The following is a 55,802-nucleotide window of genomic DNA, read 5'->3' on the forward strand; positions in this document are numbered from 1 at the left end:
CATCGGCCGCATCGTCGACCTCTACTCGCCCGCCGAATGCGCGAATTACTTCGCCAAAGCAGGCTATGACGCAGATTGATCGGAAAACGCTCTAGAAGGGGCGCCGTTGATGCGCTCGATTTTCGGAACATCGCCAATGGTGTCGTCGGCGACGCTCCTCCGGAATCGCTCGGGTCGCTCTTGCTCGATATCGCCGATCTGGCTGATGGCGTTGCGACCGCGCTCGATATCCTGCACATGCACTTCTACCGTGATCGTCAAACCGGACGCCCCCGACACCCTTCGATGATTGATGTGGGGCGCACCCTGCTGCGCCGAGTAGACTTTAGTAAAACAGAAACGTACCGCGACTACACTCTAGGTATGATTATTCGCATTTGCTGCACGGGCGCAGATGGCGAGGAAACAGCGCGCGATATCTGTCTGCAGATTCGCGCGAAGGCGGAAATGACCTATCTTTCGCGCCATGAACTTAGGGGGGTGCTCAAGGGCTTATTCAAAGCTCAGCCGGGCGCAGCGCTCGATCTATTGCTGTTGCCGACGGCCGTGTCCACAAATCGCGGGCTGTTCCGGCCCGAGCTAGATTCCAAGACCCCGATTGAGAAAATGGATCCAGAGGTGCTGCGGCATTGGGCGGATAAAGACCCTGCTGAGCGCTATCCCGTGTTGAGCCGGGTCATCTCTACATTCGGAGGCAAGAGCGAGAATGATGAAAACGGCATGTCGCCGCTCTTCCTGATGTTGCTCGATAGTGCCCCGGACAAGCGTGCTTTTCTAGGGGACCTCTGGACACGCCTGCATCCGGTCACCTGGAGTGGGTCGCTAGCCGACATTTTGACGCAACGTAAGGCGCAGCTTATGGCATTGTGCGACAGCTCGCATGCCGTTGTCCGCGAGTGGGTTGAGGATCTCCTGCCCAAGTTGGATCATTGGATCGAGCAAGAGCGCAAGAACGACCGCGACGGCGAACAAAGCTTCGAGTGATGCCGTGAATTCGGAGACCTGTGGTCTTCGGCGAGGCCCGTTCGTCCTTCCCTCTCTAGGCACCCCATGACCCTCGATCTCTGGCTCCTCTACCTCCTCGCCGCCGTCGGCCTGTCGCTCACGCCGGGGCCGAACGGGTTGCTGTCGTTGACGCACGGGGCCTGTTTCGGGTTGCGGGCGACGGTGTGGACGGTGCTGGGCGGGGCGGTGGGGTTCTTCCTGCTGATCGCGGTGTCGCTGGCCGGGATGGGGACGCTGCTGGCCGCGTCGGAGCGGGCGTTCACGATCGCGAAGTGGGCGGGGGCCGCCTATCTGGTCTGGCTGGGCGTGCGGGTGTGGCGGGCGCCGCCGCCCTTCGCGACCCTGTCCGCCGCCACCGCAACACCGGCCCCCCTTCTACCCGCCGCCGGGCGTCCCCGGCTGTTTGGGGAGGGGTTCATGGTGGCGGTCAGCAACCCCAAGGCGCTGATCTTCTTCGCGGCGTTCCTCCCGCAGTTCATGGTGCCGGGCACGCCGTTCGCGATGCAGCTGGCCGTGTTCGGCGGCACCTTCGTGGCGGTGGAGTTCGTGTACGAGCTGCTGCTGGCGGCGATGGCGCAGCGGATCGCCCCCTGGCTCGGCCGCCACGGCCGCTGGTTCAACCGCGGTGCCGGCGTCACCTTCGTCGGCATCGGCGCCGCGCTGACGACCGCCAGCCGCTAGGGGGCGAGCCGTCAGCGGTCCGGCGAACGCCGGTTCTCGCCGCCCCGGCCCAGGCGCGGCTCGGTCCCGGCGCGCAGGCGGGCGATGTTGGTGCGGTGCAGCCAGACGACGTAGAGGCCGCCGGCGATCACCAGCAGGCGATAGGGCAGGGGCTGTTCCAGGGCGCAGACGAGGCCGATCGCCGTCGCCGCGGCGAGCATCGAGCCGAGGGAGACGATGCGGGAGAGTGCCAGCACGGTGGCGAAGGCCGCCGCCGCGCCCAGGCCGACCGGCCAGGACATGGCGAGCAGCACGCCCAGGCCGGTCGCCGCGGACTTGCCGCCGGTGAAGTTCAGCCAGACCGACCGGCTGTGCCCGAGCAGGGCGGCGAGCCCGTACAGGCAGACGGCCCAGGGCAGCCAGAGGGCCGGGTCGAACGGTGCGGCGGGCGCGAATCCCTGGACCCGCGGCTGGAGCCAGACGGCGAGCCCCACCGCCGCCGCCCCCTTCAGCGCATCGACCGCGAGCACCAGCAGCGCCGGCCCCTTGCCCACGGCGCGCAGCACGTTGGTCGCCCCGGTCGAGCCGGAGCCGTGCCGGCGGATGTCGATGCCGCGCAGCAGCCGCCCCGCCAGATAGCCCGTGGGCAGCGAGCCGAGGAGATAGGCCACCCCCAGCCCCAGCAGGTTGGCGATCCAGAAGACCATGGGTTCCTTTCGGGGGTTCCTCTCGGCGATGTTCGCGATCGAAAACATCGGCCGATGCGTACGGGTACGGCAACCGGCACCGCGTGAATTTTTCGCAACGCACCGACGCCGCCGCGGCGCGCGCGCCGTTGCCGGCTGGCGCTCCTAGGACCATATGCCTTCATCCGGCCCGGCGCCGGCCGCTGTCGGACATCGTGAACGCCGTCGAACCCCGAACCCGTAGGGGCCGGACAGGACCCCCACGAAAAGGAATGAAACACCATCGCCAGCCGACGCTCTGTGCAACATTCGGCGAAATGTGTTCCACACTGTTGCACAGGCGGGGCCCCACCCCATGAAAAGGGAAGGAAACCCCATGCTCGCCCCCGCCTCCCACTCCGTCATTGCGAGGCGCGCAGCGCCGAAGCAACCCAGGGCCGGCGCTCCGACGCCGACCGCCCGGGCTGCGGCCCTGGGTTGCTTCGCTTCGCTCGCAATGACGGCAAGAAGGGAAGGGGAGGGGCGCCCTCAGACCTCCTGATAGTTCAGCTTCAGGCCGGCCCGCTTCCACTCCACCGCGACCAGCTTGCCGGTCATCGACAGCGTGATGAACGCCGTCTTCAGGTCCGGCCCGCCGAAGCAGATGTTGGTGGTGTAGGGGTCGGGCATCTTCACGAAGTCCAGGATCTCGCCGTCGGGGGAGATCACGGTGATGCCGCCGCTGAACAGGGTGGCGACGCAGATGTTGCCGTCGGCGTCGACCGCCAGCGAGTCGAAATTCTGGTAGCCCGGCACGCTGGCCAGCACGCGCCCGCCGTTGGGCGAGGGCCAGGGGTCGCGGCGGATCTCGCCGGGGCCGGTGATCTCGAAGGCCCAGAGCCGGCCGGTCTGCGTCTCGGCCGCATAGAGGCGGTCGCCCGCGGGCGACAGGCCGACGCCGTTCGCCGTGACCATCGGGAAGGCGACTTCCTTGATCAGGCTGCCGTCGGCCTTGGCATACCACACGCCGCTGCGGTCCCAGTCGCGGGCGCGGGTCTTGCCCAGGTCGCTGAACCAGAAGCCGCCATGCGCGTCGAAGACGATGTCGTTCGGCCCGCGCAGCTTCACGTCGCCGGCCCCGGTGTAGAGCACCTCGACCGCGCCGGTCTCGAGGTCGATGCGCTCGATGCGGCCGCCGCTATAGTCCTCGGCCTGCAGGATCGGCCGGCGCTGGCCCGTTTCCTCGTGCCACTTGAAGCCGCCATTGTTGCAGACGTAGCACTTGCCGTCGGGTCCGATGGCGGCCCCGTTCGGCCCGCCGCCCGGCGTCGCGACGACCTGCTTCGTGCCGTCCGGCATCACCCGCGTCAGGGCGCCGGCGGCGATCTCGACCAGCACCACCGACCCGTCGGCCATGGCCACGGGCCCCTCGGGGAACTTCAGGTCGCTCGCGATTTCGCGCATCGTTTCCTCGTCGTCGTTGATTGGGCACATGCCGTGGCGCGATCCTGACGGCCGCCGGGCCGGTCGACAAGACGAGGGCGTCAGGCTGCCCGGCGCGCCTTCGCGGCGGTGCGGTGGTTGCGGTAGGCCGGGACCAGGACGACCAGGGCCAGCGCCGAGCAGATCAGGCCCAGTGCGGCGAAGTCGCGCCAGCCGAGCATCTCGCCGACGACCAGCGCGCTGCTCAGCACGCCGATGCACGGCACCACCAGCGTGCCGATGCCGGAGACCGTGGCCGGGAAGATCGTCACCACCCGGAACCAGGCGAAGTAGGCGAGGGCGTTGGCGCAGAAGGCGAGGTAGGCGATCGCGAGCCAGCCCGGCGTGTCGACGCGGGCGAAGGCGTGCTCCGGCGACACGAACAGCCAGATCACGCCGATGGGCAGCCAGCCGACCAGGATCTGCCAGCCGCCGAACGCCGTCAGGTCGACATGCCAGGTGCGCCGCTTCATCCAGACGGTGCCGAAGGCGAAGGAGATCGAGGCGCACAGAGTGAGGGCGGCACCCAGCGGCGCGTTGGTCAGGTTCGACAAGTCCTGGCTCATCAGCAGGGCGAGGCCGGAGACGCCCAGGCACAGGCCTGCGACGTGCGGCCACTTCACCCGCTCGCCCAGCAGGAAGACGGCGAAGAAGGTCGCCCAGATCGGCATGGTGTAGATGATCACCGCCGTCCGCCCCGGGCTCATCAGCGCCACGCCGGAGGTCATGCAGATCTGGAAGATCGACATGTTCGCGACCGCCAGGATCGCCATGTCGCGCCAGTAGATCCGCGGGATCCGCAGGCTGCCGCCCTGCAGCACGACGACCAGCAGCAGCGCTGCGCCGGAGATCGGCATGACCAGCACCCGGCTGGTCCAGACGTCCATCGAGCCGAGCGCGATGGCGGTCGCGGGATAGCTCAGCCCCCAGCACATCCAGACGACGGCCAGCAGCATGTAGCCCAGCCGTTCGCTCATGCCGGAGCGCGGGCGTCCCGCCCGCTATCCGGCCGGGAAGGTAAGATGGTGATGATGCTCAATGCTCCTGCGATTCCCGCTCCGGCGCCTGGATCGTCACGCCGCCGTCGACCACCAGGGTCTGGCCGGTGATGTACCGCGCCCGATCGGAAAGCAGGAACCGTACCGCTTGCCCGACATCCCAGCCGCTGCCCTCGATCTTCAGCACGGAAGCCTTGCGGCGCTGGTCGCGCGCCGCATCGGTCATGCCGCGGGCATAGACCATTGGCGTGTACATCGGCCCCGGCGCCACGCAGTTGACCCGGATGCCGTCGCGGCCGTGATCGACCGCCATCGCCCGAGTCAGCGCGATCACCGCCCCCTTCGATGTGGTGTAGGAGGTCAGGCCGCGCGGCCGGAGGGCGGAGATCGAGGAGACGTTGACGATGGCGCCGCCGCCGGTGCGGATCATCGCCGGGATCGCATATTTCGAGGTCAGGAACATGGTCTCGACGTTGACCTGCATGACCCGGCGCCAGGTCTCGGCCGGCTCGTCGACGACGCTGCCGCGGCTGCCGATGCCGACATTGTTGTCGAGATAGTCGAGCCGCCCGAAATGATCGAGGGCCGCCGTGACCATGGCGCTGCACTGGGATTCGCTGGTGACGTCGGTGGCGTGCGCCGCCGCCTCGCCGCCCTCGGCCCTGATGATCGCGGCGGTCGCTTCGGCCAGGGCGAGCTCGCGGTCGACGACCAGCACCTTCGTCCCCGACCGCGCCAGCAGGATCGCCGCCGCGCGGCCGTTGCCCACGCCGTCGCCCGCGGCACCGCCGCCGGCGATGATCGCCACCTTGCCGGCGAGGCCGGAATCGTCCTGGTCCTTGTCCATCATGCGCGTCCTCCTGGTTTCTTCGGGTCGGTCAGGCGAGGCCGAAATCGCTCGCCCACAGCGGTTCGAGCCGCCGGATCGCCTCGTCGGGCAGCGGCCCCAGGGCGTAGGCCGCCAGCGCCTCGTCCAGATGGGCCAGGGTGGCGATGCCGAAGTCGATGCAGGCGATGTCGGGGTTGGCGAGTGCGAAGCGGATCGCCGTCTGGGCCGGCGTCCCGAAATCCGCACCCAGCGCCTCCCGCACGGCGGCGGCCCGGGCGAAGTCGCGGTCCAGTTCGGCACCCGACGCGATCACCACCTCGCGGCCGTGCCGCTCCGGGCTCGCCAGCGCGCCGCCGGCCATGGCGCGGATGTTCATGATCGCCGTGCCGTGCCGTTTGCACGCGGCGATCAGGCCGGAGAAATCCTGCGCCGGCCACCCCGCCGGCGCCCTGGTCCAGGCGGCGCTCGGGTTCAGCATGTTGTAGTAGACCTGCGCCGAATCGAACCGGCCGCTGTTCGCGACCTGCATCAGCGCATGCGTCTCGCCCAGCGCGGTGAAGCCGGATGCCGCGATCAAGCCGCGCGCCTTCAGCGCGTCGAGCGCATCGGCCACCCCCTCCTTGCGCAGGACGTGCTCTACCGGCATCGCCCGGTTCGGGTCGCCGCCGCCCAGTTGGTTGTGCAGCTGGAACAGCTCGATCCGCTCCAGGTCGAGCCGTTTCAGGCTGGCCTCCAGGCAGCGTTCGACCGCGCCCCGGATGTCGAACAGGTCGGCGGGCTTCAGGCGGAACTTGGTCGAGATTCGCGGCCGCGGGTGGAGCGTCGGCAGGTGGCGGCCGATCGTCTCCTCGGAGACGCCGTTGCCGTATTGGGCGGCCGTGTCGATCCAGTCGATCCCGGCGGCGACGGTCCGTTCCAGGGCGGTGCGGCGAGTGTCCTCGTCGGCGAGGATCAGGATCCCGCCGACGATGCCGCCACCGAGCACCAGTTCGGGGATCTCCATGCCGGTTCGGCCGAAGGGGCGCTTGTGCATGGGCTCAATCCTCTTTCGCGACGCGGACGACCAGTTTGCCGGTGTTCCCGCCCCGGAACAGCATGGTCAGGCCCTCCGGCGCGCGCTCCAGACCGTCGAGGACGTGCAGGCGCTGCTTCAGGCGTCCCGCCTTCAGGTGCCCGGAGAGCCAGCGCCGCGCCTCGTCGTAGCGATCGGCATAGTCGAAGACCAGGAAGCCTTCGATCCGCGCCCGCTTGCCGATCAGCACGCCCATGTTGCGTATGCCGTAGACCTCGGCGGTGGCGGTCTGCGAGATGCGCCCGCAGACGGCGATCCGGCCGCGCAGCCGGATGGCGCCCAGCGCGGCGTCCAGCGTCGGCCCGCCGACATTGTCGAAATAGACGTCGATGCCGTCGGGGCAGGTGCGCCGGATGGCGGCCTTGATGTCGGGCTCGGCCTTGTAGTCGATGGCCTCGTCGAAGCCGAGTTCGCGGGTGACGAAGGCGCATTTCTCGGGACCGCCCGCCGTGCCGACGACGCGGCAGCCGGCCAGCTTGGCGATCTGGCCGGCCATCTGACCGACGCCGCCCGATGCCGCCGAGACCAGAACCGTCTCGCCCGCCTTGGCCGCACCCACGTCGAGGATGCCGAAATAGGCGGTGAGGGCGGTGCCGCCGAGCGGCCCGATCCAGTCGAGCGCCGACCCCAGCGCCGGGTCGAGCCTTTGGAGCACGCTGCCCGGCAGCGTCGTGTGGGTCTGCCAGCCGAGCCGCGCCTGGACGAGGTCGCCGGGCCGGACGGTCGGCGAGCGCGACTCCAGCACGCGGCCGATGCCGCCAGCCCGCATCACCTCGCCGGGCAGCACCGGCTCGACATAGCCGGGATTCTCGCTGATCCAGACCCGCATCGCCGGATCGACCGACAGCAGCAGCGTCTCGATCAGCACTTCGCCCTCGGCGGGCGCCCGGACGGGCTGCTCGTCCATCGCGAAATGCTCCGGCCCAGCCAGCCCCGTTGGCCGCTCCTTCAGCGTGACGCGCCTGTTCATCAGCGTCATGCGGATCCTCCCTCGTCCCTCGGCTTCCTTGGGCGCTAGTCTAGAGGCAAATCACAAGAGTACGGGAGGGACCCCCATGAGCGCAGTCGGCGGACCGCTGGTCGCGGTGTTCACCAAGAACCTGACGAATCCCGCCTATGACGGTGCACGCGCCGGGGCTGATCGGGTGGCGGCGCGGTTCGGCGGGCGGGCGCGGCATTTCGTGCCGACGATCCCCGACGACGTGGATCAGCAGATCGCGCTGGTCGATACGGCCCTGGCGGAGCGGCCAGATGCGGTGGTGATGATCCCCGCCCACCCGACGGCACTGCTCCCGGCCCTTGCGAAGGTCCACGCCGCCGGCATCCCGGTCGTGACGGCGGTCAGCCGGGCGGAGGATCCGCAGGTGCTCTGCCACGTCGGTGCGGACGACGAGGCCGTCGCCTTCGGCATCGCGATATACCTCTTCGATCACCTGGGCGGCCGTGGCGACGTGCTGCTGGTCGGCGGCCATCCCAATTCCTCGACGACCCACGACCGCGAGCGCGGCTTCCGCGCCTCCGTCGCGCAGCATCCCGGCATTCGCATTGCCGGCGTTGTCCGCGGCGACTATCAGCGCGAGCCGGGCCGGGCGGCGATGGAGCGGGTGCTGGCCGAGGGCGCCCGGTTCGATGCCGTCTTCGCCGCCAACGACCAGAGCGCCCTCGGCGTCATCGACGCGCTGAAGGCGGCCGGCCGCCGGGCGCCGGTCGTCGGCGTGAACGCCATACCGGCGGCGGTGACGGCGATCCGGGCGGGCGACCTGCTGGCGACGGCGGCCTACGACGCCATGTCGATCGCCTCCATCGCGGCCGAGGCCGTGCTGCGCCATCTGCGGGGCGAGCGCCTGCAGCGGGAGATCATGCTGCCGGTCGCGATCGTCGACGCCGCGAACTGTGCCGCATGGGACGTGCCCTACGAAGCGCGCCGGACGCCACCCTGGGAGACGGCCGTTCCCCATTGAGCCGGCCGCGCTATCCGCCTCCGGCAGGTTTCCTTTGCGCCCGCATGGCCTACTTCCAGCGCGGTCATGCCCATCCTCCGCATCATCGGTCTCCTGCTCGTGCTGAAGCTTCTCGTCGCCTGTTCGGGCTCCGCCTTCGTAAACGCCCTGACGCCACGCTCGGGCTATACGGTCGAGCGGGGCATCGGCTACAGCGAAGGGCCGCGGCGGCGCCTCGACCTCTACATGCCGGACGACGCCGGTCCTGACGCACCCGTCCTCGTCTTCCTCTATGGCGGCGGCTGGGATTCCGGCGACCGCGCGATGTACCGCTTCGTCGGCCAGGCCTTCGCTGCCCGCGGCTATGTGACGGTGATCCCGGACTACCGGATCTATCCGGAAGTGCTCTGGCCCGACTTTCTCGACGACGGTGCCGCGGCGGTCGCCTGGGCGCGGGAGAACGCCCCCTCGCGCGGGCCGCTGCTGCTCGCCGGGCATTCGGCGGGCGCCTACAACGCGGCGATGCTGGCGCTCGACCGGCGCTGGCTGGAGGCGCAGGGGGCGTCGCCGGCGGCCCTCGCGGCCGTCGCGGGACTCGCCGGGCCCTACGACTTTCTTCCGCTCCAGGATGAGGATCTGAAGATCATCTTCGGGCCGGAGAAGGAGCGGCCGCGTACGCAGCCGATCAACTATGTCGACGGCAGTGGCCCGCCGATGCTGCTGGTCACCGGCGGCGGCGACACCACCGTCGATCCTGCGAACAGCACCCGCCTCGCCGAACGGATCCGCCAGAAGGGCGGCACGGCAGAGGTGAAGGTCTATGACCGGGTCGGCCACATCGCCATCGTGGGCGCGCTGGCGGCGCCGTTGCGGCACCTGGCGCCGGTGCTGGACGACATGGACCGCTTCTTCCGCCGGACTATTGCCGCCGATCGTGTCGCCGCCGATCCCGTCAAACCGGGGGCGCGAACAGATCGCCCTGCGGTCCCGGATAGGTGATCCGGCCGTCATCGGCGACGCGCGCACCCTTGCTCAGCGCCGCGGCCTCGACCCTGTCTTCGCTCAGGATGTGCATCACAGCGACGTCTGCTGCCAGCAGGTAGTCCGCGATCAGACGGCGATGGCAGCGCCACCACACGGCTTCGGCGCACATCACCACCGTCCGCCGTTCGCCGGCCAGCCGCATCAGTTCGGCCAAGCCGGCCCGGAACGGCGGCGTCAGGGCATAGTCGGCATAGTTGCGGAAGCCCGGTTCGCGCCAGAGCGTATTGGGCGAGCCTGCCGCGTCCTTGCGGCTGGCGCGGCGGCCACCGAGGTCCGGCAGGTGTACGTAACCGATGCCGGCGTCGGCCAGTGCGGCCTCCAGCACATCCGCATTGAACTGCGGGTTGGTGCGCGACCGGGGGAACGCACGCACGTCGGCGACGAGCGCGATGCCCGACTGCGCGAGCAGCGCCAGGAACGCCGCCTGTGTCCGGTTCGAATGGCCGACTGTCCAGATCGTCATGCCCTATCAACGCGGTCCGACGGCTCCGGTGCCCCTATCGGGATGTGCCCAGGATGCAGCGGCGAGCGGGTATCCGCCGCACTGTGTGAATTGCCGATTGCGGGCAGCGGGGCGAGCCAATACACCCGGATGGACGGGCAAACGGCATCCGCATTCGGCAGATGGGCCGGGCCGGCTCACGCGGCGAGGCGGAATGGGCAGCGCGTTCCTTGGGCTGGTGGCGATCGTGGCGGGCGCCTTCCTGCTGCAGGTCTCCAACGGCTGGCTCGGCATCCTGGTGCCGCTCGAGCTCGGTGTCGAAGGCTATCCGGCGGCGGTGATCGGCCTCGTCGTCACCGCGCATTCGGTGGGCTTTCTGGTCGGCTGCATCTTCGCGCCGCGGCTGGTCCGGTCGCTCGGTCATATCCGCGCCTTCGCTGTGCTGGCGGCGGCGGTTTCGGTCGCGACGATGGCGTTCACCGCCACCGTCGATCCCTGGCTCTGGGGGCCGCTGCGGCTCGTCACCGGCTTCTGCTCGGCCGGGCTGTTCACCATCGCCGAGAGCTGGATCAGCGCCCAGACTCCGTCCCAGTTCCGCGGCCGGGTGCTCAGCCTCTACATGCTGTCCAACAAGGTGGCGCTCGCCGGCGGACAGCTGCTGCTCGCCTTCAGCAACGCCGACGCGTCGGTCTACTTCCTCGTCGCCGCAGCGTGCTATTCGCTCTCGCTCATTCCGGTTGCCTCGACCCACGGTGCCACGCCGTCGCAGCCCGAACTGATGACGCTCAGCCTGCGCAAGCTCTACCGGATCGCGCCAGTGGGAATCGTCGGAGCGGTGGCGACCGGGCTGGTGAACGGCGCGATCCTGGGCGTGGCGCCTGTCTACGTGGTCGAGATCGGCCAGTCGCCGGCGATGGCGGCGATCCTGGTCGCGATCATGCAGAGCGGCAGCCTAGTGATGCAGTGGCCGCTCGGCTGGCTGTCGGACCGCTACGAGCGCCGGATCGTCATCCTGATCGCCTCGCTCGTCGTGGCCGTCGTTTCCGCCGCCATCGCCTTCCTCGGCGGCACGTTCCCGCAGGCTCTCTACCCGCTCGCCGTGCTGTGGGGCGGCTGTGCGCTCTCGATCTACGCCCTCTGCCTTGCCCATGCCGGCGACTTCGCCGAGCCGCACGAGATGGTGCCGCTGGCCAGCAGCCTGCTCCTCTCCTGGGCCGCCGGTGCGGCGGCCGGGCCGTTCATGGCGGCGGCCTTCATGGAGATGGTCGGGCCGGGCGGCCTGTTTCTTTATTCCGCGGTCATCGCGGCGTTCCTTGCCGGCTTCGTGGTCTGGCGCATGACGCGCCGCGCCGCGCCGAAGCCTGAGGATCGGGAGCGGTTCGTTGCGATGCCGGTGATGACCAGCCCGGGCAGCGCGCGTATGGATCCGCGGTCGCCCGAGGCGGAGGGATCCGGCGACGGCTGAGGGCGCGTCAGCCGCTCATCGTCAGGCCGCCGCTGACCGACAGCACCTGCCCGGTGACGTAGCTGGCGCGCGGACTGGCGAAGAACAGGATGGCGTTTGCGAGGTCCTGCGGCGTGCCGAGGCGGCGGAACGGGATGACGCGCAGCAGCGCCTCGCGCATCCGGTCCGGCTGGGCCGCGAACAGCGGCGTGTCGGTGGGGCCCGGGCAGACGCAGTTCACGCAGATGCCGTGGCGCGCCATCTCGCGCGCCAGACTCTTGGTGAAAGCGATGACGCCGCCCTTGGCGCCGGCATAGACTGTCTCGCCCATCGAACCGACGCGGCCGGCGTCGGAGGAGACGTTCACGATCATGCCCTGCTGCGCCTCGATCATCGGCGGCAGGAAGGCCTTGGCGACGCGGACCTGCCCCAGATAGTTCAGGCTGACGATCTTCTCGATGAACGCCTCGTCGTTCTGCATGAAGGGTTCGATCCGGTCCCAGCCGGCGACGTTCACCAGGATGTCCATCCGGCCATAGCGGCCGTTGACGTCGGCGGCGACGGCGTTCACGGCGTCCCAGGACGTCACGTCCATCACCACCCCCTCGGCGCTGCCGCCGGCCGCGTCGACGGCCTTCACCATCTCGGACAGACGCGCCTCGTCCAGGTCGGCTCCGACCACATGGGCGCCGGCCTCCGCCAGGGTCTCCGCGGTGGCGCGGCCTATGCCGGATGCCGCACCGGTGACCAGCGCCGTCTTGCCCTTCAGATCGATCATGGTCGTTTCCCTCAACCCTTTCGCTTGTTCAGGAAGGCTTCGACCAGCCGGCGCGCCTCCGGTGTGCGGATCAGGTCCCGCGTCACGTCGACCTCGCGCTCGAAGCCCTCGCCGCCCGGACGTGCCGCCTCGGCGATGCAGCTCTTGCAGGCGCGCAGCGCCGGGCGCGACAGCCCGCCGAGGCGGGCCACCAGCTTCTCGGCCTGCTCCGCAACCCGATCGCGCGGCGCCGCCCACTGGACCAGGCCGAGCGCCACCGCTTCGCTGCCGCGGACGGGATCGCCGGTGAGGATCATGCGGGAAGCGACGCTCCTGCCGCAGAGACGGGTGAGACGCTGCGTGCCGCCGGCACCGGGGACGAGGCCGATGGTCACTTCCGGCAGGCCGAGCCAAGCCTCCTCGGCGGCGATGCGCAGGTCGCAGGCGAGCGTCAGCTCCAGGCCGCCGCCCATGGCTGTGCCGCCGATCTCGGCGACGGTGACGCAGGGCAGCGTCTCGATCCGCCGGAAAAGCCGCTGGAACGCGGCGACCTCCTCGGAGAAGCGCAGATGGCCGTCATCCAGGCCGAAGCGTTCCTCGACCTGCCGAAGATCCGCGCCGGCACAGAAGACCTGCTGGTCGCTGCGGATATGAAGAACGGCGATCTCACCGTCGGCGTCGAGCCGGTCGAGCAATGCCCCGAAGCCGGCGATCCACGCATTGTTGATCGCGTTGACCGGCGGGCGCGAGAGGGTGATGACGGCCTTGGGGCCATCCGCTTCCAGCCTGAACACCGTTCACCCGTCCTCGTGAATCCTGGTGTCCCAGCTTGTCCCGAACGCGCCGCCGTTCCAATAGGCAGGCGCCTTGGGGACTAGTAGGGGCGGGCCGCTACCGCCGCTACCGCCACCGCCGGCTTCGGCTCCTGCTGTGCCTGCTGCTTGGCCATCAGTTCGCTCAGTACGGTGCGGATGATGGGCAGGGCCTCCTCGCGCGGCATGCCCGACCGGATGCGCCGGTCGTAGAGCGCGCGCAGCAGCATCTCGTCGGCGTCGGTCATCTCGACGACGTGGTCGTTCTCGCAGAACAGCGAGGGGCGATAGTGGCAGGCGTCGTTGGCCAGCCCGAGCACCTGAACCAGCTCCTCGAGGATGCAGTGCCGGCGCTGCGCTTCTGGAATGTCAGTCCCGATCGCGATCGCGCCCGACTTGATGGCGCCTCGGTCCCGGCCCTCGCGGCCGCCGATCGCCAGGGCGATGCAGGCGCTGGTCTCGACCCAGCGGCGGAACTCCGGATCGTCGCGGCGGCCGGGCATCTTCGCGAAATCGGCGCGCGGGTAGAAGCCGAAGCGCAGGGTCGCCCCGTCGACCGAATCGGCGGCCCGCACGCGAATGCCCGTCAGGCTCTCGATCGCCTGGATATGGCCGCCGATCGCCTTGAGATACGGGTGGACGTCCCAGCCGGGTGCGGCGAAGAGAGCCAGGCGGAGGTCGCCGTTCCACTTCTGGACGATTCCGGCCGACTTGCCGTGCTCGTGCCCGAAGGCGACGGCCTCGAACTGACGCGCGACCTCGTCGAGGTTCGGTTGCGCTTCGGCGCGCATGCCAGCCAGGGAAGCTGTCAGGCATACGGCGATCGCAAGGACGGCCCGGCGTAGCGCGGAGCCGTGATCCATGAGTGACGGCAGCATTTACCCAGTGTGACTCCCGATCCCTTATGACTTCTTACCGGGCCTTCTGCAGCGGGCACCTTGTTACCTCGGGGCGGACCTCTTCGAGCCTCGTCCCCCGGAGCGCCACCCCCTCAGACGACGCTCCATGACGGAAAGGCTACGGGATCGCGAAAGCGGGGCGCAAGGCCGTTCGCGCGTGCGGTCCGACCCTCTTGAAAGCGTGACATTCTGGCACGACATCGTCGTCACGGTCGGTGCCACCGAAGTGGGTCGGCCGGATGATGCGCAAGGCGGCATGTCCATTCGGAATGCCAGAGCCACGCGCCGGTATCGCTCAACGGAGGATATCCATGCGTACTTACGACTTCTCGCCCCTTTTCCGTTCGACCGTCGGGTTCGACCGCGTGTCGCGTCTCCTCGACGCGGCCCTGCAGGGTGCCGACAGCGGCCAGGGCTATCCCCCCTACAACATCGCCAAGGTCGGTGAGGACCAGTACCGGATCACGATGGCGGTCGCCGGCTTCACCGAGGCTGACGTCGAGCTGGTCCAGCAGGAGAACACCCTGCTCGTCCGCGGCCGGCGTGCGGAGAGCGACGACGAGGGGGTCAGCTACCTGCACCGCGGGATCGCCAGCCGTTCGTTCGAGCACCGCTTCCAGCTTGCCGACCACATTCAGGTGAGCGGGGCTTCGCTGGAGAACGGCCTGCTCGACATCCAGCTCGTGCGCGAGGTGCCCGAGGCGAAGAAGCCTCGTGTGATCTCGGTCCGCCGTGCGGATGCCGACACCTCGGCGCAGATCTCGCACGCAGCCTGACCCGAACGGCACCTTCGGCCATCGGCTGGAGTATGGGGGCGGCGCCCGACCGGGCGCCGCCTATTTTCAGTGTGGGTCGCAGGGCCTTGTCCGCGGCGTCGCTGGCGCGGAAGATCGCCCGAGAAACCTTCTTGGGGAGTACGCGCCATGCAGCCGCTGAAGTCGAAGCCGCTCTGCACGATAAAGCTCATGGTCGATCCGCAGATCAGGATGCTCGGTCCGACGCCGTTCGGCGACCGGCGGATCGCGGCGGTCACCGGCGGTACCTTCGAAGGCGAGCGGCTGCGCGGCACGGTCCTATCCGGCGGCGGCGACTGGCTCCTGCTCCGGCGCGACGGTGTCCTGCAGCTCGACGTGCGCCTGATCATGGAGACGCACGACTCGCATCTCATCTACATGACCTATCGTGGCCTGCGGCATGGCCCCGCCGACGTGATGGACCGCCTGGGGCGCGGCGAGCCGGTGGACCCTTCGCTCTATTATTTCCGCACGGCACCCTTCTTCGAGACCAGTTCGGAAACATATGGCTGGTTGAATGGGATCGTCGCCGTCGGCGTCGGCAGCCGTGTCCCGTCGGGCCCGGTCTACGACGTGCACGAGGTGCTCTGACACCGGGACCGATAGTGATGCCACCAGGGGCGCCCGCGGTTGCCGGGCACTGCTTTTCGCGCTATTGACCCGGCCCGACTCGGGGCCGCGGCGCTCGGGGGACGCAAGGAGAAGTAGATGGCTCGGAACAAGATCGCCCTCGTCGGGGCTGGCAACATCGGCGGAACCCTCGCGCATCTTATCGGGCTGAAGGAGCTCGGCGACGTCGTCCTGTTCGACATCGTCGACGGTGTCCCCCAAGGCAAGGCGCTCGACATCGCGGAATCCTCGCCGGTCGAGGGCTTCGACGCGAAGATCGAAGGCGCCGCCGACTATGCGGCGATCAAGGGCGCGGACGTCGTGATCGTCACCGCCGGCGTGGCACGCAAGCCGGGTATGAGCCGCGACGATCTCGTCGCGATCAATACGAAGGTCATGAAGTCGGTGGGCGAGGGGATCAAGGCCAATTGCCCGGACGCCTTCGTCATCTGCATCACCAACCCGCTCGATGCGATGGTGGCGATGCTGCAGGAATGCTCCGGTCTTCCGAAGAACAAGGTCGTCGGCATGGCCGGCGTCCTCGATACGGCGCGCTTCCGCTACTTCCTAGCCGAGGAGTTCAACGTCTCGGTCGAGGATGTGAACGCCTTCGTGCTGGGCGGCCACGGCGATACGATGGTGCCGCTGATCCGCTATTCGACCATCGCCGGCATCCCGGTGCCCGACCTGATCAAGATGGGCTGGTCGACGCAGGAAAAGATCGACGCGATCATCCAGCGCACCCGCGACGGCGGCGCCGAGATCGTGAAGTTGCTGAAGACCGGCTCCGCCTTCTACGCGCCGGCCTCCTCCGCGGTGCAGATGGCCGAATCCTACCTGAAGGACAAGAAGCGCCTCCTGCCCTGCGCGGCCGCGCTCAGCGGCGAGTACGGCCTCAACGACCTCTATGTCGGCGTGCCGGTGATCATCGGCGCCGGTGGCGTGGAGCGGGTGGTCGAGATACCGCTCCAGCCCACCGAAAAGGCCGAGTTCGACAAGTCGGTCGCGGCTGTCCAGGAACTGGTCGGTGTGGCCCGCCGATTGCTTGAGGAAGGTTGACCGCGTGAGGGCGACGGGCGCCGGCTGTTCCGGCGCCCCGCCTGCCCCTCCCCGGCGGCAAGCCGAAACGTTGCCCGGGCTTGCCGGCTGTGATCTAGTGCGGCGGTATGTCGCGGTCTCGGGCGGCGGTTCCGCGGCGAGAGCCGCCATCGGAAGCAGGCGAGCCGGATGAACATCCACGAATATCAGGCAAAGACGCTGCTGGCGAAGTACGGCGTTCCTGTTCCGCGCGGCGGCGTCGCGTATACCGCAGACGAGGCGACGGAGCAGGCTCAGAAGCTGGGCGGTCCGGTCTGGGTGGTGAAGGCCCAGATCCACGCCGGCGGCCGGGGCAAGGGTGGCGGCGTGAAGGTCGTCAAGTCGCTCGATGCGGTCGGCGAGGCGGCGGGCAAGATGCTCGGGATGACCCTCGTGACGCACCAGACCGGCCCCGAGGGCAAGGAGGTCAAGCGCGTCTATATCGAGGAAGGCGCCGACATCGCCCGCGAGCTCTATCTCGGCATGCTGGTCGACCGGAATACCGGGCGGGTCATCGTCATGGCCTCGACGGAAGGCGGCGTGGAGATCGAAGAGGTCGCGGAGAAGACGCCTGACAAGATCCTGACCGCGACGATCGATCCGGTCACCGGACTGCAGGGCTTCCACGCGCGGCGTCTGGCCTTTGGCCTGGGGCTCAAGGGCAAGCAGGTTGGTGCCGCCGTCAAGTTCCTGCAGGCGCTCTATGCCGCGTTCATCGACCTCGACGCGAGCATGGTCGAGATCAATCCGCTGATCGTGACGGGCGGCGGCGATCTCGTGGCGCTCGACGCGAAGATGAACTTCGACGACAACGCGCTCTTCCGGCACCCGCAGGTCGAGGAGCTTCGCGACGAGAGCGAAGAGAACGCCGTCGAACTCGAGGCGACCCGCGAGGGCCTCAACTACGTCAAGCTGGACGGCAACATCGGCTGCATGGTGAACGGCGCCGGCCTCGCCATGGCGACGATGGACATCATCAAGCTCTACGGCTCGTCGCCTGCGAACTTCCTCGATGTCGGCGGCGGCGCGACGAAGGAGAGGGTGATCAAGGCGTTCAAGATCATCCTGACCGACCCCAACGTCGAGGCGATCCTCGTCAACATCTTCGGCGGCATCATGCGCTGCGACATCATCGCCGAGGGCGTGGTGGCGGCAGCGCGGGAACTGTCGCTGCACGTTCCGTTGGTCGTCCGGCTCGAAGGCACGAACGTGGAACTCGGCAAGAAGATCATGTCCGAGTCCGGACTGCCCATCATACCGGCCGACAACCTGGCCGATGCCGCCCAGAAGGTGGTGAACGCGGTGAAGGAGGCTGCCTGATGGCTGTTCTTGTCGGCAAGGACACTCGCGTCATCTGCCAGGGCTTCACCGGAAGCCAGGGCACGTTCCATTCCGAGCAGGCGATCGCGTACGGCACCCGGATGGTCGGCGGTACGTCGCCGGGCAAGGGGGGCACGACGCATCTCGGGTTGCCGGTCTTCGATACCGTGCGCGACGCGGTCGACCAGACGGGCGCTGATGCGAGCGTGATCTACGTTCCGCCGCCGTTCGCAGCCGACGCGATTCTCGAAGCGGCCGATGCGGAGATCCCGCTGATCATCTGCATCACCGAGGGCATCCCGGTGCTCGACATGGTGCGCGTGAAGCGTGCGCTGCAGGGGTCGGGGTCGCGGCTGATCGGCCCGAACTGCCCGGGCGTGATTACGCCGGGCGAGTGCAAGATTGGCATCATGCCGGGGCACATTCACCAGCGCGGTCGCATAGGCATTGTGTCCCGGTCGGGAACGCTTACCTACGAGGCCGTAGCCCAGACCACAGCCGCCGGGCTCGGTCAGACGACCTGCATCGGAATCGGCGGCGATCCAGTCAACGGCACGAACTTCGTCGAGGCCGTCGGACTGCTGCTCGACGACGATGAGACCGAAGGCATCATCATGATCGGTGAGATCGGCGGTTCGGCGGAGGAAGACGCGGCGGCGTTCTACGCGGCCTCCGGCGCCAAGAAGCCGATGGTCGGCTTCGTCGCCGGAGCGGCAGCGCCGCCCGGCAAGCGTATGGGGCATGCCGGTGCGATCATCGCGGGCGGCAAGGGAACGGCGGAAGCGAAGTTTCAGGCCTTCCGCGATGCGGGTATCGCCGTCGCCGACAGTCCGGCGGCGCTCGGCAGCACGATGTTGAAGGTTCTTAAAGGATGATGGGCCTATAGAGGCCCGGGTTCCGAGCGGTCGTGATCTGGCTTCAGGCTGCGGTCGCATATCTGGACTTGCCACACAGGGCGGCGCTCCGTCGCCCAACGAACGATAAACAACGGGAAGGGGTTGGCGCGACGCCGCCCCCTGATGGGACACATGGCGCGACCGGAAGAGCTGTCGTTTCTGTTTGGCGGCAATGCCGTCTTCATCGCTGAACTCTATTCCCGTTACGTCGAGGACCCCGGCTCGGTCGATCCGAGCTGGCAGGCGTTCTTCGACGACCTGCGGGACGATCCGCAAGGAACGCTGGCGGAGACGCGCGGCCCGAGTTGGGGGCGGCTGAAGCCCTCTGTCATTTCCGGCAACGGTCATGCGGGGGCGAACGGCGACGCGGCGAAGACCGGCGGTGCCGCCGCCATAGCGGCAGCGGTCGGCGCGGCCGGTGACCCGGCGGCGATCCGTCAGGCGACGCTGGATTCCATCCGCGCGCTGATGCTGATCCGAGCCTATCGCGTTCGCGGGCATCTCTACGCCAACCTCGATCCGCTCGGCCTGCACCAGCCGGTGCACCATCCCGAGTTGGATTATGCGCACTACGGCTTCACGGAAGCCGACCTGGATCGCCCGATCTTCATCGACGGCGTGCTCGGCCTGGAGATGGCGAGCCTTCGCGAGATCATGGCGATCCTGTACGACACCTATTGCGGATCGATCGGCGTCGAATTCCAGCACATCCAGGATCCGGTCCAGAAGGACTGGATCCAGAAGCGCATCGAGCAGCCGCGCAACCAGACGGACTTCACCGAACGCGGCAAGATCGCGATCCTGGAGCGGCTGACCCAGGCGGAAGTGTTCGAGAACTTCCTCGACCGCAAGTATGTCGGCACCAAACGCTTCGGCCTGGAGGGCGGCGAGTCTCTCGTCCCGGCGCTGGAGCAGATCATCAAGCGCGGCAGCCAACTCGGCCTCGAGGCCCTCGAACTCGGCATGGCGCACCGCGGCCGGCTGAACGTGCTCGCCACCGTGCTGGGCAAGCCGTTCCACGCGATCTTTTCCGAGTTCCAGGGGACCCCGGCTCATCCCGAGGATGTCCAGGGCTCCGGCGACGTGAAATACCATTTGGGTACCTCGTCGGACCGCGAGTTCGACGGCCGGACCGTCCATCTCTCCCTCAGCCCGAACCCCTCGCACCTCGAGGCGGTCGATCCGGTCGTTCTTGGCAAGACGCGCGCCAAGCAGCTGCAGAAGATGAACGGCGGGCCGATCGAGGCCACGCGCGACAAGGTCATGGCCGTGCTGCTGCACGGCGACGCCGCTTTCATCGGTCAGGGTCTCGTCGCCGAGACGCTGACCCTCTCAGACCTACGCGGCTATCGTGTCGGCGGCACGATCCACATCGTGATCAACAACCAGATCGGTTTCACGACCTCGCCGACCGATTCGCGCTCCGGTCCCTACTGCTCCGACATGGCGCACATCATCCAGGCGCCGGTCTTTCATGTGAACGGCGACGATCCCGAAGCCGTCGTACACGTCGCACGGATCGCCACGGAGTACCGCTTCCAGTTCAAGCGGGACGTGGTAATCGACATGTATTGCTACCGCCGCCAGGGCCACAACGAGGCCGACGAGCCGGCGTTCACCCAGCCTCTGATGTACCGCGCGATCGGCAAGCATCCGACCACACGCCAGCTCTACGCCGGCAAGCTGGTCGAAGAAGGCCTGATGCAGGAGGGCGACGCCGACGCCATGAGCGCGGCGTTCCGGGAGAGGCTCGAAGGCGAGTTCGAAGCGTCGAAGAGCTACAAGCCCAACAAAGCCGACTGGCTCGAGGGCGCATGGTCGGGCCTCAGCGCGGCAAAGGGCGAGGATCGGCGTGGCAACACCGCGGCCTCGATCGAACTCCTCCGCGAGGTCGGTGAGGCGATCACCCGGGTTCCGGACGACTTCAACCTGAACCGCAAGATCGCCCGCCAGCTCGAAGCCAAGCGCACGGCGATGGAGACCGGCGAAGGCATCGACTGGGCGACGGCAGAGGCGCTCGCCTTCGGCACCCTCATCCTCGAGGGCACGCCCGTGCGCCTGTCCGGCCAGGACAGCGGCCGCGGAACATTCTCGCAGCGGCACGCCGTCCTTTCCGACCAGGAGAATGAGGGCGTGCGCTACGTGCCGCTCGCCAACCTGAAGCCCGATCAGGCACGCTTCGAGGTGTTCGACAGTCCACTCGCCGAGGCCTCGGTCCTGGGCTTCGAATACGGCTATACGCTCTCCGAACCGCACGCCCTCGTCATGTGGGAGGCACAGTTCGGCGACTTCGCCAACGGCGCCCAGGTCATCATCGACCAGTTCATCAGTTCGGCGGAGTCGAAGTGGCTGCGCATGTCGGGCCTCGTCATGCTACTGCCGCACGGTTATGAGGGGCAGGGCCCGGAGCACAGTTCGGCGCGGCTGGAGCGCTATCTCCAACTCTGCGGCGAAGACAACATGCAGGTCTGCTACCCGACGACGCCGGCGAACTACTTCCACATGCTGCGCCGTCAGGTCCGCCGGGATTTCCGCAAGCCGCTGATCGTCATGACGCCGAAGTCACTGCTGCGGCACAAGCTTTGCGTCTCGCCGCTGGCCGACATGGGCCCGGACACCTCGTTCCACCGGGTGCTGGCCGAGACGGACAAGCTGGTCGATGGCAAGAAGGTGAAGCGCGTCGTGATCTGCTCGGGCAAGGTCTACTACGACCTCTGGCAGGAACGGGCGCAGCGGAAGATCGACGACGTGGCAATCATCCGCCTCGAGCAGTTCTATCCGTTCCCCCAGAAGACGCTGGGTACCGAACTCGCGAAGTACCCCAACGCCGAGGTCGTCTGGTGTCAGGAGGAGCCCTACAACATGGGCGGCTGGTTCTTCGTCGACCGCCGCATCGAAGGCGTCCTCGGAACGCTGAAGCACAAGGCGAAGCGCCCGATCTATGTGGGCCGGCCGGAATCGGCTTCGCCGGCGACTGGCTCCCTGAAGCGGCACAATGCCGAACAGGTGCGTCTGGTCGACGAGGCGCTGACGGTCGGCTGACCCGGTAACGGCCGGCGCGCCCGCGGGCATCCCTGCGGCGCTGGGCCACCGAGACACTCATGTCCCTTTCAGAGAGCGGTGGTGCAGGCCAAGCGCCGCGGTCGCGGCGCTTGGTCGATCGACCCTACATCCTGCTCGTCCTTACCGTCCTGTTTTGGTCCGGGAACTTCATCCTGGGGCGTGCGGTGCATGCCGATGTGCCGCCTGTCGCACTGGCCTTCTTCCGCTGGGCCGGCGCGTTCCTGATCGTCGTCGGCTTCGCGGTCCCTCACCTGCGCCGCGAGTGGCCGGTTTTGCTGCGGCACTGGCGCATGCTGCTGCTTCTGTCCGCCGTCGGCATCGCAGCGTTCAATACGCTGGTCTATATCGGGCTCGGCGCCACGACGGCCATCAACGCCCTGCTCCTGCAGTCGGCACTGCCCGTGCTGATCATCCTGTTCTCCTATCTGCTCTTCGGAGAGCGTACCGGCGTGCTAGCGCTCTGCGGAATCGCCGTGTCCCTGGCCGGCGTCGTCACGATCCTCACCGGGGGCGAGCCGCTCGCCATCGTCGCGCTGGTTCCGAACGCAGGAGACGTGCTGGTGTTTCTGGCCGTGACCTCCTACGCGCTCTACTCGGCGCTGCTCCGCCGGCGGCCCTCCGTCCACGCCCTCAGTTTCCTCGCGGTAACCTTCGGCCTCGGGGCGGCGATGCTGCTTCCCTTCTGGCTATGGGAGCTGTCCGCGGGCGTGGTGATGCGGCTCGACCGCACCACCCTGCTGTCGATCGGGTATGTGGCTGTGTTCCCCTCCGTTCTCGCCTATTTCTGCTACAATCGGGGCGTACAGCTGATCGGTGCCAATCGTGCAGGCCAATTCATCCACCTCATGCCGGTCTGCGGCAGCCTGCTCGCCGTGCTGATCCTCGGCGAAGCATTCCGGCCCTTTCATGCCGTTGGCATGGGGCTCTGCTTTGCCGGCATCGTCCTCGCGACCCGCGGGCGCGCCTGATGCACGCCGTGAACGGGCACTGGAGGCGGCTTGGCGACTAGGACCGTCCGGCAATTGCCCCTCGGTGCGGTTCGTCCTCCGGTGCGCGGAGAGTTCGGCAGGATCCGCCGCCGGCCGGGCGATGCGGTCATCGACCTTGCCCCCGTCCTGTTCGTCTGCGGCCTGCTACTGGTCACCCTCGCCATCGCCATGCTCGTGCCGGCCCTGGTCGACTACATCGCCGGGCACGAGGACTGGCGGGTCTTCACCATCTCGTCGGGGGTGACGATCTTCGTCGGCGTCCTGCTGGTCCTGACCAACTGGCACGGTCCGCTGCGGCTCGGCCTGCGGCAGGCCTTCGTCCTGACGTCGCTGAGTTGGGTGGTCGTATCGCTGTTCGCCGCGCTGCCTTTCCGCTTCAGCGATCTCGAGCTGTCCTTTACCGATGCGGTGTTCGAGGCGATGTCGGGTATCACGACGACCGGCTCCACCGTGATCGTCGGGCTGGACTACGCCGCGCCCGGCATCCTTCTGTGGCGATCGCTGCTCCAGTGGCTCGGCGGGATCGGTATCATCGTCACGGCCGTCGCACTGCTGCCGCTGTTGCAGGTCGGCGGCATGCAACTCTTCCGGACGGAGTCCACCGACCAGTCGGACAAGATCTCACCACGCGTCGCCCAGATCGCGCTCGGCATCATCTCCGTCTATCTCGGCATGACGGCGTTGTGGACGTTGTTCATCTGGCTCACAGGGCTCACCGTGTTCGATGCCGTGGCGCACGCGATGACCACGATCGCCACCGGCGGCTTCTCCACGGTCGACATGTCGATCGGTCACTTCGCCAACCCGTCGCTCGACTGGGTCATATCGGCGGGGATGCTTGCGAGTGCCGTTCCCTACGTGCTCTACGTCCAGGCGCTGCGAGGGCGAGCCTGGCTCCTATGGCAGGACGAGCAGGTGCGCGGCCTGTTCACCATCCTGGCCGTCGCCATCCTTGCGATGAGCGTGGCGCATACACTGGTCAACGGCGTGGATCCTCTGCTCGCGCTGCGCTTCGTCGTGTTCAACGCGGTCTCCGTGATGACCGGGACAGGCTACGCGACGGCCGACTACAGTGCCTGGGGCCCCTTCGCCAATGCCGGCTTCTTCTTCCTGATGTTCATCGGCGGCTGCGCCGGCTCGACGACCTGCGGCATCAAGGTCTTTCGCTTCCAGATCCTGTTCGCGACAGCGCGCGCCCAGGTGGCGCGACTGATACAGCCGCACGGCGTTCTGCTGGCGACCTACAACCGGCGGCCGATACCCGAATCGGTCGTCGTTTCGGTGATCGCGTTCCTGGTGCTGTATCTCGTGTGCTACGCGGCGCTGGCCCTGGCGCTCGGGCTGATGGGCCTGGACTTTCTCACGGCCACTTCCGGTGCGGCGACAGCCATCTCGAACGTCGGGCCTGGCCTGGGCAACGTCATCGGTCCGGCAGGCAACTTCGCGACACTGCCCGACGCGGCGAAGTGGGTGCTGAGCTTCGGAATGCTCCTCGGCAGGCTGGAGCTGTTCACCGTGCTCATCCTTTTCATGCCCTCCTTCTGGCGGGCGTGAGCGAGCTTCAGCCGCCGGCGATCTTCTTCAGTTCCGCCTCGTCGAACCGCTCCTCCCGTCGGCAGAACTCGCACGTCACGGTGACCGATCCGTCGTCGAGCTTCAGGTCGGTGACGTCGCCGGACGGCAGCGAGCCGAGAATGCCGGCAATGCGTTCGCGCGTGCCGCAGCGGCAGCGCTCCTCGACGTGCCGCGGCGTGAAGACCCGCACGCCGTCCTCGTGGAAGAGGCGATAGAGCAGCGTGTTCGCATCAAGGGCAGGGTCGAGCATTTCGCCGCGCGTAGCACTGCCCAGCAGGATCACCGCACGGCGCCAGCCGTCCTCTGAGATGTCCCGCGCCTCATTGGCGGAAAGGCTGTCGCCGGTGTCCTCCTCCGGCAGGCGCTGCAGCATCAGTGCAGCGGCACGCCATGTGCCGTCGATGGAGCCGCAGGACACCTTGATCGCGGTGGTGATCTGCTCCGACTGCTGGAAGTAGTGATGGATGCTGTCCGCGAGGCTCGCCCCCTCCAGCGGCACGATGCCCTGGTAGAGTTGCGTGTCGCGGCCCTGGTCGACAGTGAATGCGAGGTGGCCGCCGCCGAACAACCGGGCGGCCGTCGGCTCTGGCTCCTCCGACAGGATCCCGTCCACCTTGTCCTGGTCGAAGGCCGCATAGCCGCGAAGGTGCCCTGCACTGGTCACGTCCGCGACCAGAAAACGCACGGCGCCTTCGCCGCGCGCCTGCAGCGTGAAAATCCCCTCGTACTTCAAGGCGGCGGCAAGGCACGCGGCCAATGCCATCGCCTCACCGAGCAGGCCGGCGACGGCGTCCGGGTAGTCGTGCCGGCGCAGCACGGCATCGACGCTGGGGCCCAGGCGCACTAGCCGGCCGCGCAGGCCGACGCGGTCGATCTGGAAGGGCTGGATCAAATCGTCGCCCGCGTCGTTGCGCAGGCTGGGGTCGAGGTTCGGCGGTGGCTGCATGGGACCGATGAGGTGGCGTGACGGGGCCGCGACCCGTTAGGTGGTCAGGCGCGGCCCTTCGCGCAACGTCACGTGGATCTCACCGGAGTGTCACCGCCCCCGCAGGCGGCGCATCAACAGCGCCCCTGCCAGCGCCAGGACGGCGCCGACGGTGACGACCAGCAGGATGACGATGCCGATCCCGCCCAGAACCGCCGATAGCGTATCCCAGAAACCGAACTGGGCGACGAGGATGATCAGCAGGATCAGCAGCAGGATCGGCATGGTCGGTCACCAGGTTTCGAACGGGGTCACGAGGCCGGCCTTCTGCAGCGCGTCGGCGCGGCGCTTCATCCAGGCCTTCTCGAAGGCCTCCTCGTCCTTAGTATCGGCCGCTAGCTGCTCTTTCCAAGTGGCCTGCAGCAGTTCCTGGCGGGCGACCATGTCCTCGTTGTTCTTTTGAGCCTCGGGCGTCCAGACGCCCTTCTCCTTGTAGTACCGGACCGCGCCCTCGTGATAGGGCGCCGACCAGACGAACTTCTGTCGATCGAGCGCCCAGCCTTCCGCCCCCGGAGAGCCGTCCTTGTAGGTCGGATACAGGTCGAACATGGTCTTCGTCATCTCGTAGACCGCGTCGGCGTCCTGCGCTTCGTAAGCGATCAGGAGAGGATAAGGGCCGCCGCCCGCCTCCAGCGGGTGCTCCGGGCTGACCTGCACGCCCTTGGTGATGGTCATCTTGGAGTAGTAGGGCAGAACCTCTTGCAGCCGCTTCCATGCCTCCGCGTCGTCGTGCGGAAGCGGCGGATAGTGCAGCCCGCGCGGCGAAGCATCGAGCTTGAAAGTGCCGCCGGCGGAAGTGTTGACGTAGGCCGCATCCACCTGATTGTCGACGAGGCCGTCCTGCGACGCCGCATAGCCGCCGAAGTCGACGCGCTTGACGTCGTCCCACGTCAGGTTGCCGAAGCGGAGGTGGGCCAGCACGCTCATGTTGAGAGCCGGGGCACCCGCCACCCAAGCCACGCGCTTGCCCTTCAGGTCGGCTGGAGTCTTGATGCCGGCGTCCTTCGCCGTGATCAGCACCGTGCCTGTGTCGGCATGGTTCAGGAGCAGGATGCGGATCGCCTGCGGGCCCCAGTCGCGCCGGCCGAAGACGAAGGCGCCCTCCTGGCTATAGTACCCGCCGATGCCCGAAAAGGAGAAGTGCACCTTGCCTTCGCGCAGCGGCGCTTGGCGTGACACGTCGTTCTTGCCCGGCAGCAGGCGAAGCGTGATACCGCGCTCGTTCTTGAACGCCGCGCCGATCGCGACCGCTTGGCTGTAACCGTTGGAGCCGACGTCGTAGGCCGTGGCCACGAGCGGGTTCGGAAGTCCCGCGGCCCAGACCGCTCCCGCCGTCAGAACGCCGGCGGCGACCGTGCCGGCGAGAGTGGCCGCGCGCGCGGCCGAATCCTTCAACATACCGTCCTCTTTGTCCGTGCATTTCAGGTGGCGCGCACCGTAACCGTCGCTGTGCTCGCGGACAAGTCGCTGTCGCCGACAGTGTCGAGGCCGGCTTAAGCCGTCGTTTATCGGATCCTTTCAGGCCTTCTTTACCTCCGCGGCCCAGTTTTCAAGAGAGTGCAAGCCAAGGTCGGTTCAGAACCAAATGGTTGTGGTAATTTGTTACCGCGCGAAGCGAACTACCGCCGCCTTCTGTCGTGACGACCGGGGCGCGATGGCGATGCTGATGTCGATGATGCTTGTCGGCCTCTTCGGCTTCGTCGCTCTCGCGGTAGATACCAGCGTCTGGTATTCCACAAAGCGGCGCCTGCAGACTGCGGTGGACTCAGCGGCACGTGCCGGTGCGCATGAGCTTGATCGCGGCGGTTCCATAGACGAAGTGGCGGCCGCAGGCACCGCCGCCGCAGCTCGCATGGGCTTCACGTCCGCCAACGGCGCCAGCGTCGATATCGAGGTGCGGGAGGACAACAGCGTCCGCGCAGTCATCCGCTCCCAAGCGCACATGTATTTCGCAAGGATTCTCGGGGCTACGGCTCCGACGCTGTCCGCGAGTGCCGCTGCTGCGGTACCGAACACGCCGCCACCCTGCCTGACGATCCTGGAACCGAGCAATTCGCAGGCGCTTGACATCGACAAGGCAAAGATCGTCGCTCCCACCTGCCGCATCCAGGTGAACTCCACCAGCAGCGAGGCCATGAAAATCGCCGGCGGCGCCACAGTCGAAGCGGCACAGATCTGCGTCACCGGCAACTATAGCGGGGGCAGCACCAGCGTACCCGTCGAGATCGGCTGCACGCCTCTGGCCGATCCGCTCGCCGCCTGGGTGCCGCCCGACCCGGGGCCGTGCGAGTTCAGCCCGAATTCGATCTCTGAGACCACGACGACACTGAAGCCCGGTGTCTACTGCAAGCAGATTCAGATCGACAAGGCGACGGTCACCTTCCTGCCCGGAATCTACTTCCTCAAGAACGGCGGCCTGAAGGTGCAGGGGGATTCGATCCTCACCGGCAAGGGCGTCGCCTTTCTATTGATCGGCGACAGCAAGATCGAGATCGAGGCGAAGAGTGTCATCGACTTTGTTGCCCCCGTAGATGGCCCGATGGCCGGATTCGTGTTCGCCCACGACCGCAACCCGAAGGCCGGCCTGGAGCACAAGTTCGTCGCCCACAGCGACATCAGCTATGAGGGGGCGGTCTACCTTCCGAAGCACTACGTGACATATCAGGGGCACAGCACGAGCTCGAATATCCCTCCCTTCACAACCTACATCGTCGGCCGCCTCAAAATGGATGGCCAGTCCGAGCTGATCCTCAACAATAACTATGCGGCAAGCGCGGTGCCGGTCGCCGGCAAGATCGGCGCCGGCGTCGTCCTTGTGGAATGACGACCACCATGCTGCGCACCTGCCTCGGCTTCCGGGCGTGCCGGAAAGGTGGCGTCGCCGTCGAGTTCGCGCTGATGGTGCCGATACTCGTCTTCACCATGATCGCGATGGTGGATTTCGTCCGCCTCATGAGCGAGGACGGTCGCATCGCCAATGCCGCATTGGCAGGGGCCCACTTCGGCATGCAGAGCACTGCGCACGCCGCGGATGAAGAGGGAATGGTGCGGGCCGCGCGCGCGGATGCGGGAAAGGGCGCGGAAGAGCTGGAGATCGTGGCCGAACAGAAGTGTCTCTGCGCGAACGGCAGCGCCGTACTGTGCTCATTGAGCTGCGAAAACGGCGCGAAGCCGGTGATGATGGTGAAGGTCAGCATATCGAAGCAGTTCGCGACGATGATGCCCTATCCGATGATCGAGAATCCCGTGCCGCTCTATCGCGATGCGGAGGTCCAGGTGCAATGACCCGTTGGCGGGTGGCTCGGACAGCGATACGTGACCGTCGGGGCAACGCGGTGGTGGAATTCGCGCTGCTGTCCTTGCCGATGCTGCTGATCGTGCTCGGCTTCTTCGAACTGGGGAGGTTCTTCTATCTCAGCGAGTCGATCGCGAACGCGGCACGGGAAGGGGCGCGCGCCGCCGCTGTCCGCGGCGCAGCCAGCCCCAAGCCCGCCAGGGCGGAGGACATCGCAACGATCGTCCACAGGCACGCGCCCGGCTTCGTGCCGGCCGCCAGTCTCGACGTCAGGACCAGCTATTCCCCGGACAACAGCCCCGGCGCCAGCGTTGCGGTGACCGTTGCCTACAGCTACCGCCTGCTGGTGCCCTGGATCGCCGCGTTCACGACGATCCAGATCGAAAAGCACGCGGCGCTGACGATCTCCCGCTGATGCGAGCGTAGGCGGATCAGGCCGCCAAGTCGCGCTGCTTGAGCATCGCGAGGATCTCGCTGGCCGCTTCCGGGATGTTGGTGCCCGGGCCGTAAATCGCAGCCACGCCCTTGGCCTTCAGGAACTCGTAGTCGCCCGGCGGAATGACGCCGCCGCAGACGACCAGGACGTCGCCGGCACCCTGACGACGAAGCTCGTCGATCAGCTGCGGCACGAGCGTCTTGTGGCCGGCCGCCTGGGACGAGACGCCGACGATGTGGACGTCGTTCTCGACGGCCATGCGCGCCGCTTCCTCGGGTGTTTGGAACAGCGGCCCGACGTCGACATCGAAACCGATATCGGCGAAGGCGGTGGCGATGACCTTCGCGCCGCGATCGTGGCCGTCCTGGCCCATCTTGGTTACCAGCATGCGCGGCCGCCGGCCTTCGCCCTCTGCGAAGGCATCGACGTCGGCGCGGATGCGGCTGTAGCCCTCGTCACCGTCCCAGCCCGCGCCGTAGACGCCAGAGATGGACCGGATCGTCGCCTGGTAGCGGCCCCAGGACTTTTCCATGGCATCGGATATCTCGCCGAGGGTCGCGCGCGCCCGCGTCGCCTCGACAGCCAGTGCCAGCATGTTGCCTTCGCCGGTGGCGGCTCCCTTAGTGATGGCGTCCAACGCCGCCTGCGTCTTCGCCTCGTCGCGCCCGGCGCGGATCTTCTTCAGGCGGGCGATCTGGGAGTCGCGCACCGCGGTGTTGTCGATGTCCAGGATGTCGACCGACTCGGGGTTGGTCGGGCGGTACTTGTTGACGCCGACGATGGTCTCCTCGCCGCGGTCGACGCGCGCCTGCCGACGGGCGGCGGCCTCCTCGATTTTCATCTTCGGCATGCCGGCCTCGACGGCCTTGGTCATGCCGCCCAGCGCTTCGACCTCGTCGATCAGCTTCATCGCCTCGGCGGCGAGACTGGCCGTCAGATGCTCGACATAGTAGCTGCCGCCGAGCGGGTCGATGACGTTCGGGATGCCCGTCTCCTCGGCGATGATCAGCTGCGTGTTGCGCGCGATCCGCGACGAGAAGCGCGACGGCAGGGCCAGCGCCTCGTCGAGTGCGTTGGTGTGCAGCGACTGCGTGCCGCCCAGGACGGCGGCCATCGCTTCGATCGTCGTGCGGATGACGTTGTTGTGCGGATCCTGCTCGGCAAGGCTGACGCCCGACGTCTGGCAATGGGTGCGCAGCGCCAAGCTGTCGGCTCGCTGCGGGTCGAAGTGCTTCTTCATCAGCGTCGCCCAGAGGTAGCGGGCGGCGCGCAGCTTCGCGACCTCCATGAAGAAGTTCATGCCGATGCAGAAGAAGAACGACAGTCGCGGCGCGAACTGGTCGACGTGCAGGCCCTTGGCCTGGGCGGCGCGGACATATTCGAGCCCGTCCGCCAGGGTGAAGGCCAGCTCCTGCACCAGCGTCGAGCCGGCCTCCTGCATGTGATAGCCGGAGATCGAGATCGAGTTGAAGCGCGGCATCTTCTGCGCGGTGAACTCGATGATGTCGGCGACCGCGCGCATCGAGGGCGTCGGCGGATAGATGTAGGTGTTGCGGACCATGAACTCCTTGAGGATGTCGTTCTGGATGGTCCCCGACAGCTTCTCGGTCGGAACGCCCTGCTCCTCGCCCGCCACGATGAAGGCGGCCAGCACCGGGAGGACGGCGCCGTTCATCGTCATCGAAACCGACATCTCCTCGAGCGGGATGCCGTCGAACAGGATCTTCATGTCCTCGACGCTGTCGATCGCCACGCCCGCCTTGCCGACGTCGCCGACGACGCGCGGATGGTCGCTGTCGTAGCCGCGGTGCGTCGCGAGGTCGAAGGCGACCGAGAGGCCCTTCTGCCCGGCGGCCAGCGCCTCCTTGTAGAACTTGTTCGACTCCTCCGCGGTGGAGAAGCCGGCATACTGGCGGATGGTCCACGGCCGGTTGGCGTACATCGTTGCGCGCGGCCCGCGCACGAACGGCGCGAAGCCCGGCATCGTGTCGAGATGTTCCAGGTCCTGGAGGTCGGCGGCCGTGTAGAGCGGCTTCACCACGATACCTTCCGGCGTGTGCCACGCCAGCCCGTCGGGCGAGCCGCCCTTCAGATCCTTTGTGGCGAGCGCCTGCCAGTCATCGAGCGTGCGCTTCGGGAAATCCGCCATGGTACGACCTCCTGCTACCTTGCGCGGAGTATATAGCGATTCCTGCGCCGGCTCGTCCATCCGGCCGGTCCGGACAATCCCCGGCAATGCGGCGTCCTCGGCTTGCGCATGGAGCGCCAACCCGGCTAACCCTGGTCCGCCTCTATCGTCTCGACCGGATACCTTAATGAACAATACCACCTCTTCCCGCAGCTGCGGGCTGCTGGATCTTGAGACGCGGTCCGGGATCGTCCAGGCGTTCGCAGTTGCCGCCGGCATCCCTCTCCTGGCCCTCGCGTCATGGATCGAGGTGCCGATGTTGCCCGTGCCGATGACGATGCAAACCTTCGCAGTCCTGTTGGTCGGCGCGCTCTATGGCTGGCGCCTGGGGGCTCTGACCGTCGCCGCATGGCTCGCTTGCGCTGCACTCGGACTACCGCTTCTGGCCGGGGGCGCGGGCGGCGTCGCGCGTTTTGCGGGACCGACCGCCGGCTACCTGTTCGCGTTCCCGGTGGCGGCGGCATTGGTCGGCTGGCTCGCAGCGCGTGGCTGGATGTCCGGGTTTCTCCCGGCGACTGCTGCCGTGCTCCTCGGACACGCCGTCTGCCTCGGCCTGGGGGCGACATGGCTAGCCTGGTTGATCGGCCCCGATCGCGCGCTCGCAGCCGGCGTGCTGCCCTTTCTTGCCGGCGCGGTGTTGAAATCGGCACTCGCGGCGGCGGTCGTACGGCTCGTTGCGCAGACCGGCAACACGGACGTCGGCTGAGGCGCGTGCGGAACCCGCTCGGGCGTTCCGGGGTTCTCTGGCAAAGCCCGACTACCCGCCCCCGCAGGAGACCGTGCCGATGTTCAGACTGATGCGTTACCTACCCTTCGTTCTGATGGGGTGGCGCTACCTCAAGCGCCACCGCAGCCAGAACCGCCCGCCGCAGCGCCGGCGGGCATAGCCTACTTCTCGGCCGGCTTTCCGGTCGCGTAGCCGAGGCTCTTCAACGCCGTCTCGATCTCGTCCAGGATTGCGGGATCGTCGATGGTCGCCGGCATCTTCCAGGCCTCGCCGTCGGCGATCTTGGAGATCGTGCCCCGCAGGATCTTCCCGCTGCGCGTCTTGGGCAGGCGCGGGACGACGGTCGCCTTGCGGAACGAGGCGACGGCTCCGATCTCGTCGCGCACCATCTGCACGACGTCCTTCACCACCTCGTCGCCGGGGCGGTTCACGCCGCTCTTGAGCACGATGAAGCCCACCGGCACCTGGCCCTTCAGGTCGTCGTGAACGCCGACTACGGCGCATTCGGCCACGTCCTTGTGCTGCGACAGGATCTCCTCCATGCCTCCGGTGGAGAGCCGATGACCGGCGACGTTGATGATGTCGTCGGTCCGCGCCAGCACGTAGAAATAGCCGTCTTCGTCACGCATGCCGGCGTCGGCCGTCTTGTACCAGCCGGGGAACTCGGCGAGGTAGGAGTCGATGAAGCGCTGGTCCGCGTTCCACAGCGTCGGCAGGCAGGACGGCGGCAGCGGCAGGCGGATGCAGATGGCGCCGATCTGCCCGTCCGGCAGGATCTCGTGGGTCTCCGGATCCAGGACCTGGATGTCGTAGCCGGGCACCGGCTTGGTCGGCGACCCGTGCTTCACCGGAAGCGCGCCCAGGCCTACGCAATTCCCCAGCATCGGCCAGCCGGATTCAGTCTGCCAGTAATGATCGATCACGGGCCTGTCCAGGACGCGTTCCGCCCATTTCACCGTATCGGTATCCGACCGCTCGCCTGCCAGAAAAAGAGTGCGGAACTTCGACAGGTCGTACTGCCCGATCAGCTTGCCCTCCGGATCGGCACCCTTGATGGCGCGGAAGGCCGTGGGAGCCGTGAAGAGTGCGTTCACGCCGTGCTCGGCGATGACCCGCCAGTAGACGCCCGCGTCCGGCGTGCCGACCGGCTTGCCCTCGAACAGGATCGAGGTGCAGCCGTGGAACAGCGGTGCATAGACGATGTAGGAATGGCCGACCACCCAGCCGACGTCCGAGGCGGCCCAGTACACGTCGCCGGGCTTCATGTCGTACACGCCGTGCATGCTCCATTTGAGCGCGACGATGTGGCCACCGGTGTCGCGAACGACGCCCTTCGGCTGGCCGGTGGTGCCGGAGGTATAGAGGATGTAGCAGGGGTCCGTCGCCTTTACGGGCACGCAGTCGCGCGGGCTGGCCTTCGCCATCGCGGCGTCCCAGTCGACGTCGCGGCCCGCGGTCAGGTCGCAGTCGTGCTGCGGGCGGCGCTTCACGACGCAATGGTCGGGTTTGTGCTTCGACCGCTCGATCGCGGCGTCGAGCAGCGGCTTGTAGGGAATGACCCGCTGCACCTCGATGCCGCAGGAGGCGGAGACGATGACCTTGGGCGTCGCGTCGTCTATGCGCGTCGCCAGTTCGTGCGGCGCGAAGCCGCCGAAAACGACGGAATGCACCGCACCGATGCGCGCGCAGGCCAGCATCGCGATAGCGGCCTCGGGGATCATCGGCATGTAGACGATGACCCGGTCACCCTTGCCGACGCCCAGGTCGGCCAGCACGCCCGCGAACAGCGCCACCTCGTCGCGTAGTTCCCGGAAGGTGAACTTGCGCTGGCTGTCCGTCACGGGGCTGTCGTAGATCAGCGCGAGCTGCTCGCCCCGGCCCTCGTCGACGTGCCGGTCCAAGGCGTTCATGCAGGTGTTCGTCTCGCCGCCGACGAACCAGCGGTAGAACGGTGCATTGGAGCGATCCAGCACGGTATCCCACTTCCGATACCACACGACATCATCCGCAGCCTCCGCCCAGAACCCTTCGGGATCCTGGAGCGAACGGCGGTGTGTCTCGTCGTAGCGGCTGGTCATGACCGATGTCCTCTGCTGGCGCTGGTGGCGCTCAGTCTGCCTTCGCTGCGAAGCATTGCAAGATGGGGCTGGGCCGACAATCCTCCCGTCGAGGCACGCGGTCGGGCAGCTCGCGACACGGCGCCGTCGGCGACGCGTTAGCACGCATGTCACCACCACCCAGCTTCCCGGTGATCTCTTTGGGTGCCGGTTGCATACCGGGAACCAGAGGACGAACATCATCGAAAGATGTCGGCACGTCCCGACCCGGCGGCAGTGGTTCGGGGCACGGGCGGCCGGTACCGAGGAGGAACGTATGCGGCAAATGGCGCTGGTGGGCTTTCTGCAGGCCCAGAACTGCACGCAGCTCGCCAGTTCGTGGCGGCATCCGGAATCGCGCAACGATTCCATGTCGAAGGGCTACTACCAGCGAATCGCGCAGGTCCTGGAAGAGGGCAAGTTCGACCTGGGCTTCTTCGACGACCGGCTGGCCATGCCGGACATGTATGGCGGCGACCATGCGCATACGGTCCAGCACGGCATCCGCTGCGTGAAAATGGACCCGCTGACCGTGCTGACGGTGATGGGCATGGCGACGGAGCGGCTGGGCCTCGGTGCCACCTGCTCGACGACATACTTCAACCCGTTCGACCTCGCCCGCCGGTTCCAGACGCTGGACCTGATGACCGACGGGCGCGCCGCCTGGAACGTCGTCACCTCGTTCAACGACGGCGAGGCGATGAACATGGGGCACGACCGCCACGTGGCGCACGACCTGCGCTACGACATGGCCGACGAGTTCCTGGAGATCGTGCTCGGCCACTGGGACGCCTGGGAGGACGGCGCGATCGTCCAGGACAAGACGACCGGCCTGTTCGCCCATCCGGAGAAGGTCCACCGGCTGGACTACAAGGGCAAGTTCTTCAAGTCGCGCGGGCCGTTCACCGTGCCGCGCTCGGCGCAGGGTCATCCTGTCGTCATTCAGGCCGGCGCCAGCGGCCGCGGCACGCGCTTCGCCGCGCGCTGGGCGGAACTGGTCTTCACCGCCTATCACGACCTCGAATCCGGCAAGAAGAGCTATGCCGCGCTGAAGGAGGCGATCGCGCAGAAGGGCCGCGATCCGTCGAAGGTCAAGCTGACCAACCTCGTCTGGACCGTCGCCGCCGAGACCAAGAGCGAGGCGGAGGACAAATGGGCGCTGGCCGACAGTCTGGTGAACGAGACGGACGCGCTGTCGCTGCTGGCCGAAGTGATGAACTACGACCTGTCGAAGAAGGGTCTGGACGATCCCTTCACCGACGCGGAACTGGCGGAACTGAGCGGTGGCCAGGGGCACATCGACGTCGTGGTCCGCGTGACCGGCAGGAAGAACCCGACGGTTCGCGACTTCATGGAGGTCACGCGTCGCGGTCACGCCCGCGACCCCTTCATCGGCGGCCCGAAGGAGATCGCCGACCGCATGGAGCAATGGTTCGTCGAAGGCGCCTGCGACGGCTTCGTGATCTCGGCGACCCATGTGCCGGGCACCTACGAGGAGTTCGTGAAGTTCGTCGTGCCGGAACTGCAGCGCCGGGGCCTGTTCCGCAAGGAATACACCGGGTCGACGCTGCGCGAGCATCTGGGGCTGGACCGGCCCGAGAACGGCGCATGGCGGAGATACGCCGGCTGACGCTCGGTCCAAGACACGGCACAACGCGAACCGGCGCTCCTGGCGGCACGTCCAGGACAGCCCGGCACCCGGGAGGAGACGGCATGCGGCAGATGGCGCTGGTGGGCTTTCTGCAGGCCCAGAACTGCACGCAGCTCGCCAGTTCCTGGCGGCATCCGGAATCGCGCAACGATTCGATGTCCAAGCACTATTACCGCCGGATCGCGCAGATCCTGGAGGAGGGGAAGTTCGATCTCGGCTTCTTCGACGACCGGCTGGCCATGCCGGACATGTATGGCGCCGATCACGCCCATACGGTCCAGCACGGCATCCGTTGCGTGAAGATGGACCCGCTCACCGTGCTGACAGTGATGGGGATGGCGACGGAGCGGCTCGGTCTCGGCGCCACCTGCTCGACGACATACTTCAACCCGTTCGATCTCGCCCGGCGGTTCCAGACGCTGGACCTGATGACCGACGGGCGCGCCGCGTGGAACGTCGTCACCTCGTTCAACGACGGCGAGGCGATGAACATGGGCTTCGATCGCCATGTCGAGCACGACCTGCGCTACGACATGGCCGACGAGTTCATGGAGATCGTGCTCGGCCATTGGGACGCCTGGGAGGACGGCGCGATCGTCCAGGACAAGTCGACGGGCCTGTTCGCTCACCCGGAGAAGGTCCACCGGCTGGACTACAAGGGTCGGTTCTTCAAGTCGCGCGGGCCGTTCACCGTGCCGCGCTCGGCGCAGGGTCATCCGGTCGTCATCCAGGCCGGCGCCAGCGGCCGCGGCATCCGCTTCGCCGGGCGCTGGGCCGAACTGATCTTCGCCGCGTTCCCCGACGCCGAGGCCGGCAAGCGGACCTATGCCGCCCTGAAGCAGTCGATCGCGGACGCGGGGCGCGATCCGGACCTGGTCAAGATCACGCCGCGCGTCTGGACCGTCGCCGCCGAAACGAAAGGCGAGGCCGAGGACAAATGGGCGCTCGCCGACAGCCTGCCTAACGACATGGACGCGCTGTCGCTGCTGTCCGAGGTCCTGAACTTCGATCTCGCCGTCAAGGGCCTGGACGAGCCGTTCACCGATGACGATCTGGCTCGCATGTCCGGCGGACACAGCATGCGCGACCTCGTCGTCCGCGTCTCCGGCAAGCAGAACCCGACCGTGCGCGACTTCATGCAGGTGACCCGCCGCGGCCGCGCCCAGGTCCCCTTCGTCGGCGGTCCGAAGGAAGTCGCCGATCAGATGGAGCAGTGGTTCGTCGAAGGCGCCTGCGACGGCTTCGTCATCACCGCCACCCACGTCCCGGGGACTTACGAGGATTTCGTGAGGTTCGTCGTCCCCGAACTGCAGCGCCGCGGCCTGTTCCGCAAGGAATATACCGGCAGCACGCTGCGCGAGCATCTCGGCCTGCCGCGGCCGGAGAACGGTGCCTGGCGGAAGCAGGCCGGCTGAGGCGGGCGGGAGGCGTCAGGGCACACGCATCGGTGCGGTCAGCAGGCTGGAGAGGTAGGTCCCGTAGGGCGTGCCGCGCCGTCGCGCGGCGGCCCGTTCCAGCGCCGCGTCGTCGATGAAGCCCATGTGCCAGGCGATTTCCTCCAGGCACGCGATCTGGGCGCCGGTGCGATGCTGGATGGTGCGGACGAACTCGGCAGCCTCCAGCAGCGAATCGTGCGTGCCGGTGTCGAGCCAGGCGAAGCCGCGCCCGAGGAACTCCACCGTCAGGCGGCCGGCTTCCAGATAATGCTTGTTCACGTCCGTGATCTCGAGCTCGCCGCGGGGCGAGGGCTTCAGCCCGGCGGCGATGGAAACGACGTCGTTGTCGTAGAAGTAGAGGCCGGTCACCGCCCAGTGCGACTGCGGCACCGCGGGCTTCTCCTCGATGGCGACAGGCCGCTGATCCGTGTCGAGCGTCACCACGCCGTAGCGCTGCGGATCGGGCACCCAGCTCGCGAAGATCGTCGCGCCCGCGCCGCGGCCGCTGGCACGCTGGGTCAGCTGGCTGAGCCCGGCGCCGTAGAACAGGTTGTCGCCGAGGACGAGCGAGACGTCGGATCGCCCGACGAAGTCGCGGCCGATCACGAACGCCTGGGCGAGGCCATCCGGCGAAGGCTGCACGGCATAGCCGAGCGACAGGCCCCAATCCGCGCCGTCGCCTAGCACATGGCGGTAGAGCGGCTCGTCGCGTGGCGTCGTGATGACCAGGATCTCGCGGATGCCCGCCAGCATGAGCGTCGACAGCGGATAGTAGATCATCGGCTTGTCGTAGACCGGCAGGAGTTGCTTGTTGACCGCCGTGGTCAGCGGGTAGAGGCGCGTGCCGGCGCCGCCGGCCAGGATGATGCCCTTCATGCCGATCCCCTCTCCGGCTCGCTTGCGGGAAACCCGGGCGCGAGCAGTTCGTCCATCACCTCGGCCAGCGCCGCTTCCCAGGGCCGTCCGACGATGCCGTGCGCACGCGCCAGCCGGCCGCAGTCGAGCCGCGAATTTGTCGGACGCCGGGCCGGCGTGGGATAGTTGCGGGTGGGGATGGGCTCCAGCTTCGGCACCGGGCGGCCGCCTGCCGCCGCATGGGCGAAGATGCGCGATGCGAAGCCGTACCAGGTGGTGGCGCCGGCGGCGGTGAAATGGAAGACGCCGTCGGGACCGTCCCCGGCGATCAGGCGCAGGGCGACGGCCATGACCGCATCGGCGATGTCAGATGCCGCCGTCGGCGCGCCGTGCTGATCGTCGACGATGCGCAGCACCGGCCGTTCGCCGCCGAGACGGAGCATCGTCTTCACGAAATTGCCGCCGTGGGCGGAATAGACCCAGCTCGTCCGCAGGATCGCGTGCCTTCCCTCGGCGGCCCGAACGGCGGCCTCACCCGCCGCCTTCGTCCGGCCGTAGACGGAAAGCGGCGCGATCGCATCGTCCTCGACATAGGGCGAAGACTTGCGGCCGTCGAAGACGTAGTCGGTGGACAGGTGGATCAGCGGAATGCCGGCGTCCGCAGCTGCGTGGGCCAGCGCGCCCGGCGCCGCGGCATTGACGGTCTCCGCCGTCTCCGGCTCGCTCTCCGCCTTGTCCACGGCGGTATAGGCCGCAGCGTTGATCACCAGATCCACCGCATCTGCGGCGACCAGGCCGGCCACGCGCGGGGGATCCAGAAGGTCGGCGGTGTCGCGTCCCGGTGCCTCGATCCGTACGGGCTCGGGCCAGGGGCGGCGCAGCAGTTCCGATCCGACCTGTCCCGTGCCGCCGAACAGCAGGATGCGCAATGGAGGTGCGGTCATGGGGCGGCGGCGAGCCCGAGACGCTCGGTCCGGTAGCGTCCGTCCAGGATCGGCCGCCACCACGCCTCGTTTTCCAGGTACCACGAGACGGTGCGGCGCAATGCGTTCTCGAAGCCGTGCCGCGGCCGCCAGCCTAGGTCGCGGGCGATCTTTCCGGCATCGATCGCGTAGCGGAAGTCGTGGCCGGGCCGGTCGGCGACGAAGTCGACGAGGCTGCGGCGCGGGCCGGTGTGAACCGGAAGCAGTTCGTCCAGGATGTCGCAGATTGCGTGGACGACCGTCAGGTTGGATCGCTCGGCGTCGCCGCCGACGTTGTAGGCCTCTCCGACCGCACCGCGTTCGAGGATCGCGACCAGCGCCTCGGCGTGGTCCTCCACGAACAGCCAGTCGCGCACGTTGCTGCCGTCGCCATAGACCGGCAGGGACTGGCCTGCAAGGCCGCGCAGGATGGTCAGCGGGATCAGCTTCTCGGGAAACTGGCAGGGACCGAAATTGTTCGAGCAGTTGCTGACCAGGGTCGGCAGGCCGTAGGTGTCCCGCCAGGCGCGCACGAAATGGTCCGACGCGGCCTTCGACGCCGCATAGGGCGACCGGGGCGCGTAGGGCGTCGTCTCGCTGAAGCGGCCGGTGGCGCCCAGTGAACCGAAGACCTCGTCCGTGGACACGTGGTGGAAGCGGAAGCCCGCCTTCCGGGCGCATGGCAGACCGTTCCAATAAAGACGGGCCGCTTCCAACAGCGTGTAGGTGCCGCCGACGTTGGTGGCGACGAAATCGGCCGGGCCGTCGATGGAGCGGTCGACATGCGTCTCTGCCGCCAGGTGCATGATCGCATCGGGCCGATGGGCGACGAGGATCGCATCGATCGTCGCGCGGTCGCAGACGTCCGCCTGGACGAAGTCGTAGCGAGGCTCGGTCGCCACGGACGCCAGCGACTCCGGGGAGGCGGCGTAGGTCAGCTTGTCGACGTTGACGACCGCATGATCCGTGGCGGCGAGCAGGTGGCGCACGACGGCCGACCCGATGAAGCCGCAGCCGCCGGTGACGAGGATCCTCATTGCGACCGCGTCATGGGTGGGTGAACGGGCTGTCGAAGGCGGCGAGCGTCGGTGCCTCGGCGTCACGCGCCGAGATCACCGGCTGCCCGCCTTCGAGCGGCCAGGGGATGCCGATGTCCGGATCGTCCCAACGGATGCTGCCTTCCAGGGCCGGCGCATAGAAGTCGCTGGCCTTGTAGAGGACCTCGGTGTCGTCCTCGAGGGTGCAGAGGCCGTGCGCAAAGCCGGCGGGAATGTACAGCTGCGCGCCGTTCTCCGCGCTCAGCACCGCCCCGACGAAGCCGCCATAGGTCGGCGAGCCACGCCGCAGGTCGACCGCGACGTCGTAGATCGATCCGCGTGCGACCCGGACGATCTTCGCCTGGGCGTGTGGCGGCAGCTGGAAGTGCAGGCCGCGGATCGTGCCGCGCCGGCCGGAGTAGGCATGGTTGTCCTGCACGAAGTCGTCGGCGATGCCGAATCCGGCGAGCGCGCGTCGGCTGTACGTCTCCGCGAACCAGCCGCGACCGTCGGGGAACCGGCGTGGGACGATCAATCTGACGGCGGGAATGTCGAGGCTCTCTACGCGCATCGGAGACCGTACTCCACCCCTGGCTTCGATCGCGGGCAAATCGTTCGGCTGCGTCGCCAGGATAGGTTTCGCTTTATCCGAATGCCACCCATAAGCGCGGTCGGGGGAGCGAGTGTGCGTGCGGTGTCGCTTCGCATGGCCGTGCGCCTGGGAACGCGGTATCCACCGCCGCGACGCAGCGCGCCGGAGTCCCCGCAGAATGCCGATCGACCGCCCCGACAGCCGTACGCGACGGCCGCAGCTAGAGCCCGACGAGGGGGCCGCAAACAGCGGTTTCGTCGGCTTCCTGGGGGCCATCGCGCGACTTAGCGGATGGCGCCTCGCCTATGCGATGGCCCTGTCCACCGTCGCCTCGCTCTCGCAGGGCGCCGGCCTGCTCCTCCTCGTGCCGCTGCTGGAGGGCATCGGCATATCCGGTTCGGGCGGCGCATCGACCTGGACCACCTACCTGCCCGAGCTGTTCCACGGGCCCGTCGGCGCACTGACGCTCTATGTGACCGTGGTCGTGCTGGCGGCTGTCGCGACCTGGGCGCGCGCCGTGGAAGGCGCCAGACTGCGTCTCGGCTTCGTCGACGATCTGCGCCGCCGCCTCCATACGGCGGTTCTGGCGATGGAGTGGTCCACCTTCCAGCGGCTGCGGGCCTCCGACATCACCCAAATCCTGACGCAGGAACTCGGCCGGATCGGCCTTGGTACGGAATTCCTGCTGCGCCTGTCGTCCTGGATCATCGAGGTGGCCGTCACTCTGGCCGTGATCGTCAGGCTATCGCCGCTGGCGGCGGGCGCGCTGCTCGTACCCGTCGGCATCGCCGCTGTCCTCGCAAGACCCCTCAATCACCGCAGCCGTGCCCGCGGCCAGGCGCTCACCCTGTCGGCGCGGGGACTTCAGGCGGACCTGGACGACGACCTGACGGGGATGCGGCTGGTGAAGAGCATGCATCTGGAGGAGGTCAGGCTGCGGCGCTTCGATGCCCGCGTCGAAGCCCTGCGCGGCGGGCAGGTCGAACATGCCGGCGCGGTGGCCGCCGCGAGCGGCGCCGGCCGGGCGGTCGCAGCCGTGGCGGCTGCCGCCGGCGTCGCGTTCGCGGTGCGCGGTCTCGGCATGCCGGTGGCCGACGCCGTCGTGCTGGCGCTGGCCTTCGGCCGCCTGATGATGGTGGTGCTGGGCGTGCAGGAGGCGTGGCGCAACGTCCTCTATGCGCTGCCGGCCTACGATGCCGCGCTGGCAATGCTCCGCCGTTGCCGTGCCGGCGAGGAGCCGGCGGAGCGAGGCGCCGCGATGCCGCATCTGCGCGAAGCGATCGAGATCGTCGACGTCTCCTTCGGCCACGGCCGCGATCGAGATGCAGCCTTAGCGGGGGTCAGCGCCGTCATTCCGGCACGGTCGCTGACCGTGATCAGCGGGCCGTCCGGTGCCGGGAAGTCGACCCTGGCCGACATCGTGCTCGGCCTGCTGGCACCCGACAGCGGCCGCGTGCTCGTCGACGGCCAGGAACTGGACCGGGCGCGGCGGCGGGAATGGCGGCGGCGGATCGGCTACGTGCCGCAGGACAGTTTCCTGTTCCACGACACCATCCGCGCCAACCTGCGCGTCGGAGCGGAAGACGCGGACGAGGATGCTCTCTGGTCGGCACTGGCCGACGCCGCCGTCGACGGTTTCGTGCGCACCCTGCCGGAGGGCCTGGACACCGTCGTCGGCGACCGCGGCAGCCGTCTCTCGGGCGGCGAGCGCCAGCGCATCGCCCTTGCGCGCGCGCTGGTGCGCCGCCCCGAACTGCTCGTCCTCGACGAGCCGACCAGCGCCCTCGACGCTGAAAGCGAGCAGCAGGTCCTCGACGCGCTCGCTCGGCTGCGCGGCCGTGTCACGACGGTGATCGTGACACACAGGCCGGCGGTGCTGTTCGCCGCAGACCAGGTCGTGACCCTTCAGGCCGGTCGGATCGTCGGAGCATGTTGAGCGTAGCGGCCTGCATCGTGCATATGTGGAGCAGACTACCCTGCCCCGAGACGACCGAGACGGCCGTCGATCAGCCCTCCGGAGCCCGCAGTCGATGCCCGATAACCGATCACCGTTGCCGACGGAACTGCATGAGCTGACGATCGCCGAGGCGGCGCGGCTGATCGAGGCGCGGCGGCTTTCGCCGGTGGAGTTGGCGACGGCGTTGATCGCGCGGCGCGAGGCGGTCGATCCGCAACTGGACGCCTTCATCCTGCCGACCGACGAGCATGCCCTGGAACAGGCGCGCACCGCCGAGGCGGAGATCGCGTCCGGGACCTATCGCGGCGCCATGCACGGCATTCCGTTCGGACTGAAGGACATCTACTGCACGGCGGGCGTCCCGACGACCGGACACTCGAAGGTCGCGGCCGACTTCGTGCCGAACGGGGACGCGACCACGGTGAGCCGGCTCTATGAGGCGGGCGCGGTGCTCGTGGGCAAGCTGGCGACGCACGAGTTCGCCCACGGCGGACCCTCCTTCGACCTGCCCTGGCCCGCGGCGCGGAACCCCTGGAACCGCGAGCATTTCACCGGGGGATCGTCGAGCGGATCCGGCGCGGCGGTCGCGGCCGGCATGGCGCTGGGGGCGCTGGGGTCGGATACAGGCGGGTCGATCCGCAATCCGGCGGCGCTGTGCGGGCTGGTCGGGCTGAAGCCCACCTACGGGCTGGTCAGCCGCGCGGGCGTCTACACCAACTCCTACACGTACGACCATGCCGGACCGATGACCTGGACGGTCGAGGACTGCGCGATCATGCTGCAGGTTCTGGCGGGCCACGATCCCGAGGATCCGGCGAGCGCCGACCGCCCGGTTCCGGACTATCGGGCGGCCCTCACCGGCGACATCCGGGGCCTGCGTGTCGGCGTTCTCCGGCATCTCTACGAGGAGGACGTGCCGGTGGCCCCCGCCGCGGCGGCGGCGCTGGAGGCGGCATACGACGTGCTCCGCTCGCTCGGGGCGACGGTCGAAGAGGCGCGGATCCGTCCGGCCCAGGACTATTACGACGTGAAGATCGTCGGTGCTGAAAGCGAGCTGTTTGCCGTGCACGAGGAGGCCTTGCGGACCCGGCCGGGCGATTTCGGCGAAGACTTTCTGGGGCGGGCGCTGGCGGCGATGCTGGTGCGCGGCTCAGACTATGTGCAGTCGCTGCGCGAGCGCCGGGCGATGCTGGCGGAGATGGAGCCGCTCTACGCACGCTATGACGTCCTGGTCACGGCGGCGCCCGGGCCGGCACCGCGACTTGATGCTTGGCGGACGCTGATGTTCTGGCAGAAGGCGTCGCTGACCACGCCCTTCAACGTCACCGGCGGGCCTGCACTCGTGCAGTGCATCGGCTTCACGGATGGTGGCCTACCGTTGTCGATGCAGATCGTCGGGCGTCCGTTCGACGATGCGACGGTGCTGCGGGTCGCCGACGCCTATGAACGCGCCACGCCGTGGCGGGGCCGGCGGCCGCAACTCAATCCCGATGCCGTGTTCTCGCGGGAGGCGCCACCTCTGCCGGAAGCCGTCCGGGCGGACGCCGATCCCGAACAGCGTGCGGAACTCGCGGCTCTCTGCCGTCGGGCCGACCTGACCCTGAATGCGCGACAGTTCGAGATGTTGTGCGCGACTGCCCCCTACATGCAGGGGATGATCGACCGGCTCCGTCGCAAGCGCCCGTTTGGCGCGGAACCCGCTAACATCTTCGCCTTCGGCCCGGGTCGGGACGCTTAATGTCCCGTTTACCGCGGCCCGGCGAAACTCGGAAGGTCGGCGATCGGCGGAGGCGGGAGGCTGTCCCGATAAGAAAAGGGCCTAGCGCAGTCCGCTAAGCCCTTGGAGAGAATGGCGCGCCCGGGAAGACTCGAACTCCCAACCTTCTGATCCGTAGTCAGATGCTCTATCCATTGAGCTACGGGCGCAACCGGCGCGGCCGAGCGGGAAGGTTTCCCGTCGAACGCGGCGCGGACCGTACCCAAATTGGGGGCGGGGTGCAATAGGTCCAGTGCAAAAATGCCGCGCCATTCGCGCGCAGGGGGATTCGTGGGGCGGACAAGGGCCAAGAGATTGTGTGTGGCGGGGTTTTCGCGTTTAATCCGCCGACTCGCGAGGGGTCTGGGGGAAAGCAGGTCTAATTCGAGCATGTTGCATCTTCGCACCCTCGCCGCGCTTGCCGGCCTTGCCGTGCTGGCGGGCTGTGCATCCACGTCGCCTCTTCCGTCGATCGCGGGCGGGTCGTCGGCTGCCGGCTATCAACTCGCTGCGGCGCCCGGTGCTTCGGGCAGCGGCCTTTTCGGCAGGTCCGATGTCTCCGGCACCTTCGTGGGGCAGAAGATCGCGCAGCTCCGTGGCGACCTGAGGGCGCTGGAGGCGCAGATCGGCCAGCGCGCCGGCGAGCTTCAGCAGGCACGCTCCGTCATCGTGCAGAACGCGCAGGACTATTACACGCGCGTCGCCTCGATCAACGCGCGCCTGCAGGGCGGCACGACTCCGGGCAATCCCCGGCTCGTGCAGGAATGGAACCAGGCCCAGGCGCAGCTCAGCCGGATCGACGGCAGCGTCGCCCAGTTGACCGAACTCTCCAACCGTGTCGCGACCGACGCGGCGATGACGAACTACCTCCTCGATTCGATCCGCTCGGCATATGAGATCCCCGGTGCCGTCGAGGAGGATCACCACCAGCTGGCGGCACTCCAGGATGACGTGAACCGGTCCAAGGTGCAGATCGATCGGCTGCACGCGGAGATCAACCAGGAGGTCTCCCGCCAGACCGGCTACATCGCGGGCGAGCGTCAGGATCTCTCTATGCTCGCGATGGCGATCAAGCAGGGCGAACTGCACAGCGGGCGCGGCGGCGCCATGCCGGCGGCGTATTCGACGGCATCCGTCAGCGACCGCCCCTTGGTGATCATCCGCTTCGATCAGCCGAACGTCGCCTACGAGCAACCGCTCTACACTGCGGTCAGTCAGGCGCTCGACCGTCGCCCTGAGGCGATCTTTGACGTGGTGGCGGTTCCTGGCGGCTCCGGCATGGCGACGTCGGCCCGGCGCCATGCCGAGCGCGTGATGCGGACCTTCACCGACATGGGCATGCCGCGCGATCGTGTGCGCCTGACCTCGGGCAGCGGCAGCGCCGGTGTCGACGAGGTTCACGTCTACGTACGCTGATGCGGTGCGGCGGCCGATGACGGCCCACTCTGCCCGTTCCTTCCCGGTCACCTGGACCGAACTTCACCGGGATACCCGCGCGCTGGCGTGGCGGCTGGCTGATCTCGGCCCGTTCGAGGCTGTGGTCGCCATCCCGCGTGGTGGCCTCGTTCCTGCCGCGATCGTTGCGCGCGAACTCGGGATTCGGCGTGTCGAGACCGTGTGTATCGCCAGCTACGACGATCGAACCCAGCGCGAGCCGCAGATTCTCACGCGCCTCGACGGCGACGGGACGGGCCTGCTGATCGTCGACGACTTGGTCGATACGGGCGTCACCGCGCGCATTGTGCGCGGGATGCTGCCGAAGGCCCATTTCGCGACCGTCTATGCGAAGCCGGCCGGCATGCCCCTGGTCGATACCTTCGTGACCCAGGTTGGTCAGGATACCTGGATCGTCTTCCCTTGGGATGACGAGGAGCCGATCGCGGCTCGGCCACGCCCTGCGGCGGGGTAGGCGGGCGGCGTCGCGCCGCCCGCCCGTGCGTCAGCCCAGGACCGCCACCTTCTTGCGCTCGATCAGTTCGAAGTCGATGTCCGCCCCCAGGCCGGGCTTTTCGACGGCATGCACGAGCCCGTTTGAGTCGGGCTCGATGTCGTCGATGATCCCGTACTTCTGTGCGGCCGCCGGCAGCAGAACCTCGAAGAACTCGCAGTTCTTCACCGCCATGGTCAGGTGCAGGTTGGCGAAGTTGTTCAGCGAGTTGCCGCCGTGGTGGATCTCGTAGTTCATCGAGAACGCTTCGGCGAGATGGGCCGTCTTCAGGCATGCAGTCAGGCCGCCTTTCACGGCCACGTCGCCGCGCAGATAGTCGGTCGCCTGCAGGGTCAGCCACTGAGCGTAGGACGGCAGGCCGCCTGGGGAGTATTCGGTCGCCATGATCGGCACCGAAAGCTGCTGGCGTAGCTTCACGTAGTTGAGGATGTCCTCCTCTCCGAGGGGATCCTCGTACCAATAGAAGTCGAGCGCCTCGACGGCGAAGCCGACGCGCAGCGCCTCCGGGTACTGGTAGCACCAGGTGGCGTCCAGCATGATGCGGTAGTCGTCGCCGACGGCCTTGCGCACCGCCTCGCAGACCTTGATGTCTTCCTGCCATCGCGTCGGCGGGTGGATCTTGTACGCCGCCCAGCCGTCCTGCTTGTAGCGCTGCGCCTCCTCGGCATAGGCCTCGGGCGAGGGCAGCACGGCCGAACTTGCATAGGCCGGGCAGCTGGTCCGGTAGCTGCCCATCAGCCGGTGGATCGGCATCTCGGCATATTTGCCCGCGATGTCCCAGAGGGCTATGTCGACCGCGCCGATCGCCCGCAACGTCGTCATGCGCTGGCGCTTGTACATCGCCTGGTAGAGCCGTTCGCGGTCGAGCGGGTCCTGCCCCATCACGATCGGCTTCAGGAAATGGATCAGCGACTCGCCGTCCATCTGCGCCCCGCGGCTGGCGGAGCCGAGGAAGGCGTGGCCGTCGATTCCCTCGTCGGTGCTGATCGTCAGGAGGCCGAGCTGGCTTCGGCCAGCGAACTTGCCGGTGTGCTGGCCATACTGTGTCGCTGGAATGTCGTCCCAGGCGAAGAGGGTGAGCTTGACGTCTGTAATGCGCATGGCGGGGCGTCCCTCGTTCTTTGATTGGCGGCGACGGTATCGCGTTCCGAGGACCGTACCAAGGTGCCCCGGTATCCCGAATCCCGTGATTGAGGGCAATGAGCCGAGTGGGGTACAGTGACCGGGGCCGCATTCCGCCAAGCCGAGCGGTCCCTCGGAGGAAATCAGTGGACGGATGTCGGACCCGATACCTGCACCTGAACGTATGACGCTTACGCGCGCAAAGCTCCGCGAACGTCTCGAGCAACAGATATCGGTGGCGGAGTTCGGCCGCACCGCCCTGATGGAGAGCGACATCGAGGTGGTCTTGAACGCCGCCGTGACGTGTTGCGCCGAGTCGCTCGGTGCGGAGTTCTCCAAGATCCTGGAATATGTCGCCGAGACGGATTCCTTCTTCCTGCGAGCCGGGCACGGGTGGGGCCAAGAATATATCGGCATGCGTTTCGCAGATGCCGACATGGATTCCGCCGCGGGCTTTGCGCTTCACACGGGCGAGCCCGTGATGACGCCGGACCTTCAGGCGGAAGAACGGTTCGGGACGCCGGCTCTCCTGCGGAAGTTCAATATCCGCAGCGCCATCAACGTGCTCATCCGCGTCGAAGGCGAGAACTACGGCATCCTCGAGGTCGACAGTCCCGAGGTGGACGCGTTCGAGGAGGACGATAAGCACTTCCTGGCGAGCTTTGCAAACCACCTAGCCGCGGCGATCGAACGGCACAGGCTGCACGACCGGCTGACCGCGGAGATGCGCCAGAGCGAGATGCTCCTCCGTGAACTCCAGCATCGCGTGAAGAACAATCTTCAGGTGGCCAACAGCCTGATCTCGATGCAGCGGCGGACGGCCACGACCGACGACGGGCGGCGCCAGTTGGACATGGTGGGCAGCCGGATCGGCGCGATGCAGGTCCTGTTCGACCAGCTCTACAAGCGCAACGAGGCGGCCGGCACGACCGACCTCAGCGCCTATCTCCGATCGCTATGCGCCAACCTGACCGATTTTCATGGATTCGACACGCGCGGGATTCGTCTCGACATCGATATCGAGCCTCTGTCGATCGAGATCGACAGGGCGGTGCCACTCGGCCTGATCGTGAACGAGTTCATCGTCAACAGCTTCAAGCATGCTTTCACCGACGGCCATGGCTGCGTCACGGTTACGCTGAAGCGGCTGGATGAGGGACGCGCGCGGATCAGACTCGCCGACGACGGCATCGGCTTCGAACCGCCCGCCGGCTCTATTCGCGGAACTGCCTCCGGCCTGGGTCTCACGCTGATCAATGCGTTGATGCAGCGGATCGAGGGTGAGCCGACCTGGAGCCGCCAGGGCGGCACGGCGCTCGCCATCGATTTCGTCACCGAAGGCATTGCGGCACCGACCCCGGGCGCCTGAGGGCACGCCGGGTGTCGATGGGCTCGAGCCTTATCGGGTGACGACGCCGCACGCGATACGGCCGCCGGCATCGCCGGCCGGGTCAGACTTGTAGTCGTCCGGCTTCGCGTGAACCACGAGAGCCGAACCGTCCTCGTCGAAGAGACTCATCTTTTTGCCATCCACCAATGTGACGCCATTGGCGAGGTACTCTGCGCGCAACTTGCCGCCGTCGGGCACGTGGATGTTGGGCAGGTCGCCCGCATGCTCGCCCTTCTCGCTTTCGAAGCCGTGATGCGCACCCGTCGGATTGAAGTGGCCGCCGGCCGACGTGAATTCGGGCGGTTCGCACTTGCCCGTCGTGTGGATGTGAAAGGCATGAGCCCCGGGTGGCAGATTGGCCAGATCCAGTGAAAGAAGTACGCCGCGCGGCGTCTGCGACAGCATGATCGACCCAACCTCGCCACCCTTCGCGTCGGTCATCTTCGCCATCGCCTCGCCGGCGCCCTTCTCGGCGGCAACGGCAGGCGTGGCCGCGATCATTGCGGCAGCGACGGCGGGAATTATGCAGCGCGTCTTGTTGACCATGTCTCGTCCTCGTTTGCGTCGGTGACCCAGCAACAAGTCCACAGTCGCGTTGTTCCCGCCCCATCTGCTCGTCAGGGCTGCAGGACCACGCGGCCGACGATCCGCCCCTCGCGAAGATCGGCCAGTGTCGCGTTCACTTGGCGCAGGGCGCGCGTGCGTATCGGAATTGGGGGAACACGTCCTGCGCGAACCATATCCATCAGTTCGTGCATCTCCTGGAGTGATCCCACATAGGAGCCGACGACGCGCGCCATCTTCAGCGGGAACATCGCTGTGGACAGCGACAAGGCGCCGCCATACAGACCGACGATCACCAGCGTCCCGCCGCGCCGGATGCCGTCGAATCCGAACAGCGCCGTGCCCGGAGCGCCGACGAAGTCGATGGCCGCCGCCGCCCCGCTGCCGCCGGTGGTCTCCCTCAGCTTGCGGAGGGCGCCCTCCGCGCCATTGTCGACGGCCGCGACGGCGCCGGCCGCGATCGCCGCCCTGCGCTTGTCCTCATCGATGTCCGCGACGACGATCCTGGCCGGCGTGACGGCACGCGCCATCTGCACGGCGGACAGGCCGACCCCGCCGGCACCGACGATGAGGATGCTGTCGTCGGCAGTGAGGCCGGCGGACGCCTTCTTCAGGGCACTGTATGCCGTGACGCCTGAGCAGGCATAGGTGCAGGCCAGCGCTTCGTCGACGCCGTCGAAATCCACGAGATAGCGGGCGTGCGGGACGTGAACGCGATCCGCATACCCGCCGCCATAGCGCACGCCGAGCGTGCGCGGGGCGGAGCACAGTAGCTCCTCGCCGCGGCGGCATTCGGCACAGTCCCCGCATCCGATCCACGGGAAGACGACCCGTCGGTCGCCAATCGCCACGCCTTCTGCCTCGGGGCCGAGCGCAATGACTTCGCCGACGATCTCGTGGCCCATGGTGAACGGGAGCGACATGCCGCGGCCGCCGAGTTCGAGCCGCTTGCCTCCTCCTAGGTCGAAATAGCCGTCCCAGAGGTGGAGGTCGCTGTGGCAAACACCGCATCCGGTTACCCGAAGGAGCACCTGCGCACCGGTCGGCTCCGGATCGGGGTACTCGCGCGGCTCGAGCGGCTTGCCGAAATCGACGATCTGCCATGCGTGCATCAGCGTCTCCTCTCAATCCTTCAAGGGGATTGGCTCACCTTCCGGAAGCGGTACACGGGCCACGTTCAGGGTCATGCCGACCAGGACGTAGTAGCCGCTCAGGCCAATGATCTCGACGATGCCGCGTTCGCCGAAGGCTTCCTTCGTCCGCTCGTAGGTCGCGTCCGAGACGCCGTGCGTTTCGTGCAGCTCTTTGCAGAAGGTATAGACGGTGCGCTCGTCGTCCTTCTCGAACGGCGGTTCGCGTCGTTCGGCGATCGCGTCGACGATCTTCGGATCGAGGCCGCCCTTCAGCGCTAGCTTCGCATGCGCATACCATTCGTACTGGGCCGTCCACGCCCGCGCGGTTACCAGAATCGCCAACTCCGAGAGTCGCGGCGGCAGCGACGTGTTGAAGCGCAGGAACTCTCCCAGATGCGCTGCCCGCCTCGCCAGTTCGGGGCTCCGCAGCATCGCCGGAAACGGGCCGCGCGCCCCGCCCCGGGGGCCCGACGCGATCGTGTCGCGGATCTCGCGTTGCTCCGGCGACAACGCGTCCTCGGAAAGTTCGGGCAGGCGGTTCATCGGCGTTCCCCATGCTTTGTGTCGCGTTCTGGGAACAGTAGCATACGCGCCACGTTCGACTATGCCGGCAGGATGCGAAGGCGGGATTGGTTCATGAAAAGATGCGGTGCGGCGGTCGTGGCGTTTTGGGCCATGGCCTCATCGGCCGGCGCGGTCACGAGTGCGGTCGCAGCCCAGGGCGCGCCCGTCATCGGCGGCAGCGGCGCAGCCGCGGGCGGGGCGGTCGTCGCGCCGCGGTCGTCGGCGGCAGTCGAGGACGGCGTGCGGCCGGTGCCCGATCCCGGCGGCATCATCAACTTCGTCATCGAGAATGACTCGATCGCCGGGACGGACCAGCACTACACGAACGGCTTCCGCTTCTCTGTCTTGACCTCGGAGTGGTCGATTCCGGAGTGGCTCGAACGTGGCGCAAATTTCCTGCCCTTCTTCGATTATTCGGGCAACAAGCGCATCAGCTACGCCTTCGGGCAGAGCATGTTCACCCCGAACGACATCACGATTTCAAATCCGCCGGACGGCGAGCGGCCTTATGCCGGCTGGCTCTACGGCAGCATCGGTCTGGTGTCCGATACCGGCTCGCGGCTCGACAACCTGCAGCTGACGCTTGGCATCGTCGGGCCATACTCCGGCGCCAAGGACACGCAGAAGATCGTTCACGAACTGATCGGCTCGCCTGATCCGAAGGGCTGGGCGACGCAGCTCAAGACCGAGCCCGGCGTGGTTCTGAGCTACGAGCGCAAGTGGCGCGGCCTCCTCCCGGCGCTGTCGGACAATCCGACCGGCCTGGCGGTGGATGCGACGCCCCACGCCGGCGTCAGCCTCGGCAACATCTATACCCATGCCAATTTCGGCCTGACGCTGCGCGTCGGCCAGGACCTGCCGGCCGACTACGGCCCGCCACGGGTGCGGCCGAGCCTGCCGGGATCCGACTTCTTCGTTCCGAGTGAGCGGTTCGGCTGGTACCTGTTCGCCGGAGTGGACGGCCGTGCAGTCGCCCACAATATTTTCCTGGACGGCAACACCTGGAAGGACAGCCGCAGCGTCGACAAGGAGTACTTCGTCGGCGAACTTCAGGCTGGTCTCGTCGTCACGTTCGCGAACATGCGACTAGGTTACACCCATGTCCTGCGCTCGAAGGAGTTCGAGACACAGGACGGCTTCGACGAATTCGGTGCGCTGACCTTCGGTTTCAGGTTCTAGGGCGGGGCTCAGGCCGACGTCGTGGGTTGCAGCAGGTCCATGTCCTTCGCGACCTGTCGGAACGTGTCGCAGATCCGTGTAATCTGCTCCGGCGTCTGGGCGGCGGAGACGCTGCAGCGCAGCAGGGAGGTGCTGTTGGGCGTGCCGGGCGGAATGGCGAGATTGACGTAGACGCCAGCGTCGAACAGGCGGTTCCAGAAGGCGACCGCGAGTTCCACTGTCGGCACGCGGACTGCGACGATCGAACTCGGCGGTGCAGTGAGCTGCAGGCCGAGGCTGCTGAGGCCGTCGTGCAACGCGTGAGCATTGCGCCAGAGATTGCTCCGAAGTTCGGGCCGGCTGCGCAGTTCGTGCAGGCACGCGGACGCGGCCGCCAGATTTGCCGGTGAGAGCGAGGCAGTGAACATGTAGGGCCGGCTCGAGAGGCGGAGCATTTCGAAGCCGGGATGGTTGGAGGCGGCGAAGCCGCCCATTGAACCGAGGCTTTTGCTGAAGGTGCCGACGATGAAGTCGACCTCATCCAGCACGCCCGCCTGCTCGGCTACGCCGCGCCCCGAGGGGCCAAACACGCCGACGGAATGCGCCTCGTCCGCCAAAAGGTATGCGCCGTGGCGGCGCTTGACCTCGACGAACTCGGCGAGCGGCGCCACGTCGCCGAACATCGAATAGAGGCCTTCGATGATCACCAGCTTGTTCGAGCCCGGCGCCAGCCGCTCCAGACGCTTATCCAGGTCCGCCGGGGAATTGTGCCGAAAGCGAATGACGGTGGCGCCGCTGAGCCTGCACCCGTCATAGATGCTGGCGTGGCAGTCGGCATCTATGAGGATTGTGTCGTCCGGACCGGCCAGGCCTGCGATCGTGCCCAGATTGGCTTGGTAACCCGTCGAATATACGAGCACAGAATTCATCCCGAGGAAGTCGGACAACTCCCGTTCGAGCGACTGGTGCAGGTCGTACGTCCCGTTCGCGACCCGGGAGCCCGTCGTTCCGGTACCGTGTTGGGCTATCGCGTCTTGCGCGCGCTTGATGCAGGCGGGATCGAAGGTGAGGCCGAGATAATTATTGGTGCCGGCCAGCAGGATACGACGCCCGCCTGAGAGCGCTTCGGTCGCCGAAACGATCTCGTCCATGCAGACGCCAAAGGGGTTCGCGCCGGCGCTCGCCAGCCTCTCCCGCAGTTCTGGGAGGTGGCCGAACTTGTCGAACAGGTCCATGTCTACTTTGCGCCGCTGAGTTGGTGGATGGCTTCGACGAGGTTGCCGACAGTCCGGATCTCGGAAATCAGATTCATCGGAAACGAAATACCGTATTCGTCCTCGATCTCCATGATCAGGTCGAGGACAGCAACCGAATCGATCTCGAGGTCGGTGGTGATGTGGGTCTGGCGCGTTATGGTGATGGCGCGCGCGTTGAAGGGCGCAAGCAGTGCGCACATGCGCGCGAAGACCGGATCGTCTTGCGTTTCCGGGCGTGTGGCCACTGGATTCATCGTGCTCGTCCCATGATCCGAATGCTTAGAGCCAGTCATTGTCGGCATACCAACGAAAGGTCTGTGCGACACCTTGGCCGAGCGCGACCCGCGGCCGCCAGCCGGTCGCGCGCATCAGCGGCCCGGCGCCGCAGGCCCAGTCGATATGGTAGAGTTCACGCACCTTTCCAGGATAAACCATCGGTGCGCCGCCGGTCAGATTGGCCACCACGCCGTTTGCCGCGGCGACCGTCTGCATGAGCCGACGGGGCACCGCTATCATCCGGACGCGCCGCTGCAGATGGCCAGCGGCTGCGGCCGCCATGTCGTTCCACGTGTAGCCGTCGGGCGCGGTGTCCGAGACGTCGAAGATCCCGCGGGCATCGGATTCCACCAGTGCGGTCACCGCCTCGCCGAGGTCGTCGCGGTAGATCGCCGAGAAGCGCGCGCCGGGAACCGCAGGCACTGCCAGCCAGCCGTGCCGCATCATCCGAAAGAGCGGAAGAGTCGCGCGATCACCGGGCCCATAAACCAGGGGAGGACGCACCGCGCACCAATCGAGCCCCGGCATCCTGGCCAGGGCGTCTTCCGCCGCCCGCTTGCTGGCGGCGTAGGGGGAGAGGCCGGGTTGTCGTGCTGCCAGGGAAGACACGAGCACCAGCCGCGCTCCGTACTCGGCACAGAGTTCGCCGAGCACGGCCGTCGCATCCGCATTGATCTGGTGAAAAGCGGCTGCAGTTGGAGCGCGCACGGCGCCGGCGCAGTGCACGAGGACCGAGCATCCCTCGACCAATCGTGCCAGGGAGAGCGGATCCTGAAGCGTGCCTTGGACCACCTCGGCGTCCGCTTCCAGGGTCCGATCAGCGCGGCGCGCCAGCGCCCGGACCCGAGTGTCCCGCCGCCGCAGTGCGGCGACGATGCCGTGTCCGACGAAGCCGGTCGCGCCGGTGACGGCGACGATCGCGGTGGAAGAGGCTGTCGGGGCGGGCGTCATGGATGCCGGCCGGATGCGCGCAGGAGGGGCCGGCGCGGTGGCGCCCACGACAGTCCTAGCCTTCGGCCGCCAGCTTCAGGCCGGCATCGCGGTAGCCCGGCGTATAGACGCCCGCCAGATAGTTCGCGCGGGTGCCGGCGCGGCTGAGCTTGCCGGAGGATGTGTGGGGCAGGCTGTGCGGCGGTGCCAGCACGATGTTCGCCTCGATGCCGACGCTGTCTCGCACCATGGCGTGCACCTGACGGCGCAGCCTGTCCCGGGCCGCTGGTTCCGACAGGCGGCACTGCACGACGACCACCACCGCCTCGTCGCCGTCGCTGCCGACGACGGAGAAGGCGGCTGCATCGCCCTGGCGCAGGCCCGGAAGACGCTCCACCGACCACTCGATGTCCTGGGGCCAGATGTTCCGGCCGTTAGAGATGATCAGGTCCTTGCTGCGCCCCGTGATGACCAGTTCGCCGTCGACCATGTAGCCCAGATCGCCGGTATCCAGCCAACCATCTCCAGCAAAGGCAGCGTTCGTCGCTTCCTGATCGCGGAAGTAACCGGACATCAGGCTGGGGCCACGAATCAGTACCCGGCCGACCTCGCGTTCGGCACGCGCTTCGCCGCGATCGTCGACGATCCGCAGTTCGTGGCCGCTCATCACGCTGCCGCAGACCACGAAGGTGCGGCCCTCGTCGCCGGCCTCTGGGCCGACGGGCACCGCTTCGCCGGAGGTGGCAAGGATTTCGCGGTCGATGGTATCCGTGCGGAAATTCTCGGAGAGCGGTGCGAAGGTGACTGCCAGCGTCGATTCTGCGAGGCCGTAGCTCGGCACGAATGTGGATCGCCGGAAGCCGTTGCCCCCGAAGGTGTCGACGAAGCGGTCGAGGACGTCCGCTCGCACCATGTCGCCACCGATGCCCGCGACACGCCAGGACGAGAGGTCGAGGTCTGCCGCCGCGCCGTTCGCTGCCCGCCTTGCGCAGAGGTCGTAGCCGAACGAGGGGCTGAAGGCGACGGTGCCGCGATTGCGGGCGATGAGCTGCAGCCAGGCCAGCGGCCGGCGCGCGAAGTCCATCGTCGACATGTAGTCGATGGTGATCTGGTTCA

General features: G+C 67.5%; 52 protein-coding genes and 1 tRNA gene (1 of these 53 running past the window's edge). 25 read left to right on the forward strand and 28 right to left on the reverse strand.

The window, feature by feature from the left end; translation table 11 throughout:
• Nucleotides 1–75 precede the first annotated feature (75 nt).
• Together ABIE65_RS22715 and ABIE65_RS22720 are read left to right on the forward strand one after the other, a co-directional pair.
• Entirely contained in the window at nt 76–984 is a 909-nt protein-coding gene (locus tag ABIE65_RS22715) for a hypothetical protein (protein ID WP_354080914.1), read from the forward strand.
• Between the two features lie 66 nt (nt 985–1,050).
• Nucleotides 1,051–1,686 carry a LysE family translocator gene (locus ABIE65_RS22720; RefSeq protein ID WP_354080916.1) on the forward strand — a complete coding sequence of 212 codons (636 nt, stop codon included), beginning with the start codon at nt 1,051–1,053 and terminating at the stop codon, nt 1,684–1,686.
• An 11-nt stretch (nt 1,687–1,697) separates the two neighbouring features.
• On the opposite strand, the gene plsY is transcribed toward ABIE65_RS22720, so the two are convergent.
• From plsY to ABIE65_RS22750, 6 genes are all read right to left on the reverse strand, one after another.
• Nucleotides 1,698–2,372 (reverse strand): glycerol-3-phosphate 1-O-acyltransferase PlsY, encoded by a 675-nt coding sequence (gene plsY / locus ABIE65_RS22725; RefSeq protein ID WP_354080918.1) that lies wholly within the window; start codon nt 2,370–2,372, stop codon nt 1,698–1,700.
• A gap of 507 nt (nt 2,373–2,879) precedes the next feature.
• The gene (locus ABIE65_RS22730; protein WP_354080920.1) at nt 2,880–3,794 is read right to left on the reverse strand and encodes an SMP-30/gluconolactonase/LRE family protein; all 915 of its coding nucleotides are present in this window, start codon (nt 3,792–3,794) and stop codon (nt 2,880–2,882) included.
• A gap of 80 nt (nt 3,795–3,874) precedes the next feature.
• Nucleotides 3,875–4,789 carry a DMT family transporter gene (locus ABIE65_RS22735; protein ID WP_354080921.1) on the reverse strand — a complete coding sequence of 305 codons (915 nt, stop codon included), beginning with the start codon at nt 4,787–4,789 and terminating at the stop codon, nt 3,875–3,877.
• 58 nt (nt 4,790–4,847) lie between these two features.
• The gene (locus ABIE65_RS22740) at nt 4,848–5,660 is read right to left on the reverse strand and encodes an SDR family NAD(P)-dependent oxidoreductase (RefSeq protein ID WP_354080923.1); all 813 of its coding nucleotides are present in this window, start codon (nt 5,658–5,660) and stop codon (nt 4,848–4,850) included.
• A gap of 28 nt (nt 5,661–5,688) precedes the next feature.
• Entirely contained in the window at nt 5,689–6,672 is a 984-nt protein-coding gene (locus ABIE65_RS22745) for an aldo/keto reductase (RefSeq protein WP_354080925.1), read from the reverse strand.
• Between the two features lie 4 nt (nt 6,673–6,676).
• The gene (locus ABIE65_RS22750) at nt 6,677–7,690 is read right to left on the reverse strand and encodes an NADP-dependent oxidoreductase (protein WP_354080927.1); all 1,014 of its coding nucleotides are present in this window, start codon (nt 7,688–7,690) and stop codon (nt 6,677–6,679) included.
• Nucleotides 7,691–7,766: 76 nt separating this feature from the next.
• On the opposite strand from ABIE65_RS22750, the gene ABIE65_RS22755 reads away from it, so the two are divergent.
• Both ABIE65_RS22755 and ABIE65_RS22760 read left to right on the forward strand, forming a co-directional pair.
• Complete coding sequence (locus ABIE65_RS22755; protein ID WP_354080929.1) at nt 7,767–8,672, forward strand: sugar ABC transporter substrate-binding protein; 906 nt, start codon at nt 7,767–7,769, stop codon at nt 8,670–8,672.
• A 66-nt stretch (nt 8,673–8,738) separates the two neighbouring features.
• Complete coding sequence (locus ABIE65_RS22760; RefSeq protein ID WP_354080931.1) at nt 8,739–9,650, forward strand: alpha/beta hydrolase; 912 nt, start codon at nt 8,739–8,741, stop codon at nt 9,648–9,650.
• On the opposite strand, the gene ABIE65_RS22765 is transcribed toward ABIE65_RS22760, so the two are convergent.
• A complete protein-coding gene (locus ABIE65_RS22765; protein ID WP_354080933.1) occupies nt 9,604–10,158 on the reverse strand; it encodes a DUF488 domain-containing protein in 555 nt (184 codons plus the stop codon). The genes ABIE65_RS22760 and ABIE65_RS22765 overlap by 47 nt on opposite strands.
• Nucleotides 10,159–10,351: 193 nt before the next feature.
• On the opposite strand from ABIE65_RS22765, the gene ABIE65_RS22770 reads away from it, so the two are divergent.
• Complete coding sequence (locus ABIE65_RS22770) at nt 10,352–11,602, forward strand: MFS transporter (protein ID WP_354080935.1); 1,251 nt, start codon at nt 10,352–10,354, stop codon at nt 11,600–11,602.
• 7 nt (nt 11,603–11,609) lie between these two features.
• On the opposite strand, the gene ABIE65_RS22775 is transcribed toward ABIE65_RS22770, so the two are convergent.
• From ABIE65_RS22775 to ABIE65_RS22785, 3 genes are all read right to left on the reverse strand, one after another.
• Nucleotides 11,610–12,359 carry an SDR family NAD(P)-dependent oxidoreductase gene (locus ABIE65_RS22775; RefSeq protein ID WP_354080937.1) on the reverse strand — a complete coding sequence of 250 codons (750 nt, stop codon included), beginning with the start codon at nt 12,357–12,359 and terminating at the stop codon, nt 11,610–11,612.
• An 11-nt stretch (nt 12,360–12,370) separates the two neighbouring features.
• Entirely contained in the window at nt 12,371–13,132 is a 762-nt protein-coding gene (locus tag ABIE65_RS22780) for an enoyl-CoA hydratase/isomerase family protein (RefSeq protein ID WP_354080938.1), read from the reverse strand.
• Between the two features lie 80 nt (nt 13,133–13,212).
• Complete coding sequence (locus ABIE65_RS22785; RefSeq protein ID WP_354080939.1) at nt 13,213–14,028, reverse strand: DUF2927 domain-containing protein; 816 nt, start codon at nt 14,026–14,028, stop codon at nt 13,213–13,215.
• Between the two features lie 332 nt (nt 14,029–14,360).
• Here ABIE65_RS22785 and ABIE65_RS22790 point away from each other — a divergent pair, with 332 nt between their 5' ends.
• The 8 genes from ABIE65_RS22790 (at nt 14,361) to ABIE65_RS22825 (ending at nt 24,351) form a co-directional block, all read left to right on the forward strand.
• The gene (locus ABIE65_RS22790; RefSeq protein ID WP_354080940.1) at nt 14,361–14,825 is read left to right on the forward strand and encodes an Hsp20 family protein; all 465 of its coding nucleotides are present in this window, start codon (nt 14,361–14,363) and stop codon (nt 14,823–14,825) included.
• 147 nt (nt 14,826–14,972) lie between these two features.
• The gene (locus tag ABIE65_RS22795) at nt 14,973–15,434 is read left to right on the forward strand and encodes a DUF3237 domain-containing protein (RefSeq protein WP_354080942.1); all 462 of its coding nucleotides are present in this window, start codon (nt 14,973–14,975) and stop codon (nt 15,432–15,434) included.
• A gap of 117 nt (nt 15,435–15,551) precedes the next feature.
• A complete protein-coding gene (gene mdh, locus ABIE65_RS22800) occupies nt 15,552–16,511 on the forward strand; it encodes a malate dehydrogenase (RefSeq protein WP_354080943.1) in 960 nt (319 codons plus the stop codon).
• A gap of 168 nt (nt 16,512–16,679) precedes the next feature.
• Entirely contained in the window at nt 16,680–17,849 is a 1,170-nt protein-coding gene (gene sucC, locus ABIE65_RS22805; RefSeq protein WP_354080944.1) for an ADP-forming succinate--CoA ligase subunit beta, read from the forward strand.
• A complete protein-coding gene (gene sucD / locus ABIE65_RS22810) occupies nt 17,849–18,724 on the forward strand; it encodes a succinate--CoA ligase subunit alpha (RefSeq protein ID WP_354080945.1) in 876 nt (291 codons plus the stop codon). Before sucC ends, sucD begins: the two co-directional genes overlap by 1 nt.
• A gap of 153 nt (nt 18,725–18,877) precedes the next feature.
• Nucleotides 18,878–21,787, forward strand: a complete 2,910-nt coding sequence (locus ABIE65_RS22815; protein WP_354080946.1) for a 2-oxoglutarate dehydrogenase E1 component — start codon at nt 18,878–18,880, stop codon at nt 21,785–21,787.
• Between the two features lie 59 nt (nt 21,788–21,846).
• Nucleotides 21,847–22,776, forward strand: a complete 930-nt coding sequence (locus ABIE65_RS22820; RefSeq protein ID WP_354080947.1) for a DMT family transporter — start codon at nt 21,847–21,849, stop codon at nt 22,774–22,776.
• Between the two features lie 81 nt (nt 22,777–22,857).
• Nucleotides 22,858–24,351, forward strand: coding sequence for a TrkH family potassium uptake protein (locus ABIE65_RS22825; protein ID WP_354080948.1), 1,494 nt, complete (start codon nt 22,858–22,860; stop codon nt 24,349–24,351).
• A gap of 7 nt (nt 24,352–24,358) precedes the next feature.
• On the opposite strand, the gene hslO is transcribed toward ABIE65_RS22825, so the two are convergent.
• The 3 genes from hslO to ABIE65_RS22840 all read right to left on the reverse strand — a co-directional run bounded on the left by hslO (nt 24,359) and on the right by ABIE65_RS22840 (nt 26,755).
• Nucleotides 24,359–25,318, reverse strand: coding sequence for an Hsp33 family molecular chaperone HslO (hslO, locus tag ABIE65_RS22830; RefSeq protein WP_354080949.1), 960 nt, complete (start codon nt 25,316–25,318; stop codon nt 24,359–24,361).
• Nucleotides 25,319–25,408: 90 nt separating this feature from the next.
• Nucleotides 25,409–25,582 (reverse strand): hypothetical protein, encoded by a 174-nt coding sequence (locus tag ABIE65_RS22835; protein WP_354080950.1) that lies wholly within the window; start codon nt 25,580–25,582, stop codon nt 25,409–25,411.
• A 6-nt stretch (nt 25,583–25,588) separates the two neighbouring features.
• Entirely contained in the window at nt 25,589–26,755 is a 1,167-nt protein-coding gene (locus ABIE65_RS22840) for a TAXI family TRAP transporter solute-binding subunit (protein ID WP_354080952.1), read from the reverse strand.
• Between the two features lie 256 nt (nt 26,756–27,011).
• Here ABIE65_RS22840 and ABIE65_RS22845 point away from each other — a divergent pair, with 256 nt between their 5' ends.
• From ABIE65_RS22845 to ABIE65_RS22855, 3 genes are read left to right on the forward strand one after another with little or no spacing between them, the layout of a single operon-like run.
• The gene (locus tag ABIE65_RS22845) at nt 27,012–28,181 is read left to right on the forward strand and encodes a TadE/TadG family type IV pilus assembly protein (protein ID WP_354080953.1); all 1,170 of its coding nucleotides are present in this window, start codon (nt 27,012–27,014) and stop codon (nt 28,179–28,181) included.
• 8 nt (nt 28,182–28,189) lie between these two features.
• Nucleotides 28,190–28,642, forward strand: coding sequence for a TadE/TadG family type IV pilus assembly protein (locus ABIE65_RS22850; RefSeq protein WP_354080954.1), 453 nt, complete (start codon nt 28,190–28,192; stop codon nt 28,640–28,642).
• A 50-nt stretch (nt 28,643–28,692) separates the two neighbouring features.
• Complete coding sequence (locus ABIE65_RS22855) at nt 28,693–29,067, forward strand: TadE/TadG family type IV pilus assembly protein (RefSeq protein WP_354080955.1); 375 nt, start codon at nt 28,693–28,695, stop codon at nt 29,065–29,067.
• Nucleotides 29,068–29,083: 16 nt separating this feature from the next.
• On the opposite strand, the gene scpA is transcribed toward ABIE65_RS22855, so the two are convergent.
• Complete coding sequence (scpA, locus tag ABIE65_RS22860) at nt 29,084–31,237, reverse strand: methylmalonyl-CoA mutase (protein WP_354080956.1); 2,154 nt, start codon at nt 31,235–31,237, stop codon at nt 29,084–29,086.
• 166 nt (nt 31,238–31,403) lie between these two features.
• Here scpA and ABIE65_RS22865 point away from each other — a divergent pair, with 166 nt between their 5' ends.
• Nucleotides 31,404–31,982 carry a biotin transporter BioY gene (locus tag ABIE65_RS22865; RefSeq protein ID WP_354080957.1) on the forward strand — a complete coding sequence of 193 codons (579 nt, stop codon included), beginning with the start codon at nt 31,404–31,406 and terminating at the stop codon, nt 31,980–31,982.
• Nucleotides 31,983–32,164: 182 nt separating this feature from the next.
• On the opposite strand, the gene ABIE65_RS22870 is transcribed toward ABIE65_RS22865, so the two are convergent.
• Nucleotides 32,165–34,081, reverse strand: a complete 1,917-nt coding sequence (locus ABIE65_RS22870; protein WP_354080958.1) for a propionyl-CoA synthetase — start codon at nt 34,079–34,081, stop codon at nt 32,165–32,167.
• A gap of 295 nt (nt 34,082–34,376) precedes the next feature.
• Here ABIE65_RS22870 and ABIE65_RS22875 point away from each other — a divergent pair, with 295 nt between their 5' ends.
• Nucleotides 34,377–35,729, forward strand: coding sequence for an LLM class flavin-dependent oxidoreductase (locus ABIE65_RS22875; RefSeq protein WP_354080959.1), 1,353 nt, complete (start codon nt 34,377–34,379; stop codon nt 35,727–35,729).
• Nucleotides 35,730–35,812: 83 nt separating this feature from the next.
• Nucleotides 35,813–37,165, forward strand: coding sequence for an LLM class flavin-dependent oxidoreductase (locus tag ABIE65_RS22880; protein ID WP_354080961.1), 1,353 nt, complete (start codon nt 35,813–35,815; stop codon nt 37,163–37,165).
• A gap of 15 nt (nt 37,166–37,180) precedes the next feature.
• Here the strand turns inward: ABIE65_RS22880 and rfbA are convergent, their stop codons facing one another.
• From rfbA to rfbC, 4 genes are read right to left on the reverse strand one after another with little or no spacing between them, the layout of a single operon-like run.
• Nucleotides 37,181–38,062 carry a glucose-1-phosphate thymidylyltransferase RfbA gene (rfbA, locus tag ABIE65_RS22885; RefSeq protein WP_354080963.1) on the reverse strand — a complete coding sequence of 294 codons (882 nt, stop codon included), beginning with the start codon at nt 38,060–38,062 and terminating at the stop codon, nt 37,181–37,183.
• Nucleotides 38,059–38,985 (reverse strand): dTDP-4-dehydrorhamnose reductase, encoded by a 927-nt coding sequence (gene rfbD, locus ABIE65_RS22890; RefSeq protein WP_354080965.1) that lies wholly within the window; start codon nt 38,983–38,985, stop codon nt 38,059–38,061. The genes rfbA and rfbD overlap by 4 nt, the downstream gene beginning before the upstream one ends.
• Complete coding sequence (gene rfbB, locus ABIE65_RS22895; protein WP_354080966.1) at nt 38,982–40,040, reverse strand: dTDP-glucose 4,6-dehydratase; 1,059 nt, start codon at nt 40,038–40,040, stop codon at nt 38,982–38,984. Before rfbB ends, rfbD begins: the two co-directional genes overlap by 4 nt.
• Nucleotides 40,041–40,050: 10 nt before the next feature.
• Nucleotides 40,051–40,611, reverse strand: coding sequence for a dTDP-4-dehydrorhamnose 3,5-epimerase (gene rfbC / locus ABIE65_RS22900; protein ID WP_354080968.1), 561 nt, complete (start codon nt 40,609–40,611; stop codon nt 40,051–40,053).
• Between the two features lie 199 nt (nt 40,612–40,810).
• Here rfbC and ABIE65_RS22905 point away from each other — a divergent pair, with 199 nt between their 5' ends.
• Nucleotides 40,811–42,568: an ABC transporter ATP-binding protein gene (locus ABIE65_RS22905; RefSeq protein ID WP_354080970.1), complete on the forward strand. Its 1,758-nt coding sequence runs from the start codon at nt 40,811–40,813 to the stop codon at nt 42,566–42,568.
• Nucleotides 42,569–42,662: 94 nt separating this feature from the next.
• A complete protein-coding gene (locus ABIE65_RS22910) occupies nt 42,663–44,327 on the forward strand; it encodes an amidase (protein ID WP_354080972.1) in 1,665 nt (554 codons plus the stop codon).
• 112 nt (nt 44,328–44,439) lie between these two features.
• Here the strand turns inward: ABIE65_RS22910 and ABIE65_RS22915 are convergent.
• Nucleotides 44,440–44,515, reverse strand: a tRNA-Arg gene (locus ABIE65_RS22915).
• Between the two features lie 151 nt (nt 44,516–44,666).
• Between ABIE65_RS22915 and ABIE65_RS22920 the strand changes: the two genes are divergently transcribed.
• Both ABIE65_RS22920 and gpt read left to right on the forward strand, forming a co-directional pair.
• Nucleotides 44,667–45,761 (forward strand): hypothetical protein, encoded by a 1,095-nt coding sequence (locus tag ABIE65_RS22920; RefSeq protein WP_354080974.1) that lies wholly within the window; start codon nt 44,667–44,669, stop codon nt 45,759–45,761.
• Nucleotides 45,762–45,777: 16 nt separating this feature from the next.
• The gene (gene gpt, locus ABIE65_RS22925; protein WP_354081063.1) at nt 45,778–46,254 is read left to right on the forward strand and encodes a xanthine phosphoribosyltransferase; all 477 of its coding nucleotides are present in this window, start codon (nt 45,778–45,780) and stop codon (nt 46,252–46,254) included.
• A 30-nt stretch (nt 46,255–46,284) separates the two neighbouring features.
• On the opposite strand, the gene ABIE65_RS22930 is transcribed toward gpt, so the two are convergent.
• Nucleotides 46,285–47,394 carry an enolase C-terminal domain-like protein gene (locus ABIE65_RS22930; RefSeq protein WP_354080975.1) on the reverse strand — a complete coding sequence of 370 codons (1,110 nt, stop codon included), beginning with the start codon at nt 47,392–47,394 and terminating at the stop codon, nt 46,285–46,287.
• A 256-nt stretch (nt 47,395–47,650) separates the two neighbouring features.
• On the opposite strand from ABIE65_RS22930, the gene ABIE65_RS22935 reads away from it, so the two are divergent.
• The gene (locus ABIE65_RS22935; protein ID WP_354080977.1) at nt 47,651–48,784 is read left to right on the forward strand and encodes a sensor histidine kinase; all 1,134 of its coding nucleotides are present in this window, start codon (nt 47,651–47,653) and stop codon (nt 48,782–48,784) included.
• A 30-nt stretch (nt 48,785–48,814) separates the two neighbouring features.
• On the opposite strand, the gene ABIE65_RS22940 is transcribed toward ABIE65_RS22935, so the two are convergent.
• The 3 genes from ABIE65_RS22940 to ABIE65_RS22950 form a co-directional block, all read right to left on the reverse strand.
• A complete protein-coding gene (locus ABIE65_RS22940) occupies nt 48,815–49,351 on the reverse strand; it encodes a superoxide dismutase family protein (RefSeq protein WP_354080979.1) in 537 nt (178 codons plus the stop codon).
• Nucleotides 49,352–49,422: 71 nt separating this feature from the next.
• The gene (locus ABIE65_RS22945) at nt 49,423–50,481 is read right to left on the reverse strand and encodes an alcohol dehydrogenase (RefSeq protein ID WP_354080981.1); all 1,059 of its coding nucleotides are present in this window, start codon (nt 50,479–50,481) and stop codon (nt 49,423–49,425) included.
• Nucleotides 50,482–50,493: 12 nt separating this feature from the next.
• A complete protein-coding gene (locus tag ABIE65_RS22950; protein ID WP_354080983.1) occupies nt 50,494–51,045 on the reverse strand; it encodes a carboxymuconolactone decarboxylase family protein in 552 nt (183 codons plus the stop codon).
• A gap of 132 nt (nt 51,046–51,177) precedes the next feature.
• Between ABIE65_RS22950 and ABIE65_RS22955 the strand changes: the two genes are divergently transcribed.
• Nucleotides 51,178–52,245 carry a lipid A deacylase LpxR family protein gene (locus tag ABIE65_RS22955; protein ID WP_354080984.1) on the forward strand — a complete coding sequence of 356 codons (1,068 nt, stop codon included), beginning with the start codon at nt 51,178–51,180 and terminating at the stop codon, nt 52,243–52,245.
• 8 nt (nt 52,246–52,253) lie between these two features.
• On the opposite strand, the gene spt is transcribed toward ABIE65_RS22955, so the two are convergent.
• The 4 genes in view from spt to ABIE65_RS22975 are tightly spaced (at most 55 nt apart) and all read right to left on the reverse strand, a layout consistent with a single transcriptional unit that may run on beyond the window.
• Complete coding sequence (gene spt, locus ABIE65_RS22960) at nt 52,254–53,459, reverse strand: serine palmitoyltransferase (protein WP_354080986.1); 1,206 nt, start codon at nt 53,457–53,459, stop codon at nt 52,254–52,256.
• A 2-nt stretch (nt 53,460–53,461) separates the two neighbouring features.
• Complete coding sequence (locus ABIE65_RS22965; RefSeq protein WP_354080988.1) at nt 53,462–53,734, reverse strand: acyl carrier protein; 273 nt, start codon at nt 53,732–53,734, stop codon at nt 53,462–53,464.
• Between the two features lie 25 nt (nt 53,735–53,759).
• On the reverse strand, nt 53,760–54,707 hold the full coding sequence (locus ABIE65_RS22970) for an NAD-dependent epimerase/dehydratase family protein (RefSeq protein WP_354080990.1): 948 nt from the start codon (nt 54,705–54,707) through the stop codon (nt 53,760–53,762).
• A 55-nt stretch (nt 54,708–54,762) separates the two neighbouring features.
• Nucleotides 54,763–55,802, reverse strand: partial view of a fatty acyl-AMP ligase gene (locus tag ABIE65_RS22975; RefSeq protein WP_354080992.1) — the 3' portion only. It continues 715 nt past the right edge of the window; 1,040 of the gene's 1,755 nt are visible here — the last part of the coding sequence; its start codon lies beyond the right edge, outside the window — the gene reads right to left on this strand; the stop codon is at nt 54,763–54,765.

This window comes from Constrictibacter sp. MBR-5 (assembly GCF_040549485.1).
GTDB lineage: Bacteria > Pseudomonadota > Alphaproteobacteria > JAJUGE01 > JAJUGE01 > Constrictibacter.

Coding starts and splice junctions, on each gene's coding strand:
- ABIE65_RS22720 (WP_354080916.1), top strand. CDS start 1,051: ATGACCCTCGATCTCTGGCTCCTCTACCTCCTCGCCGCCGTCGGCCTG.
- plsY (WP_354080918.1), bottom strand. CDS start 2,372: ATGGTCTTCTGGATCGCCAACCTGCTGGGGCTGGGGGTGGCCTATCTC.
- ABIE65_RS22730 (WP_354080920.1), bottom strand. CDS start 3,794: ATGCGCGAAATCGCGAGCGACCTGAAGTTCCCCGAGGGGCCCGTGGCC.
- ABIE65_RS22735 (WP_354080921.1), bottom strand. CDS start 4,789: ATGAGCGAACGGCTGGGCTACATGCTGCTGGCCGTCGTCTGGATGTGC.
- ABIE65_RS22740 (WP_354080923.1), bottom strand. CDS start 5,660: ATGATGGACAAGGACCAGGACGATTCCGGCCTCGCCGGCAAGGTGGCG.
- ABIE65_RS22745 (WP_354080925.1), bottom strand. CDS start 6,672: ATGCACAAGCGCCCCTTCGGCCGAACCGGCATGGAGATCCCCGAACTG.
- ABIE65_RS22750 (WP_354080927.1), bottom strand. CDS start 7,690: ATGACGCTGATGAACAGGCGCGTCACGCTGAAGGAGCGGCCAACGGGG.
- ABIE65_RS22755 (WP_354080929.1), top strand. CDS start 7,767: ATGAGCGCAGTCGGCGGACCGCTGGTCGCGGTGTTCACCAAGAACCTG.
- ABIE65_RS22760 (WP_354080931.1), top strand. CDS start 8,739: ATGCCCATCCTCCGCATCATCGGTCTCCTGCTCGTGCTGAAGCTTCTC.
- ABIE65_RS22765 (WP_354080933.1), bottom strand. CDS start 10,158: ATGACGATCTGGACAGTCGGCCATTCGAACCGGACACAGGCGGCGTTC.
- ABIE65_RS22770 (WP_354080935.1), top strand. CDS start 10,352: ATGGGCAGCGCGTTCCTTGGGCTGGTGGCGATCGTGGCGGGCGCCTTC.
- ABIE65_RS22775 (WP_354080937.1), bottom strand. CDS start 12,359: ATGATCGATCTGAAGGGCAAGACGGCGCTGGTCACCGGTGCGGCATCC.
- ABIE65_RS22785 (WP_354080939.1), bottom strand. CDS start 14,028: ATGCTGCCGTCACTCATGGATCACGGCTCCGCGCTACGCCGGGCCGTC.
- ABIE65_RS22790 (WP_354080940.1), top strand. CDS start 14,361: ATGCGTACTTACGACTTCTCGCCCCTTTTCCGTTCGACCGTCGGGTTC.
- ABIE65_RS22795 (WP_354080942.1), top strand. CDS start 14,973: ATGCAGCCGCTGAAGTCGAAGCCGCTCTGCACGATAAAGCTCATGGTC.
- mdh (WP_354080943.1), top strand. CDS start 15,552: ATGGCTCGGAACAAGATCGCCCTCGTCGGGGCTGGCAACATCGGCGGA.
- sucC (WP_354080944.1), top strand. CDS start 16,680: ATGAACATCCACGAATATCAGGCAAAGACGCTGCTGGCGAAGTACGGC.
- sucD (WP_354080945.1), top strand. CDS start 17,849: ATGGCTGTTCTTGTCGGCAAGGACACTCGCGTCATCTGCCAGGGCTTC.
- ABIE65_RS22815 (WP_354080946.1), top strand. CDS start 18,878: ATGGCGCGACCGGAAGAGCTGTCGTTTCTGTTTGGCGGCAATGCCGTC.
- ABIE65_RS22820 (WP_354080947.1), top strand. CDS start 21,847: ATGTCCCTTTCAGAGAGCGGTGGTGCAGGCCAAGCGCCGCGGTCGCGG.
- hslO (WP_354080949.1), bottom strand. CDS start 25,318: ATGCAGCCACCGCCGAACCTCGACCCCAGCCTGCGCAACGACGCGGGC.
- ABIE65_RS22835 (WP_354080950.1), bottom strand. CDS start 25,582: ATGCCGATCCTGCTGCTGATCCTGCTGATCATCCTCGTCGCCCAGTTC.
- ABIE65_RS22840 (WP_354080952.1), bottom strand. CDS start 26,755: ATGTTGAAGGATTCGGCCGCGCGCGCGGCCACTCTCGCCGGCACGGTC.
- ABIE65_RS22845 (WP_354080953.1), top strand. CDS start 27,012: ATGGCGATGCTGATGTCGATGATGCTTGTCGGCCTCTTCGGCTTCGTC.
- ABIE65_RS22850 (WP_354080954.1), top strand. CDS start 28,190: ATGCTGCGCACCTGCCTCGGCTTCCGGGCGTGCCGGAAAGGTGGCGTC.
- scpA (WP_354080956.1), bottom strand. CDS start 31,237: ATGGCGGATTTCCCGAAGCGCACGCTCGATGACTGGCAGGCGCTCGCC.
- ABIE65_RS22865 (WP_354080957.1), top strand. CDS start 31,404: ATGAACAATACCACCTCTTCCCGCAGCTGCGGGCTGCTGGATCTTGAG.
- ABIE65_RS22870 (WP_354080958.1), bottom strand. CDS start 34,081: ATGACCAGCCGCTACGACGAGACACACCGCCGTTCGCTCCAGGATCCC.
- ABIE65_RS22875 (WP_354080959.1), top strand. CDS start 34,377: ATGCGGCAAATGGCGCTGGTGGGCTTTCTGCAGGCCCAGAACTGCACG.
- ABIE65_RS22880 (WP_354080961.1), top strand. CDS start 35,813: ATGCGGCAGATGGCGCTGGTGGGCTTTCTGCAGGCCCAGAACTGCACG.
- rfbA (WP_354080963.1), bottom strand. CDS start 38,062: ATGAAGGGCATCATCCTGGCCGGCGGCGCCGGCACGCGCCTCTACCCG.
- rfbD (WP_354080965.1), bottom strand. CDS start 38,985: ATGACCGCACCTCCATTGCGCATCCTGCTGTTCGGCGGCACGGGACAG.
- rfbB (WP_354080966.1), bottom strand. CDS start 40,040: ATGAGGATCCTCGTCACCGGCGGCTGCGGCTTCATCGGGTCGGCCGTC.
- rfbC (WP_354080968.1), bottom strand. CDS start 40,611: ATGCGCGTAGAGAGCCTCGACATTCCCGCCGTCAGATTGATCGTCCCA.
- ABIE65_RS22905 (WP_354080970.1), top strand. CDS start 40,811: ATGCCGATCGACCGCCCCGACAGCCGTACGCGACGGCCGCAGCTAGAG.
- ABIE65_RS22910 (WP_354080972.1), top strand. CDS start 42,663: ATGCCCGATAACCGATCACCGTTGCCGACGGAACTGCATGAGCTGACG.
- gpt (WP_354081063.1), top strand. CDS start 45,778: ATGACGGCCCACTCTGCCCGTTCCTTCCCGGTCACCTGGACCGAACTT.
- ABIE65_RS22930 (WP_354080975.1), bottom strand. CDS start 47,394: ATGCGCATTACAGACGTCAAGCTCACCCTCTTCGCCTGGGACGACATT.
- ABIE65_RS22940 (WP_354080979.1), bottom strand. CDS start 49,351: ATGGTCAACAAGACGCGCTGCATAATTCCCGCCGTCGCTGCCGCAATG.
- ABIE65_RS22945 (WP_354080981.1), bottom strand. CDS start 50,481: ATGCACGCATGGCAGATCGTCGATTTCGGCAAGCCGCTCGAGCCGCGC.
- ABIE65_RS22950 (WP_354080983.1), bottom strand. CDS start 51,045: ATGAACCGCCTGCCCGAACTTTCCGAGGACGCGTTGTCGCCGGAGCAA.
- ABIE65_RS22955 (WP_354080984.1), top strand. CDS start 51,178: ATGGCCTCATCGGCCGGCGCGGTCACGAGTGCGGTCGCAGCCCAGGGC.
- spt (WP_354080986.1), bottom strand. CDS start 53,459: ATGGACCTGTTCGACAAGTTCGGCCACCTCCCAGAACTGCGGGAGAGG.
- ABIE65_RS22965 (WP_354080988.1), bottom strand. CDS start 53,734: ATGAATCCAGTGGCCACACGCCCGGAAACGCAAGACGATCCGGTCTTC.
- ABIE65_RS22970 (WP_354080990.1), bottom strand. CDS start 54,707: ATGACGCCCGCCCCGACAGCCTCTTCCACCGCGATCGTCGCCGTCACC.